Source organism: Microbacterium sp. S1037, assembly GCF_048381605.1.
Taxonomy (GTDB): domain Bacteria; phylum Actinomycetota; class Actinomycetes; order Actinomycetales; family Microbacteriaceae; genus Microbacterium; species Microbacterium testaceum_B.
On the sequence record NZ_JBLWIG010000001.1, the window covers coordinates 307,583 to 362,965 of the forward strand.

Sequence of the window (55,383 nt, forward strand, 5' to 3'; positions counted from 1 at the left end):
ATCAGGGCATACTCGATGGAGACGCGGCGCCCGGTCTTGTCGAAGTAGGCGCGGGCGGCATCCAGTGCCTCGTCGACCTTCCAGCGGGAGTTCACCGGGATGAGCTCGTCGCGCAGACCGTCGTCGGGCGCGTGCAGCGAGAGGGCGAAGGTCACCGGGATGTCCTCGTCGGCGAGCTTCTTGATCGCGGGCACCAGGCCGACGGTCGACACCGTGATGCCGCGGGCGCTCATGCCGAGGCCGTGGTCCTTGTCGACCATGACGCGCACGGCCTGCATCACGCGGGCGTAATTGGCGAGCGGCTCGCCCATACCCATGAACACGATGTTCGACACGCGGTCGAGCGAGTGGTCGTCGCGCTTCTTCCCACCGAGGCCACCGGCGGCGATGAGCGCGTTGGCGCGCACGATCTGCTCGATGATTTCGGCCGCCGACATGTTGCGCGTCAGGCCCGCCTGCCCGGTGGCGCAGAACGGGCAGTTCATGCCGCAGCCCGCCTGCGACGACACGCACAGGGTGATGCGGCCGGGGTAGCGCATGAGCACGGACTCGACGAGCGCACCGTCGTGCAGCTTCCACAGGAACTTGATCGTGTCACCGCGGTCGGTCTCGAGCCGGCGCACCTCCGTGAGCAGCGGCGGGAGGAGCCCCGCGACGAGCTCTTCGCGACCGGATGCCGGGAGGTCGGTCATGTCGGCGGCATCCGACGTGTAATGGGTGAAGTAGTGCTTCTCGAGCTGCTTCGCGCGGAAGCCGGGCAGGCCGAGCTCCTTCACCTTCTCGACGCGCTCCGCGGCGGTCATGTCGGCGAGGTGCACGGGCGGCTTGCCGCGCTTGGGGCTCGCGAACTGCAGGAGCGGGCGCCCGGTCTCGTCCTTGGCCTGCTGCCAGCCTTCGGTCTTCGGCCGCACCTGGCGTGCCGGGGCGGTCCGCGGACGCGTCTCGCGGATGCCGGTGTCGGCCGGCGCCCCCGCGGGGCGCGCCTGCCGGGGTGTGGTGGAGCGCACGGGGGGCTGATCAGTCATGGTTTCCAGGGTACCGGCCGCGCCTGCGCCGCGGCTGGGCGCGGCACGCGCGCGTGACTTGCCGCACGTGGTCGCCTCGATTGGCGCCACGCGACAAACAGCGGCAACTCACGCACCGACCCGCACGGCCATTTGCCGCACTTCGCCGCCACACGCCGACCCACGCGACAAAACGCGGCAACTCGAGCGCGACGGCGCGGCTCTAAACTGCATCCCATGCCCGGTGCCGGTGACGTCTCCCTCCCGCCCGGCGGCGTGCAGAAACTGCTCAACAACAACGTCGTCGTGGCAATCGACGGCGACGGCCGCGAGCGCGTGCTCATGGGCCGGGGCATCGGCTTCCAGCTCAAGCACGAGGGCCAGGTCGATCCGGCGAAGGTCGAGAAGACGTTCGTGCTCGAGCAGGGCAGCGACACCGCGCACGCGCAGAAGCTCCTCACCGACGCTCCCTACGCGCTCGTCGAGGCCGTGCTGCACGCCGTCGATCAGGCCGAGCGGGACCTTGGCCGCGACCTCGGCCGCCGCCTGCCCCTGGCCGTGATCGACCACGTGAACTACGTCGTCGAACGCCTCGACCAGGGCATCCGCATCCCCGGCACCTCGATGCCCGAGCTGCGGATCCTCCACCCCGACGAGTCGCGCGCCGCGGAGCGCATGGCGGCCTCGATCGCGGCATCCCTCGATCGTGAGCTTCCGCCCGAGGAGGGCGTGTTCCTCACGATGCACCTGCTCAACGCCACGCGCGACGAGCCGAACGGCACCGCCGCGCTGCTGTTCCGCCGTGTGCAGCACGTCGTCCGCACCGTCGAGACCGGGCTCGGTGTCGCTCTCGACACCGAGAGTCCCGACTACGCGCGGTTCATCCTGCACGTCCGGTTCCTGCTGCAGCGGCTCGTGAACCGCGCGATGCTCACCAGCGGCGACTCCTCGTTCTTCGAGTTCGCCAAGCACCGCTACCCCCGCGCGTTCGGCATCGCCGAGAACGTGAAGGGCTATGTGCTCGCGGCGACCGGGTCGACCCTGACCGACGAAGAGGTGCTGTACCTCACCGTGCACGTCGAGCGCCTGGCGACGAGCCTGGGCCGCCCCGACGACAGTGGCGGACCCGACGCGCCGGTGCTATAGTCACCGACGCAGGCGTCACACCCTGCCGACGATTTCCGGATTGTTACCGCGCAAGCGGGCAAGACCTGAATCCACATCGCTGACGAGCGATGAACGGATTCGGGTCTTTTTTATTGCCCGAAACCCTCCGGAGCGTCGCCCCAACATCCCGAGAAGGCCGCACAGGTGCGGCGAAAGGCAGGCGGATTCCGATGGCGGATCACGCGAAGACAGCGACGGCGGTCCTGGCCGGCGTCGGCGGAGAGAGCAACATCAGCTCGATGGTGCACTGCGCGACGAGACTCCGGTTCGTCCTGAAGGACGAGAGCAAGGCGGACGCCACGGCGCTCCGCGCCACGCCCGGCGTCATCACCACGGCGCAGGCTGGTGGGCAGTACCAGGTCGTCATCGGGAACGACGTCCCCGACGTGTTCGCCGCCATCCAGGCGCAGACGAAGCTCGGCGGCTCAGGCGCCGAGGGCGGCGAGACGGGCCCCAAGGGCAACCTCTTCAACCGCTTCATCAAGATGATCTCGGCGATCTTCACGCCGATCCTCTGGGCGCTGGCGGGCACGGGTCTGCTGAAGGCGTTCGTCGCCGCGGCGGTCACCTTCGGATGGCTGGATGCCACGAGCACCACCTACGTCATCCTCAACGCCCTCTCCGACGCGCTGATCAACTTCCTCCCGATGGCCCTCGCGATCACCGCGGCGCGCTACTTCAAGGCGTCGGAGTTCACGTCGTTCGCGATCGCCGGCGCGCTGGTCTATCCGAGCATCGTGGCGCTGAACGGCCAGCCCGACATCACGTTCTTCGGCATCCCGGTGACGATGGTCAGCTACGTCTCGAGCGTCATCCCGATCATCGTGATCGTGTGGCTGCAGAGCTACGCCGAGCGATTCCTGCTGAAGGTGCTCCCCGGTGCGGTGAAGCGCTTCCTCACGCCGATGATCGTGGTCGCGATCGCCGTGCCGCTGGTGTTCCTCGCGATCGGCCCGCTCTCGAGCCTCATCGGCGGTGGCCTCGCGTCCGCGATCGGCTGGGTCTTCGCGACCGTGCCGTGGCTCGGCGGCGCGATCATGGGTGGCCTGTGGCAGGTCTTCGTGATCTTCGGCCTGCACTGGGGCCTCGTGCCGCTATTCCAGCTCGAACTGCAGACCACCGGGCAGATGCTCCTCATCGGACCGGTGTTCGCGGCTGTCCTCGCCCAGGCCGCTGCCGTGGCCGGCGTCCTCGTGCGCAGCCGCAACAAGAACCTCCGCTCGCTCGCCGCCCCGGCGACTCTGTCGGGCTTCCTCGCCGGCATCACCGAGCCCGCGATCTACGGCATCAACCTCCCGCTCAAGCGTCCCTTCGCCTTCGGCATCGTCGGCGGCGCGCTCGGCGGCGCCCTCATCGCGATGGGCGGGGTCTTCTCGAAGGCCTTCGTCGTCCCCTCGGGTCTCGCCCTGCCCGCGCTGCTCGGCAACGGCAACATGGTCATGCTCGGCATCGGTCTCGCGGTCGCGATCATCGTGCCGTTCCTCCTCACCGTGCTCGTCGGCTTCAAGGACCCGGTCGACGCCGCCGCTCCCACCGCTCCCACCGCCGCGACCGACACCGCGGTGCTGAGCCCGGTCGACGGCACCGTCGTCGCTCTGAGCGAGGTTCCGGATGCCGCCTTCGCCGACGCCTCGCTCGGCAAGGGCGTCGCGATCCGCCCGACGTCGGGCGCGGTCTACGCCCCCTTCGACGGCACCGTCGTCGCGGCGTTCCCGACCGGTCACGCGATCGGCCTGCGCGGCGTCGACGGCGTCGAGCTGCTCATCCACGTCGGTCTCGACACGGTCAAGCTCGGCGGGGAGCACTTCACGCTGAAGGTGCAGTCCGGCGCCGAGGTGAAGGCCGGTGACCTGCTGCTCGAGTTCGACGGCGACGCGATCGAGCGCGCCGGGTACGACCTCATCACCCCGGTCATCGTCACGAACGGCGACCTGTACCCCGACGTCGCCGACGTGGCATCCGGACCCCTCTCGCACGGCGAGAACCTGTTCCGCGCCGTCTCCGTCGACTCCCTGTCCGCCACCCGCTGATCCCCTGGAGACCTCCGCATGAGCAACACCCCCTTCCCCGACGGCTTCCTCTGGGGCGGCGCGACCGCCGCGAACCAGATCGAGGGCGCCTACGACGAAGACGGCAAGGGCCTCTCGGTGCAGGACGTGATGCCGAAGGGCATCTCGGGTCCGCGCAGCGAACGCCCCACCCCCGACAACCTCAAGCTCGTCGGGATCGACCACTACCACCGCTACGCGGAGGACATCGCGCTCTTCGCCGAGATGGGCTTCGGGGTCTACCGCTTCTCGATCGCGTGGAGCCGGATCTTCCCGAACGGCGACGAGACCGAGCCGAACGAGGCGGGTCTGGCCTTCTACGACCGCGTGCTCGACGAGCTCGAGAAGCACGGCATCGAGCCGCTCGTGACGATCTCGCACTACGAGACGCCGCTGCACCTGGCCGAGCAGTACGGCGGCTGGACCAACCGCGAGCTCATCGGCTTCTACGAGCGCTACGCCCGTACGCTCTTCGAGCGCTTCGGGTCCCGCGTGAAGTACTGGCTGACCTTCAACGAGATCAACTCGCTCCTGCACGCGCCGTTCATGAGCGGCGGCATCCCAATCCCCGAGGGCGGCGTTCCCGAGGAGCAGTTGTACCAGGCGATGCACCACGAACTCGTGGCATCCGCCCGCGCCACGCGCATCGCCCGCGAGGTCGCTCCCGAGGCCCAGGTCGGGTGCATGGTGCTGTCGATGCCGATCTATCCGCTGACGCCGTCGCCGGCTGACGCGGTTGCCGTGATGGATGCCGACCACGGCAACCTCGTCTACGGCGACGTGCACACGCGCGGCGCCTACCCCGGCTACTTCCTGCGCCGCCTGAGCGAGAAGGGCATCGAGCTCGACATCACGGACCAGGACCGCGACGACCTCAAGAACACGGTCGACTTCGTCTCGTTCAGCTACTACATGTCGATCGCCGAGACCGCCGACCCCGCGAAGCGCGCGGCCGGCGAAGGCAACATCATGGGCGGCGTGCCCAACCCGACGCTGCCGGCGAGCGAGTGGGGTTGGCAGATCGACCCGGTGGGCCTGCGTCTCGTGCTGAACCAGTTCTGGGACCGCTGGCAGAAGCCGCTGTTCATCGTCGAGAACGGTCTGGGCGCGCGCGACCAGCTCGTCGAGGTCGACGGAGAGAAGACGGTCGTCGACGACTACCGCATCGCCTACCTCAACGACCACCTCGTGCAGGTCGGCGAGGCGCTCGAGGACGGCGTCGACGTGCTCGGCTACACGTCGTGGGGCTGCATCGACATCGTCAGCGCCAGCACCGCGCAGCTGAGCAAGCGATACGGTTTCATCTACGTCGACCGTAACGACGACGGCTCGGGAACCCTCGACCGGTACCGCAAGAAGTCGTTCCACTGGTACGCCGACGTCATCCGGACCAACGGCGCGTCCCTGACCCGCTGACCCCCCTGATCGGATCGGCCCCGGGCTCTCGCGCCCGGGGCCGGTCCCCCTTGGAGTGCACCATGACCCGCATCGCCTTCCTCGACGTCGACGGCACGATCCTCGAGCACGGCTCGCTCATCGCCCCGTCGACCGTGACCGCGATCCGCCAGGCCCGCGCGAACGGCCACCAGGTGTGGCTGAGCACGGGCCGGTCCGCCGGCGACATCCACCCCGATGTCCTCGCGATCGGCTTCGACGGCGCGATCACCAACGGCGGCGCGTACGCGACGCGCGGCGACGAGATGCTGGTCGAGCAGCCCATGCCCCGAGCCGATGTCGAGCTGCTCGAGCGGTACTTCGAGGCCCATGGCATCCACTACTTCTTGCAGACGCACGGCGGTGTCTTCGCGAGCGAGGGGATGGGCGCCGTCATGACGGCGTACCGCCGGGAGCGTCACGCGGAGCGCGCCGCTCAGCTGGCGGAGCAGGGCCTCACCGCCGAGGAGCCGCTGTGGAAGGAGCCGCGTCCCGTCGCGGAGGTCGATCGCGACGCCGTCGCCAAGGCCGTGTTCGTGAGCCCCTCGATCGACACGGTCGTGCACGCCGCCGCCGAGCTCGGCGACGCCTTCCACGTCATCCCCGGGTCGATCCCGCTGCCGGGCGGCTCGAACGGCGAGATCGGGCAGGCCGGCGTCACGAAGGGCTCCGCGATCACGTCGGTGCTCGCGCAGCTGGGCTTGCCTCCGACGGATGCCATCGGCATCGGCGACAGCTGGAACGACGTCGAGATGTTCGAGGTCGTCGGCACCCCCGTCGCGATGGGCAACGCGGTGCCCGAGCTGCAGAAGCTGGCTGGACGGGTCACGACGTCGGTGCTGGACGACGGCGTGCACAACGCGTTCGCGGAGCTCGGGCTGATCTGACGCGGCTCGATCGCACCCACGCATAAACGCGATCCGCGCACGGAAACACGGGGAGCGCGCGTTTATGCGAGCGGATCGCGTTTATGGGCGCGGCGGCACGAGCCCCGACCGCGCGCCGGGTCCCCGAGCCCGCAACCCAGGTCCCTGAGCCTGTCGAAGGGACCGGCACTACCCCTCGACGACCAGATCGAGCAGATGGCCCGAGAGGGTCTTGCCGTGGGGATCCGCGGCGCGCGAGCGCGTCACTCCCCCGTCGAGACGACCGCGCACCACGACGGTGAACGCGCCGAGACGCGGCACCGCGTGGATCGTGACGTGCGCGGCGTCGACACCGAAGTGCGCGGCGACGCGGTCGACCCGAAGCATCTCGTCGACCCGGGCGAAGTCGTGCTGCGCGTAGGGCGCGACGACGAGGATCGAGGTGTCGCCCTTGTCTCCCGCGCGGGCGTGGGCCAGATCGCCGAGGGTCGTCATGACACCATCTCCACTCGGGGCTCGACCCGATCGCGGTCGATGAAGGTCGATACGATCCCGACGGTCTCCTTCAGGCTGAGGTCGGCGCCGCCGCCGCCGGCGGGACCGTTCGTGTAGAGCGCCTCGACCTCGCGGTGCAGCAGGGCCGCCGCCACCCGGTCGAACGTACGCAGCGAGAGGCGCGCGCGCACCTCGGCCGGTTCCCCGTGCGGTTCGTGCCAGGGCCGCAACGAGTTGTACCCCTGCAGGTCAGCACGCACCTCGCCCGGATCGCGGCCGTGCACCTCGTCCCAGCGCTCGCGCACGATCCGCAGGGCCAGCTCGGCGCGCTCTCGCGCACCCCGGCCCGCGTAGGCGATGCTCCCCACCGCGAGGAATCCGTCGCGCACGCCCACGCTCACCTTGAGCTGCTCCGGCCGGCCCTGCGCGGAGGCCGCCGACACGCGCACGCGGTCCGGCCCCACCTCGTCGATGCGCACATCGCCCAGGTCGAGGGTGGCATCCGGGGTCTTGTACCGACCCGGGTCGTCGATCTCGTACAGCAGTTGCTCGAGCACCGTGGCCCGCGAGATGAGGCCTCCGGTGCCGTCGGCCTTGCCGAACTCGGCGACGCCGTCGGCGGCGACGTCCGCGTAGGGGAACCCGAGGGTCGCCAGCCCCGGCACGACCTTGCGATCGCCGTCGGCGAAGTATCCGCCCGTGAGCTGGCCCGCGCACTCGAGCAGATGACCCACGAGGGTGGGGGCAGCCATCTCGTCAGGCGAGGCGTCGTCCCACCCGTGGTGCACGGCGATCGGGGCGGCGAACAGGGCCGCGTCGCCCATACGGCCCGTGATCACGACGTCGGCGCCGTTCTCGAGGGCGCGCATCGCGGCCCCGGCGCCGATGTAGGCGTTCGCCGAGACGAGCCGGTCGCCCAGGTCGCCGATGGTCAGGTCGGTGCCGGTGATACGAGCGTCGGACGGGACCCGTGCGGTGACGTCGTCGCCGATGACCGCCGCGACCCGGCGTCCTGCCCCGCGCGGATGAGCGGCGAGAAGATCGACGACGGCGCGTGCGAGACCGACGGGGTCGGCCGCACCGGCATTGGTCAGGACGCGGGTTCGTGGCGCGAGGTGCGGCAGCACCCCGGTCAGGCGGTCGAGGAACAGTCGGTCGAACCCGGCGCCCGCCGACGAGGCCGCACGTTGCTGGGCGAGACCGATCGTGCGCTCGGCGAGGCACTCGAAGACGAGGGCATCCAGATCACCGTGCTCGGCGAGGATCTCGGCCGGCTCGAAGCGGTCGCCGGCGAAACCGCTGCCGGCGCCGATACGGAAGGTGCTCACGGTCGGGCCACCCCCTGCCAGATCGAGACGAGATCGTCGGGAGCGATGGATGCCGCGGGCACGGCGCCCGCGACGAGGGCGGCGTCGAGGCCTCCCCCGTCGACGCGACCGTCCTGGATCAGGGTCACGAGGGTCTCCTGCACCGCGCGCGAGCGCGCATCCCGGCCCCGGGCGAAGATGCCGTCGAACTCTGCGCCGTGACCGCCGGGGGTGTCCCCCTCGCGACCGACCTCGAGGTAGGCGGCCCCTCCCCCGGCGGCGCGCTGCTCCGCTACGAGGCGCGCGGCCGGTAGCCGGTAGATGTAATCGCCGAGCAGGCGCCGCCAGGCTGCGTCCGTCTCGTCATAGGCGTCCCGCACGCTGCGCGGTGCCGCGCCAGTCAACGTCTGCACGGCGTCCGCGAGCGGCCCGTCGAGAGCGGGTACCGACCCGGGGCCGAAGCCCTCCATCTCGTCGGTGCCGGCGGCGGCGAGCACGAAGGTGTCGCGCAGAGCGCCCGCGCGCACGGCATCCAGGGGATGGCGGGGGACGACGGCATCCGGGGCTCCCTCGTCGATCGCGACGCCGAAGCCGACGGGACGCACCCCGTTGCGGATGCCGAGATCGCGCGGGGCGACAGCCGCCTGCGCCGCGAGCACGGCCCGCGGGTCGAGGTCGATCAGACGCTCCGCGTCGAGGTCGCCGAGAATCGCGTCGCCGAACCGCGCGGCGTCGTCCGCCGCGATGACGCGCGAGGCACCTCCCGAGAAGCACGCGAGAGCCCGCGGGCGCGGGACGCCCGGGGCGACCGCGGCGGCCGCCGCGAGGAAAGCTCCCGCGCTCTGCCCGATGAGCGTGAGGCGAGACGCGTCGCCCCCGAACGACGCCGCGGCGGCGTGGATCCACCGCAGCGCGGCGCAGACGTCCTGCAGACCGAGATCGTGGGCGGCGGAGAGCGCGCCGCCGCGGTGCGCGAAGCTGCCGAACCCGAACGCGCCGACGCGGTAGTTGAGGGTCACGACGACGCTCTGCGCGGCCTCGGCGAGAGCGGCGCCGTCGAAGTACGGCGTCGAGGCGGTGCCCATCTCGAAGCCGCCGCCGAACAGCCACACCGCGACGGGAGCGGCCTCCGCGACCCGCGGAGCCCAGACGTTGAGGGTCAGGCAGTCGGTCGCCGATTGCCCGCTCGGCAGGTCGAAACCGGGAACGGGGGGCTGGATCGGCGCGGGTCCGAACCGTCCGCCGGGGGCGGCCGGGGCCACTGCCTCGGTCGGCACCGGGGCCGCGAAAGGGTGCGCGAGGGTCGCGAACCGCACGCCCAGCCAGGCGTCGATCTCGGCGCTCACGGTCGCCCCTCGATAGTCGGGATGGCCTCGATGAGCGACCGCGTGTAGTCCTGGGTCGGCTTCGCGTAGATGTCGCGCTTGTCGCCCTCTTCGACGAGATCGCCGAGGTACATCACGCCGATGCGGTCGGAGATGAACTCCACCACCGACAGGTCGTGCGAGATGAAGAGGTACGACAGCCCGAAGGCCTCCTGCAGGTCTTTCAGCAGATTGAGGACCTGCGCCTGCACCGAGACGTCGAGCGCCGACACCGGCTCGTCCGCGACGATCAGCCGCGGTTGCAGCGCGAGAGCGCGCGCGATCATGATGCGCTGGCGTTGCCCGCCCGAGAAGTCGACGGGCTTCTTCTCGAGCGCCGCGCTGCCGAGACCCACGTGGTCGACGAGCTCTCGCGCACGGTCGCGCTGGTCCTTCGCCGTGCCGCGCCGGTGCACCTGGAGCGGCTCCATGATGAGGTCGGCGACCGTCATGCGGGGGTTCAGTGCGCCGAAGGGGTCTTGGAAGACGATCTGCACATCGCGTCGGTACTGCTGACGGGCGGCGCGGTCCAGGCGCGTGACGTCGACGCCGTCGAAGCGCACCGTGCCCGAGGTGGGCTCGGTCAACCGGGCCACCATGCGGGCGACGGTGGACTTGCCGCTCCCCGACTCCCCGACGAGCCCGTAGGTGCGGCCCTTCTCGATCTGGAACGAGACGCCCTTGACCGCGGTGACCTGTCGGCGACGCGAGACGTGGAAGGTCTTCGTGAGGTCCTCGACCTCGAGCAGAGCGGTCATACCGCGACTCCTTCGGCTTGCCGCCGCACCCGATGACCGGGGGCGACCGTGACGAGTTCGGTGACGGGACGGAGGTCGACGGCATCCTGTCGCGCATCGCGCAGCCACGGAGCGATGGATGCCACGGTGGGAAGGCGCGGGCGATCGTCGCCGAGCACGGGGATCGACATCAACAGGGCGCGTGTGTAGTCGTGCGCCGGATCGTGCAGGAGCGTGGCGGTCGGACCGCTCTCGACCACCTGTCCGCCGTACATCACGACGGCCTCGTCGCACGTCTCGGCGACCACGCCGAGGTCGTGGGTGATGAGCATCAGCGCGAGGCCCAGGCGCTCGCGCAGCGACCCCAGCAGGTCGATGACCTGACGCTGGAGCGTCACGTCGAGCGCGGTGGTGGGCTCGTCGGCGATCACCAGTTCGGGCTCGCACGAGATCGCCATCGCGATCATGACGCGCTGGCGCATCCCCCCGGAGAGCTGGCCGATGCGGTCGCCGCGGATGTCGCGTGCTTTGCCGAGCCCGACGATGTCGAGCAGCTCGCGCACGCGATCGGCGCGCTGACGTCGGGTCATGTCGAAGTGGGCACGGAGGCCTTCCTCGAGCTGCTGCCCCACGGTGAGGATGGGGTGCAGCGACGACATCGGCTCCTGGAAGACGAAGCCGATCCGACGACCGGCCATCGCGCGGCGGTCCGCCGCGCCCATGCCGATCAGCTCGCGGTCGTCGAAGCGGACGGAGCCGGTGGGGGTGAGTTTCTCACCGAGGAGCCCCGCGATCGCGAGAGCGGTCAGCGACTTGCCGCTCCCGGACTCGCCGACCACGGCCAGTGCCTGCCCGCGGTCCAGCTCGAAGTCGACCGATCGCACGGCGTCGTAGCGTCCGCCCTCGGTGTCGGCGGTGATGGAGAGGTCGGAGACCTGCAGCAGTGGGGCGCTCATGCGCTCTTCCTCCCGAGACGGACGCGAGGGTCGACCACCGAGTACGACAGGTCGACCAGGAGATTGACGATGATCACGAACAGACCGGTGAAGAGCACGATCCCCTGGACCAGCGAGTAATCCCGACGCCCGACGGCATCCAGGAGCAGGCGCCCCATGCCCGGAACGCCGAAGATCGTCTCGACGACCGCGCTGCCGGAGAGCAGGCTCGCGACGAGCAGACCGGCGACGGTCATGATCGGCAGGGCCGCGACCCGCACGATGTGCACGGCGCCGATACGCCGCGGAGCCACCCCGAGCGAGCGGGCTGTCGTGACGAACGGTTCGCGCACGACGTCGAGGATCGCTCCCCGGGTGATGCGGGCGACGAAGGCCGACTCGGCGATGCCGAGCGACAACGCCGGCAGGGTGATCGAGCGCAGGTGCGGCCAGAACCCCTTCGACATCGGCACGAAGCCGCCGACGTTGAACCAGTGCAGCCACGCGGCGAAGACGACGATGAGGATCAGCGCGACGACGAACTGCGGCACGGAGATGCCGATGATGCCGAGGGCGGTGGCGACACGGCCGGCCGGGCGGCCGTTGCGGAACGCGGCGAGCGCGCCGAGGCCGATGCCGAGCACGAGCGCGACGATCAGCGCGATGACGCTGATCTCGAGCGTGACGAGGGCGTAGTCGGGGATCACGTCGACCACGGGCTTACCGAGGAAGAGACTGTCGCCCAGGCGCAGGGTGACGACGTCGCCCAGGAAGCGGCCGAACTGCTCCCAGAGCGGTGCGTTGAGTCCCAGCTCGTCACGGAGCGCCGCGACCTGATCGGGCGTCGCGGAGTCGCCGAGCAGGATGGCGGCCGGGTCGCCCGGGGCCAGACGCAGCAACAGGAAGACCAGCACGAGGGGCACGGCCACGGTGGGCAGCAGCGCGAGGAGGCGCTGCGCGAGATAGCGGAGCATGTCAGCGGCCTCCGGCGCGCGGGTCGAGGATGTCACGGACGTTGTCGATGGCGATGTTCATGGCGAGGACCGTGAGGATCAGCGCGAGGCCGGGGAAGCCCCACATCCACACCGCCGAGGTGAGATAGCTGCGGGCCTCCGACAGCGACGCTCCCCAGCTCGGGACGTTCGGTGGGAGCCCCGCACCGATGAAGCTCAGCGCGGACTCGACGAGCACGGCGGTCGTGAAGGTGATGGCCGCCTGCACGAGAACCGGGGTCGTGGCCTGCGGCAGGATGTAGCGCCAGAAGATGCGGACGCTGCCGGCACCGATCGCGCGAGCCGAGTCGACCATGGGTAGTTCGCTCGCGACGAGCGCCGAGCTGCGGACGACACGGGTCATGCCGGGTACGAACACGATCGTCATCGCGAGGATCACGGTGCCGAGCCCGGGTCCGAGGATCGCGGTCATCGCGAGGGCGAGAACGATGATCGGGAACGACATCACGCCGTCGACGATGCGCATGACGATCGCGTCGAACCAGCGGAACATGCCGGCCAGGATGCCGAGGACCACACCGATCGCGGTCGTGATCGCGGCGGTGACGACGCCCACGGTGAGCGACGCCTGCGCACCGTAGACGGTGCGGGAGTACACGTCGCGGCCGAGGTTGTCGGTGCCGAAGATGTGCGTCGCCGAGGGCGGGCGGAGCCGCTCGACGGCGACGAAGGCGTTGGGATCCCCCGCGAGGACGGGGGCGAGCAGAGCCGCCCCCGCCATCACGAGGAGGAGGATGAGCGCCACCACGGCGATCGGTCGGTGCAGGAGTCGACGCCACAGCCGTGGTCGCACGGTGCGCGCGGCCGCCGCTTGGATCGACGTCGTCGTGGGGACGGTCATCTCGGACATGGGGATCCTTGTCGAGGGTGGAGCGGGATCAGGACTGGTCGAGCCAGGTGTTGTAGTACCAGCCGGCCAGCTCGTCGGGGTGCTCGGTGTGCACGCGGTTGGCGGTGATGAGCAGGGGTCGCGAGGTTCCGAACTTCAGAAACGGCAGGTCTTCGTACACGAGGGTCTGCAACTGCTCCCACGTCGCCTTGCGGGCGGCCGCGTCGGACTCGGTCGACAACTTCGACAGCAGCGCGTCGCGGTCGGGCGAGACCCACGTCCCCGGGAAGGTCTGCTGCAGGTAGGGCAGCAGCACCGGATCGGCGTACGTGGGGATGCCGGACGAGAACAGGTCGAAGGCCGTCGGGTCGGTCCGCAGCTGGATGACGCTCGCGCGGTCGATGACCTGCAGGTCGATGTTGATGCCCGCTTCCTTCAGCTGCTGCTGGGCGGGGAGCGACGGGCCGTACCAGGAGGGGTCCTCCTTCGTGGTGAGCCAGCGGATCGGCTCACCCGTGTAGCCGGCTTCGTCGAGGAGCTTCTTCACGCGGTCGAGGTCGGGCTTGTTGTAGTTCTCGGTGCCGGCGTCGGTCGCCCAGGTGCTGTTGACCTCGGGGATGATGCTCCCGTCGACCGAGTAGAACTCGGGGTTGCCGAAGGCGGCGAGCATGATGTCGTCCATGTTCAGCGCCGCGAGGAACGCCTGCCGCATCGCGACGTTCGACATGATGCCCTGCGCCTTGTTGAACACGACGGTCGAGCCCGAGGTGGGGCTGAGCAGCACGGCCTGAGCGGCGCCGCCGGTGCTGACGGAGTCGTAGTCGTCGTACGACAGCGAGCCGCCGATGTCGACCTGGCCGGCCTCGGTCGCCTGGCGGCGAGTGGAGGCCTCGGGCATCGGGGTGAACACGATCTGGTCGGCGTAGGCGTTCTTCGCGCCGAGCCCGCCGTCGCCGGGGGTGTCGAGCTTCTGGTAGCCGTCCCAGCGGTCGAGCACGACGTCGCCGTCCGCGGCGTAGCTGCTGAGCTTGTACGGGCCGGTGCAGACGAGGTCGGAGACGGGGTCGGTGATGGGGCGGTCCTTCACGATGCTCGCGGGCATCATGTAGGCCGTCGTGAGCAGCGTCGGCAGCAACGGGCTCGGCGTGTTCAGCGTGATCGCGACGGTGGTGTCGTCGACGGCCTCGATCGAGGTGGTGAGCGACTTGAGGATCGAGCCGTTGCCCGGGGTCAGGAAGTACCGGTTGAGGCTCGCGATGACATCCGCCGAGGTGAACGGCTCGCCGTCCTGGAAGGTCACGCCGTCGCGCAGGCTCAGCGTGTAGCTGCCGCCGCCGTTGTCGACGAGGTCCTTCGCGAGCACGGGGCCGACTTCGAACGAGGTCGAGACGTCGAAGAGCGGCTCGCACACCTGACGGGCGATGACCCAGTCGGCCTGCAGGCTCGTCGCGAACGGGTCGATGATCGACGGCGTCGCGGACAGGGCGACGGTCAGCGTGCCGCCCGTTTGGGGCTCGCCGCCGTCGGTGAGGCTCCCGGCGCTGGTGGAGCCGTCGGCGCCGCAGCCGGACAGGACGAGAGCGGATGCCGCCGCGAGCGCGGCGAGCGGGATCAGCCGGCGGACGCGCCGGTTCGGTCGAACATCGTGCCTCATTGCAGAAACTCCATCGTCGGGGTTCGGGATGCCGCGTCGGGGGAACGCGTATCCACTGTATACACTGGATCCAATGGATACGCAACGCACCCACCCCTATCCTCGAACGAACGGGAGTCGGCGCATGCGACCGAACGAGGAGGCAAAGTGGCGGCATCGATGAGCCCCGAGGTGATCGCCTCGCGGATCGCCCTCGCCATCCGTGAGAAGGTCATCCCGCCGGGCACGGCCCTGGTCCAGGAAGACCTCGCCCGCCGGTTCGACGTCAGCCGCAGCCCCGTGCGCGAGGCACTGCGCATCCTCGCGACCGAGGGCGTGATCGAGATGACACCCGGCGGCGGCGCCTCGGTCCGCACGCTCGATCGCGACGAGCTCGACGAGCTCTACGAACTACGGCTCCTGCTCGAGCCGACGATCGCGGACGACATCGTCCGACGCATCTCGCGGGGAGAGATCACGGCCCTGGAGTCACGGGTCGCCGAGATGGAGTCGGCGACCGATGTCGGGCGGTGGATGCGCTCCAACTTCGAGTTCCACACCCGTCTGTACGACGCCGCCGGTCGGCCGCGCACCGCCGAGATCCTCAGGGGCCTCCTCGCCGCCGTGCAACCGTACTCGCAAGAGAACGTCGACCACCTCGGCGGGCGCGGGCAGGCCGACGAGGAGCACCGCGAGATGCTCACCGCGATCCGCGACGGCCACGCCGAGCGGCTCGCCGAACTCCTCCGGACCCACTTGGTCAGCGCGAAGAACCGCGTGGCGCACGCTCTGGCCGAGGGCGATGACGACCTCGACCCGCTGGCGCCGCTGCGCGGCGCACGCTGACCCGCGGAGGCTTCGACAAGCTCAGCCACCTCCGCCGAAACCCAGGTCCCTGAGCCTGTCGAAGGGACCGATACCCCCGCGTCAGTCCAGGAAAATGTCCGGGTACATCGCCTCATCCGGCGTCCCGGGCACGGCGGCGTAGCCCGAGAAGTCGGTCACCCCGGCGGCCTCGAGCACGTCCTCCACGATCAGCGTCCGCCCGGTCCGCTCGCGCGACGGGGACGTGAGCACCTCGTACGCGGCGTCGGCGTAGATCTCGGGCGTCCGCGACACGGCCATGAGCCGGTCGCCGCCGATGACGTTCTGCACCGCCGCCGTGGCGATCGTCGTCCGCGGCCAGAGCGTGTTGGCCGCGATCCCGTCGCTCGCGAACTCCGACGCGAGACCCAGCGTCGCCATCGTCATCCCGAACTTCGCGAGGCTGTACCCCGTGTGCGCCCCGAGCCATTTCGGCGTGACGTTCAGCGGCGGCGACAGCGACAGGATGTGCGGGTTCTCGGCATCCTTCAGCTGCGGAACGGCGGCGCGAGAGAGCAGGAACGTCCCGCGGACGTTCACGTCCTGCATGAGGTCGTACTTCTTGGTCGCGAGGTCGAGCGAGCCCGAGAGGTCGATCACGCTGGCGTTGTTGACGACGATGTCGATGCCGCCGAACTCCCCGACCGTCCGCATCACGGCTTCGGTGATGGATGCCTCGTCCCGCACGTCGCCGACGATCGGCAGCGCCCGACCGCCCGCCGCCCGGATCTCCTCGGCGGCGGTGTGCACGGTTCCGGGCAGCTTCGGGTGCGGGGTGTCGGTCTTGGCGAGCATCGCGATGTTCGCGCCGTCGCGCGCGGCACGCAGCGCGATCGCGAGGCCGATACCGCGGCTCCCGCCCGACATGAGGATGGTCTTTCCTGCGAGCGTCACGAGCGTGATCCTTTCGCGGAGGCGGCGGCGAACGCGGCGACCCGCGCTCTCGCCTCGGGGGTGTCGAACGCGGCACCGATCGTCGCGGCCTCGTCGTCGAGGTTCTCGGCGAGCGCGCGGCCGGCCCCCACGCGCACGAGACGCGTCGCCTGGCCGAACGCGGCGGTCGCCCCGTCGAGCCAGAAGCGCGCGATCTCGGCGACCCGCGTCGCCAGATCCCCGGATGCCACGACCTCGGCGACGAGACCCCAGTCCAGGGCTTCGTCGGCCGAGAGCATCCGGTCCCGCAACAGCAGCTGCAGAGCCCGCCGCTGACCGATCGCCGCGGGCAGCAGGGTCGAGACGCCGAGGTCTGGTGTCAGGCCGATGTTCGCGTACCGGCTGACGAAGCGCGCGTTCTCGCTCGCCACGACGTAGTCGGCCGTCAGCATGAGGCCGAGCCCGCCGCCCGCCACGGCACCCTGGACGGCCGCGACCATCGGCAGCGGCGCTTCGGCGAAGGTACGGATGCCGTCGTGGATCGCCCGCGCCGTCTCGGTCACCTCGGCGCCCGAGGAACCCGTGGTCGCCATGGCCACCACGTCGCCACCCGCGCAGAAGGCGGGGCCGTTGGCATCCAGGATCACCGCTCCGACCGACGGATCGGAGGTGACCTCGTGCGCGACCGCGCGCCAGCGCGCGGCCATGGGGAAGTCCATCGCGTTGAGCGAGGCGGGGCGGTCGAACGTCACCCGCGCGAGGCCGCCCTCGACGTGGAGCAGGATGCCGTCGGTCATTTCGGCGCCATCCGGATCGCGCCGTCGAGTCTGATCGTCTCGCCGTTCAGATAGCCGTTGTCGACGATCGCGAGCACGAGCCGCGCGTATTCGTCGGGCGCACCGAGGCGCGAGGGGTACGGCACCTGTTGCCCGAGCGAGTCTTGCGCCGCCTGCGGCAGGCCCTTCAGCATCGGGGTCTCCATGATGCCGGGGGCGATCGTCACGACCCGGATGCCGTGGCGCGCGAGCTCGCGGGCGATGGGAAGCGTCATCGCGTGCACGCCGCCTTTACTCGCGGAGTACGCGGGCTGGCCGATCTGCCCGTCGAAGGCCGCGACGCTCGCGGTGTTGACGATGACGCCGCGGTCGCCCCCCTCGGTCGGCTCGGTCCGGGCCATGACGGCCGACGTCTGAGCGATGACGTTGTAGGTGCCGATGAGGTTGACCCGGATGACACGCTCGAAGTCGCCGAGCGGCGAGGGGGTGCCGTCGCGGTCGAGCACCTTGGCGGGCGGAGCGATGCCGGCGCAGTTGACGACGACGCGGAGCGGCCCCGCCTCGGACGCGCGGGCCGCGGCAGCGGCGACCTGTTCGGCATCCGTCACATCGGCAGGGGCGAACGTACCGCCGAGTTCCGCGGCGATGTCCGCGCCGGGCGACGACGGGAGGTCGACGACGGTGACGTGCGCGCCCGCCGCAGCGAGGCGGCGCGCGGTGGCCAGACCCAGACCCGACGCACCGCCGGTGACGAGGGCAGAGGCTCCTGAGATGTCCATGCGTTCTCCTTCGAAGCGAAACTCAGTATCACCCTACCCGGGACTCAGGTTCGCGCCGAGCCCCGCCCGCGTCGCCGCCCCGTGCGCTGCGGATGGGTGTGGATGGCGGCCGTCGCCGCTCCGTCGAAGAGCAGCGCGACTTCGTCGGGCTTCCAGCCGTACACGTCGCGCAGACTGTCGCCGAGCCTCGCAATTGCGTCCGGCATCGTGATCTCCACCCCGCGAGGGAGGTCTCGCGCGGTCTCGTCGAACGTCCGCGCCGTGCTCTGCAGCTCGGCGACCATCGCCCGCATGCGTTCCTGTCCGTATGCGGCGGATGCCAGAGCCCAATCGCCCACGACGACCGCTCGCCCGGCCGGGCAGGTGAGCGGCAACTCGGGGGTCCGCGGCCCGAGTCGAACGCGCACGACGGCGACCCCGATCGCCACGATGGCAGCGGACCCGGCGAACGTCGCCGGACCGAACGAGAAGCCGAGGTCGTACAGCGACGATTCCCATCCCGCCGCGAATCCCACGACGACCCGGGCCGCCGAGTAGACCGCGTACGCGGCGTTGGCGACGAGGATCACACGCATCGGCCAGCGCGGCTCGAGGCGTATACGTGCCGCCGCGAGGGCGCACGCCGTGCAGGGCACCGTGATCAGGAGCACCTTCACCGCCAGGGATGCCGGCAGCGGCACCGTCGCCGTCACGATGGCCGTGATCAGGGCGAGGACGAGGCTCGCGAGCGCCCAGCGTCGCGCTCTCTGCCCCGCGAGCACCTTGAGCGCCACGAGCAGCAGTGCGGGAGCGAGCACCATCGCAACGTCGCCCAGCACGAGGGCGATGATCCCGTCAGCCGCGGTGTACATGAAGTACATCGCGCTCGAGCCCACCGCGGCCACGCCCGACACGGCGGCGTAGCGCAGGAACAGCGTCATCGCCCCCGGAGTACCGATCCGCGGTAGAGCGGCGAAGAGCACCGCGGCCGCGACCGCCACGCTCACCGCCAGAATCCCGAGCGACAGTTCCATGACACCCCCCGGTCCTCATTCTGCACGCCCACCACGGGCCCGGCTGGCCGGGGCCGCACCTGCTCGGCCGCTCGCGCGCCGGTCGGGGACGCGCCGCCGCGGGCCCGCGGGTGAGCGGCGCACGGGCGGCGCCGGGTCGCGCGAGGTGGCGCAACCCGTTGAGTGTCCACAACACCCGGAGCTCCGCGAAAAACGTCCGGGTGTTCTGGACACTCGACCCGTGCTCAGCCCGCCGCGGGCTCGCGCCCGCGCGGGGAGCGCGCGAGGATCGAGCGATGAGCATCCCCGCGGCGTCCGAGCCCGTCCCGGAGCGCGTGCGGGAGATCGCCGGCGACGCGGCGCTCGAACCGGTGTGGCGCAACGCGATCGGCGGTGTGACGTTCCGGGCGGCGGGGACCGACGGCATCCGGTTCGTGAAGTTCGGGCCGCGGAACGCCGAGACCTCGATGCGCGCCGAGGCGGAACGTCTGCGCTGGGCGGGCGCGTTCACCCCCGTGCCGCGCGTGCTCGAGCAGGGACAGGATGCCACGCACGAGTGGCTCGTGACGGAGGCCCTGCCGGGGCTCTCCGCCGTCGATCCGCGGTGGATCGCCGATCCCGCTCGTGCGGTGCGGGCGGTGGGACGAGGGCTGCGGGCGCTGCACGAGGCGCTCCCCGTGGTCGAGTGTCCGTTCTCGTGGGCGGTGCCCGACCGTCTGGCGAACGCCGCGGGGCGTGGCATCCGGGTGCCCAACGACCTGCGTGACGCCCCGCCGATCGATCGGCTCGTCGTCTGCCACGGCGACGCGTGCGTACCGAACACCCTCGTCACCGACGACGGCGAGTGGACCGCTCACGTCGACCTCGGCGCCCTCGGCGTCGCCGATCGCTGGGCCGACATCGCCGTCGCGGCGATGTCGACGACCTGGAACTACGGTCCCGGTTGGGAGGAGCCGCTGCTCGCGGCCTACGGCGTCACTCCGGATGCCACCCGCCTGGCGTACTACCGAGCTCTCTGGAACGCGACGTAACGCCCTGCCGCCCGCGCCCCCATCCGTCGAGTGTCCAAGACACGCCGTATCTCGGGGCGCAGTTACGGCGTTTCCTGGACACTCGACGGCGGACACATCACGTGCCGACCACGCGGAACGCGCCCGACACCACCGCAGCCGTGAGCGCCGCGGCGACGAGTCCAAGGGCACCCGCGAGGGCGACGGCGTCCCGAGGCGACAGCGTCGAGGGACGCGACCACGTGCGCTCGACGTCGGCGCCGAAGCCGCGGGCCTCCATCGCGGTGGCGAGCGTCGTCCCGCGGCGCACGGCGAAGACCAGCAGCACGAACGCCATCGAGAAGAACCGGCGCAGCGCCCCCCGGTCACCGAGGCCGCGCGCGCGACGCGCGAGGGTCATCGTGCGCCAGTCGTCGACGAAGAGCCCGACCGTGCGCGCGCCCGCGAGCACGCCGAGCACGAACCGGCTCGGGAGCTTCGCGACCTGCGCCAGGGCGTCCGCGAGCTCGGTCGGGTCGGTCCGGGCGAACAGCAGGATCATGGGCAGCGCGAGCGCGACGACGCGCAGCAGCACGGCGAACGACAGCGCGAGCGAATCGTCGCTGATCGTCGCGAAGAGGAAGGTGCCGTAGACGGTTCCCCCCGGTCGCGCGTACAGCAGCATGCTCACCGCGGCTACCGGGGCGAAAAGCAGCACCGGCACGAGGCGCTTCGCGACGACGCGGTACGGCAGACCCGTGAGCGGCACGCACAACAGCTCCAGCACGAGCGCGACGGCCGCGCTCACCGCATCGACCGAGACGAGCAGCGGCAGCGCCAGCACCACCACCATCGCGACCTTCGTCACGGGGTTCACCCCGTCGAGCCACGCCGTGCGGGGGGCGACGTCGACCGCGGTCATGCCGCGTCCCCCAGCGCGATGCGGTGCTGACCGAGGTGCCGCTCCACGTCCGTGTCGTGGGTCACGGCGACGACGGTGCGCCCCCGCGCGATCTCGCGCTGCAGCAGCGCGACGAGCTCGCTCCATCCGCGCCGATCCTGGCCGAATGTCGGCTCGTCGAGCACGATCACCTCGGGCGAGGCCGCGAGCACCGTCGCCACCGACAGGCGTCGCTTCTGCCCGCCCGACAGCGTGAAGGGGTTCGCGAGGGCGAGCGATGCCAGGTCCAACCTCTCGAGAAGCTCGTCGACGATCGCGTCGACCTGGGCCGCCGGCATCCGCAGAGCCCGAGGCCCGACGGCGAGCTCGTCGCGGAGGGTCGGCGCGAGGAACTGGTGCTCCGGCTCTTGGAACACCGTGCCGATGCGGGTCAGCAGCTCGGTCGAGCGCCAGCGCGAGGGACGACGGATGCCGCGAGCCGCGAGGGATTCCGTGGCGACGACCTCTCCCGAGAGCTCCGGCAGGAGCCCCGCGAGGGTCAGCGCCAGGGTCGACTTGCCCGCGCCGTTGGGTCCGGTGACGACCGTCCCGGCGCCGCGCGGGACGGCGAGGTCGAGTCCCGCGGCGACGACCGTGCGCCGCTCGCGCCCGATCGACAGCGCCCGCGTCGAGAGCGCGGCATCCGGACCCTCGAGGCGAGGAAGCACGGGCAGATCGACCGGACGCCCCGGAACCCACACGCCCGCGGCGGCGAGCGCGTCACCGTGCTGCGCGAATACGCGATCGGGCGGACCATCGGCCAGGACGCCCCCGCCGGGCGCGAGCACGACGACCCTGGTCATGAGGTCGGCCCACACCGCGGTGCGATGCTCGATCAGCACGACGGTGGTCCCGTCGGTGCGCGCGACGTGCTCGACCGCCGCCCGCACTTCGGCGACGCCCTCGGGGTCGAGGTTGGCGGTCGGCTCGTCGAGCAGCAGCAGCCCCGGACGCATCGCGAGCACGCCCGCGAGCGCCAGACGCTGCTTCTGCCCACCCGACAGCGCCTTCGTCGGGCGGTCGAGGGGCACGGACAGACCCACGGATGCCACGGCCTCCGCGACCCGCGCCGGGATGTCCGCCGCGGGTACACCGAGGTTCTCGCAGCCGAACGCCACGTCGTCGCCGACTTTCGACAGCACGATCCCGGCCTCGGGATCCTGCAGGACGAGACCGATCCGGCCGCGCTGCCCCTCGGGGGCGCGGTCGTCGACGAGGATGCGGCCCGTGGCCTCTCCCTCGTCGCTGCCCCCGAGAAGCCCGGCGAGGCCCGCGAGCAGGGTCGACTTCCCGGCTCCCGAGGCCCCGAGAAGGAGGACCCGCTCGCCGGGTTCGATCGTCAGATCGACGTCACGCGTGGCGGGGAGCTTGCGGCCGGCGTAGCGCCAGCCCCAGCCCTCGACGTCGACGCGCGCGGGGCCCGGCATCAGACGTCGCGGCGTGCTTCCCGCCCGGCGGCGAATCGGCTGAGCGCCCCGGTCGCGGCGAGCGCGCGGACGAGCAGCCATCCGACCAGACCCGCGAGGAGCGCACCCGAGACGACGAGCGTGCCGAGGTAGGTGAGGTTGAACTCGACCGTCTTGGCGATGTTCGGCGACGACCCGACGAACAGCTCGTTGACCCACGCCCCCACACCGGCTCCGACGCCCGCGAGCATCGCGACGGGGAGCGAGAAGCGCAGGTAGAGGAAGGCGAGGAAGATCAGCTCGGCGCCGAGCCCCTGCGCGAGACCCGAGACGATGGTCAGGGGACCCCAGACGTTGCCGATGAGCGCCGAGACGACGGCGGCGATCAGCTCGACGAGAAGCGCGGCACCCGGCTTGCGGATGATCAGACCGCCGATCACACCGCCGATGAGCCAGATGCCGACCGCGATGCCACCGAGGCCGGGGGTCAGGCCGTCCATCGCGACGAACCACAGGCCGCCGACGGTGTTCCAGCCCCAGAAGACGAGGCCGACCGCGACGCCGAGGACGGCGGCGACGACGATGTCGACGACCCGCCATGAGAAACGAGAGGCGGATGCCACGGCGGGGGCCGTGCGCGCAGACGTGGACGTGTGCATTTCTTCTCCTCCCTGCGCCGGCATGATCCGGATCAGGTTCGACGGTCGAAGCGTGGATTCGCTTCCTCTCAGCCCGGCTCACCGGACTCCCGTGGTTGTGCTGACGAGTATAGGGGGACGCCCGGGGTAGCGTGGGCGGGTGCACGAGCAGACTCCGGCCACGCGGCGCGCCGCGCGAGATTCCGCTGATCTGCGGGCCGACGAGGCGATGCCCTCGCCGGATCCGGCACCCGCGACGACGTCGGCGGACGTCCCGCTTCCCTCCGCCGCAGCACCCGCGGCGGAGCTTTCGGACGCCCCCGCGGACGGTGCGACTGCGGCGGGGCCCGAGCCCGAAGCCGGATCGCAGCTCGCACCCGCCGCCTCCGCGCCGCAGCCCGCACCCACCGCGCCCGCAACACCTGAGTCGGAGCCCGGGGCCTCGGCATCCGCCCCCTCCCCGGCACCGCAGCCGGATCCCACCTCCGCGGCCCTCGGCGCACTCGGGTGGGTCGACCCCGACGCCGCCGCCGCGCCCCGCCCGGCCCCCGCCTTCGTCGTCTCCGGCGCCACCGGACGCCCCGTCGATCTGCTCGCTGGTCGACGTCGTCGTCGCATCCTGCGTCCCGCGACGGTGGTCCCGACGATCCTCCTGATCCTGCTGATCGGCGCCTACACCGCCACGACGCTGCTGTGGCCGCTGAACGCCGTGCAGCCCACGGTCACGCCCATCGCCCTCCAGCCCACGGCCGCGCCGCCCGCCGACCCCGCGTGGCCGGCGCAGGGCGAGGCCGCGATCGCTCTCGAGGGAGTGCCCGGCGAGCTGTCGTCGTCGGCGAGCGCGCCCGAGTCGATCGCCAGCATCACCAAGATCGTGACGGCACTCGTCGTCCTCGACCGGTTGCCGCTCAGCCCGGGCGAGCAGGGGCCGTCGTACGCATTCACGCAGGCGGACAGCGCCGACTACTGGCAGTACCGCGCCCGCGGAGAGTCCTCGCTCGACGTTCCCGTCGACGGCAGCCTGACCGAGTTGCAGATGCTCCAGGGCATGCTGATCGCCTCGGCGAACAACTACGCCCAGCGGCTGGCATCCGACCTCTTCCCCTCGAACGCGGACTTCGCCGCCGCGGCGAACACGTATCTCGCCGAACGCGGGATCACGGGCATCACGATCGTGAACCCGACCGGTATCGAAGCCGGCAACACCGCGACCCCCGCGGCGCTCATCGCGCTCGCCGAGAAGGCCCTCGCGAATCCCGTGATCGCCGAGATCGTGCGAACGCCCGAGCTGACCCTGCCCGGCGCCGGGTCGTTCAAGAACGGCAACCCGCTGCTCGCCGATCCGGGCGTCGTCGGGGTGAAGACCGGAACCCTCGACGCGTGGAACCTTCTGTCGGCGAAGGATTTCACGATCGGCACGGTGACCGTCCGCGCGTACGCGGCGGTGCTGGGCCAGCCCGGACCCGACGAGCGCAACCAAGCGAGCCGCGACCTCTACGCGCGCATCGCCGAGGAGCTGCAGCCGCGGCCCTCGGTGACCTCGGGCACCGTGATCGGGCGCGTCGAGACGCTGTGGGGTCAGGAGTCGAACATCGTCACGACCGCGGACGCCACGGTCGTGCTGTGGAACAGCGCCGTCGCCGGGACCTCGACGCGCTTCGACCTCGGAGACTCACGCGCGGCGGGCGACGACGTCGGCACGCTCACCGTGACGGGCCCGCTCAACACCGACACCGTCGACGCTCAGCTGACCGACACGATCGACCCGCCCGACCCGCTCTGGCGCCTCACGCACCCCCTCGATCTGTTCGGTCTGAACGGATGAGCGGCATGGACATCCGAGTGGATGCCACCTCCCCGACGCCGCCCTACGAGCAGGTGCGGGCACAGATCATCGCCGGCATCGAGAACGGATCGACGGTCGCGGGCACGCGCCTGCCCCCGGTGCGGACGCTCGCGACCGACCTGGGCCTCGCGGCGAACACCGTCGCCCGCGCGTACAAGGAGCTCGAGGAAGCGGGCTACGTCGAAACGCGCGGCCGCGCCGGCACGGTCGTGCGCGGCACGGACTCCGCGTCGGCGCGCGCGGCGGAGGCGGCGCGCGCGTACGCCGACACCGTCCGTCGTCTGGGCATCGCGCCCGACGACGCGGTGGAGTTGGTGCGGGCGGCACTGGCGGACGGTTAGCCGCCGGGGCGCTTTGGCGTGTGCAGCGTCGGCGCTCGCCGCGTCGGCGCTCGCCGCGTCGGCGTGTGCGGCGTCGGTGCTTGCGGCGTCGGCGCGGGGCGCCGAGCTCGGGCGATAAACGCCGTTCGCTCACATAAACACGCTCTCCACGCGTTTCTGCGCGCGAATCGCGTTTATGGATGCCACGGCCACCACGCCCCCGCCCCGCACCCGAGCGCCGGGACGGCTGTGCTACCGTCGCCCGCAGTGACACGGGGTGCCCGCCAGGGCTGAGAACACACCCGTCGAACCTGATCTAGTTCGTACTAGCGAAGGGATGTCGCGAATGGTCGTTCGCACGTCGTCGTCTCCGTCCACCCCCGCGGAAGCCCACACTCAAGCCCTCGCGCTCCTGCGCGAGACGTCGCCGCTCACGCAGTGCATCACCAACGCGGTGGTGACGAACTTCACCGCCAACGCGCTCCTCGCCCTCGGCGCGGCGCCCGCCATGTGCGACATCCCCGGCGAAGCGGGCATGTTCGCGCGGATCGCCGGCGGCGTGCTCGTCAACCTCGGCACCCCCACCGCCGAGCAGCGCGACGCCGCCCGCGAAGCCGTGTCAGCCGGCACGCCGTGGGTGCTCGACCCCGTCGCGGTGGGCGCCCTCCCCGTCCGCACCGCACTCGCGCACGAGGTGCTCGACGCGCGGCCCGCGATCATCCGCGGCAACGCCTCCGAGATCCTCGCTCTGGCCGGCGCGGGCTCGGGCGGGCGCGGGGTCGATGCGACCGACGCCGCCGACGACGCCCTCGACGCGGCCCGCACCCTCGCTGCCCGCACCGGTGGCACGGTCGCCGTGTCGGGCGAGACGGACCTCATCGTGGATGCCACCCGCACGGCCCGAGTCCCCGGCGGCAGCGCCCTGCTCACCAAGGTCACCGGCGGCGGGTGCGCGCTCGGCGCGGCGATGGCCGCTTTCGCGGCGGTCACGGAGCCGTTCGAGGCCGCGACCGCGGCGAGCGCCGTCTGGGCCGTGGCGTCGGAGCGGGCGGCATCCGGAGCCCGAGGACCGGGGTCGTTCGCCGTCGCCTTCCTCGACCAGCTGGCCGCCATCGAGCCCGCAGATCTCCGCGACCGGGTGGAGCTCCCGCGATGACCGACCTCTCCCTGCACCTCGTGACCGACCACCGCGTGCCGTTCTCGCGGCTGCGCGACATCGTCGACCAGGCCGTCGACGCGGGCGTCACGGTCGTCCAGCTGCGCGACAAGGTCGCGACCGGCGGCGAGCTCTACGCCCGCGCCCTCGACCTCGCCGACGTCATCGCGGGCCGATGCGCCTTCGTCGTCGATGACCGCCTCGACATCGTGCTGGCCGCGAGGGCGAACGGCGCCCGCGTCGACGGCATCCACCTCGGGCAGAGCGACCTCCCCGTCGACATCGCGCGCACCCTGCTCGGCCCCGACGCGCTCGTCGGCTGGACCGCGAACACGCCCGCTCATCTTGCCGCCGCCGCAGCCTTCCCCGACGGCACGCTCGACTACCTGGGTGTGGGCGTCATCCGCGCCACCGCGACGAAACCCGACCACCCACGACCGCTCGGCGTCGACGGATTCGCCGAGCTCGCGGCATCCACCGTCCTGCCGTGCGTCGCGATCGGCGGCATCGACGTCGACGACGTCGGCCCCCTGCGCCGTGCGGGAGCTGCGGGTGTCGCCGTCGTCTCCGCCGTGTGCGCGGCCGACGATCCCGGCGCGGTCGTGCGCGCGCTCCGGGCGGCCGCCGCATGATCCCCCGCGTCCTCAGCATCGCGGGCACCGACCCGACCGGGGGTGCCGGCATCCAGGCCGACCTCAGCGCGATCGCCGCGTTCGGCGGTTACGGCATGGCGGCCGTCACCGCGCTCGTCGCCCAGAACACCCTCGGCGTCCGCGAGGTGCACGTGCCTCCGACGGCCTTCCTCGACGCGCAGTTGCGCGCGGTCAGCGACGACGTCGTCATCGACGCGGTGAAGATCGGGATGCTCGGCTCCGCCGACGTCGTGGCGACCGTCGACGCGTGGCTGTCCGCCGTGCGTCCACCGCTCGTGGTCCTCGACCCCGTCATGGTCGCGACCAGCGGCGACCGCCTCCTCGACGGCGACGCCGAAGCCGCGGTCCGCGAACTCTGCCGGCGCGCCGACCTCGTCACACCCAACCTGCCCGAGCTCGCCGTCCTCGTCGGCGAACCTGTCGCCACGACCTGGGACGCCGCCGTCGCCCAGGCCCGGACGCTCGCCACGCGCGCCGACACCACCGTCCTCCTGAAGGGCGGACACCTCGACGGCGAACAGAGCCCGGATGCCATCGTCGACACGCTCGGCTTCCACCCGGTGACCGGCCCGCGCGTCGCCACCCGCCACACACACGGCACCGGCTGCTCGCTGTCGTCCGCCATGGCGACCCTCGCCGCCCACGGTCTCTCGTGGCCCGACGCCCTGGTGCGCGCTAAGCGCTGGCTCACCGGCGCCCTCGAACACGCCGACGAGCTCCACGTCGGCCGGGGCAACGGTCCCATCGACCGCCTGCACGAGCTTCGCCCGCACATCGACCTGGGCCGTTCGTGGAGCGCGCAGCGCTGGGATGCCACCGCCTCGACCCGCGCCGACGTCGACGCGTGCGCGTTCGTCCGAGGACTGGCATCCGGAGACCTCGATCGCGACGCCTTCACCTGGTACCTCGGCCAAGACCTGCTGTACCTCCGTGAGTACGCGCGCGTGCTCGCCCGAGCCGCCGCGCTCGCCCCCACCGTCGAGGAGCAGCGCTTCTGGGCCGCCGCGTCCGTGTCGTGCCTCGAGGAGGAGGCGGCGCTGCACCAGTCGCACGTCGATCCGAGCGGCCTGGAGCCCGCGGCATCCACCCTCGACTACACCGAGCACCTGCACGCCGCGTCCGCCGCGGGCTCGTACGCGGTCCTGGTCGCCGCGATCCTGCCGTGCTTCGTGCTCTACACCGACATCGGGGTCCGCTGGCGCGGCACGTTCGAGCCCGATCATCCCTACGCCGACTGGCTCACCGCCTACGGCGACGAGAGGTTCGAGGCCTCGTCGGCCACCGCCGCCCGGATCACGGATGCCGCCGCAAGAGCAGCCACCCCTGACGTCCGGGCCGCGATGGCCGCAGCCTACGACCGCTCGATGGCGCTCGAACTCGCGTTCTTCGACGCGCCGCTCCGGCAGCGGTCGTGAACGCGCGGGCGGGTCACCCGCTCTTGCGGCGGAACTCCCGCTTCGTCACGGCGGCGTGCGTCCCGTGCACCGCGGAGTTGCCGTCGAGGTGCGCCTGCCCCGCGCGCTGCTGACCGTTCTTCTTCTCGAGCGCTTCACGGAACTTGCGCTTCATGTCGTCGGAGGGGGTCTCGTCGGTACTCATGTCCCCACCCTAGGCATGCCCCCGACGGCGCGCGAGGCCGTCAGACGTGACGGACCCGCTGCTGCAGGCGCGTGCGGATGTCGAACAGCTCCGTGCCGCCGACCTCTCGCGCGCCCGGGATCCCGCGCCGCAGCAGGGTCGTCAACGCGCTGCGCGTCACCAGCGCAACCGGCGTCCCCCGCACCTTGCCGAGGTCGGTGATCGCATCGAGAACCGCATCGTCGGGCAGCACCACGATCGCCCCGCTGAAGCGCACCCCGGCCGACCGCGCGACGACCCGGGCGCGCGACACGAGCTGCGTCACGGGCGAGCCGATCACGTTCGCGCCCGCGATCTCACCGCGCCGAACACCCACGGGTCCGCCGAAGTCCTCGCTCAGCATCGCGTACAGCCCGCTCGGGCCGAGCACGAGGTGGTCGATCTTCTGCTCGGGGTCGCGCCCGTCACGATCGGCGAACACGTCGTGCCACACGGTGTAGCCCATGCCGAGCTCGGACACGAGCCGCGCCGTCTCCTCCTCGGCGAGCGCATCGGCGAGGATGTGTCGGATCTCCGGCGGCGCGGAGCGCACGAGGGCCGGGTCGTAGGGATCGGCGATGTCGACCCCGCGCCCCACCCACTCGCGGATCAACGTCAGATACCGCTCGCGCCGCCAGCCGCCGGGCTGCCCGTGCGACCGCGCGCGAGGGCGCGTGTCAGCGGGTCGGGAGGGCGTGGATGCCGTCGCCCCGCCGCTCCACTCGCCCGGGGCCGATCCGCGGCCACGGTCGTAGGCCGCGCGAGCCTCGGGCGTTCCGACGAGCTCCCACGCTCGCTGCACCTGCACGAACAGCGCGGCGTCGCCGCCGGTGTCGGGGTGCGTCTCGCGCAGGCGCGCGCGATAGGCGCGACGGAGCGCTTCGTCGTCGACGTCGACCGTCACGCGAAGCACCTCGTAGGCCGAGACCGACATCGGGCTGTCGAACACCTGCGTCATCCGTTCCGCCGCGCGCGTGCGCGGCGTCTCTCAGGCTAACGCGCCGCACCTGTGCACGGCCTCGGGCGCCGCGTGACGCGAGCCGCTCAGCCGCGCTTCTCGTTGCGCCGCGCGTAGGCCGCGGCATCCCGACTCGACAGGGCGAGCAGCACGAGGATGTCGAGCGCGAGCGTCACCAGCGTGGTCCCGACCGTGATCTCGTCACCCACGTTCCACCAGCTCACGAACGCCGCGACGATCGAGATCGTCGACACGATCATCACGATGACCCGCGCCGCATTGCTGCCCCAGAGCAGCAGGATGCCGAACACGAGCTGCACGAGGAACACGACGATGAGCACCCCGATGAAGGTCTCGGTCGACAGGCCGAGATCCTCGATGGTGTCTTCCGCGGGGATGGTGTTGTCACCGTTCGCGAAACCCGCGAAGGCGCGCAGCCACGGCGGCAGCCCGAACAGCACCGCCGCGCCCCACACGGCGCCCGAGAGTGCACGCAGCAGCACGAGCACTCCCCCGGCGACGGTCGCCGCGGGGCGCCGCATCCGCGGGTTGCGCTCCCCCGGAACCGCGAGGGGCTCGAACGCCGCCCGCTTGCGCGGCTGTCGGCGACCGCTCACGGCTCGACCCCGGCGTCGATGGAGCCTCGGGGCACGGCATCCGGAATCCGCACCGCGCGCACGTCGAGGATCGGCAGGTCGCCGTCGGTCGTGATGCTGTCGCCCCCGCCGTTCCGCGAGTGGTACCCGGTCGCGAAGTCGCGGATCACGTCGACCTCCACCCCGGCCACCGCCATGAGGCTGGCGACGATGTGGTCGCGTTCGATGTCGGTGTCGGCGTCGATGCGGTGCGTGACCTGGAGCGTGAAGAGCGAGAGCCCGACCGCACGGTCGAAAGTGCCGGCCGCGAGCCAGTCGACCCGACGTCCGCCCGGCAGCAGCCACCCGTCGGGGCACTGCCAGAAGCGGACGTGATGCCGCTTCGCCGGCGAACCGGCGACCTCCTGCTGGTAGGCGAGGTCCTGCATGCGCCCGAAGAGGAACAGCGGACTCACCGGAGCCGTCGGATAGCTGCGTCGCCGCAGCGTCGACGCGATGATCCGCCACGACGACCTCCAGCCGACGGGGTCGGCGGCGATCCATCCGGCCTCGGCCATCGCGCGCTCGATCTGTTCCCGCTCTCCGAGCACGGCCAGGTTGACCGGGTCGCCGAGCAGCCCGTCCGAGGTGCGCGTGCGCCCCATGAAGTAGTCCGGCACGTAGATCGCCGTGAGGATGCGATGAAGGCGCGGCAGCACCAGATAGGCGAGTAGCGCCCAGAACGCCACCGCCAGCACCACACCCGCCCAGCCGACCTGGAACGCCTGCGTGAAGCTCAGGTACGCGAGCCAGATCGCGGCGAGACCGGCGAACACGAAGAAGAATCCGTCGAGCAGACGCCCGATCGACCATCTTCGTGTCCGGCGGGTCATGGGCGTCTCACCAGAGCGCGAGCGCGGGCTCGAAGGCGAGGGCGGATGCCACGACCTCGGGCGCGAGATCCTCGTGACTCCGTGGCGACCACGTCGGCGATCGGTCCTTGTCGATGAGCTGCGCACGGATGCCCTCGACCAGGTCCGGCTGGGTCTGGGCGAACCACATGACCAGACCGTACTCCTGCGCCAGCGCCGCACGCAGGTCGGGCAGGGTGCGCGCCCGGCGCACGGCCGCCAACGTGACCGCGACAGCGGTCGGTGCCGAGTCGGCCAAGAGCTCGGCCGTCTCGTGGGCCTCGGTCTCGGGACGCGCGCGCAGCCGCTCCAGGATGCCGTGCACGTCGTCCGCCGCGAAGGCGTCGTCGATCCACGGCCTCGCCGCCTCCAGCCGCGAGGGCCCCGCGGTCTCGTCGAACAGCAGCACGAGCTCGGTCGGACTCGCGGGGTCAGCGCGCACCTGGAAGGCGTCGTACAGCGCCGGCAGGTGGGCGGTGGGCACCAGGTGGTCGGCGAATCCCGCGTAGATGGCGTCCGCGGCATCCATCGCCGCTCCCGTGAGACCGAGGTACTCCCCGAGTCGTCCCGGCGCGCGGGAGAGCAGCCACGAACCGCCCACGTCGGGGGTGAAGCCGATGCGGGTCTCGGGCATCGCCAGACGCGAATTCTCGGTGACGATACGGATCGCGGCGTGGCCGGCGAGACCGATACCGCCACCCATGGTCACGCCGTCGGCGATCGCGACGACGGGCTTGGGGTAGGTCGCGATGAGGTGGTCGAGCGCGTACTCCTCGCGGAAGTAGGTGTGCACCTCGTCGACGCGCCCCTCCACCACCAGGCCGTGCAGAGCGCGCACGTCGCCGCCCGCGCAGAAGCCCCGCTCACCCGCACCGTCGAGCAGGATGAGCTCGATGTCGGTGTCGTCCCTCCACCGGTCGAGAGCTGCGGCGACGTCGCGGATCATGCCCAGCCCGAGAGCGTTGATCGCGCGGGGGCGGTTCAGGGTGAGGTGCGCGACGCCGCGGAGGGTTCGCGCCAGGACGGCATCGTCGTCGGATCGCTGAGCGTTCACGCTGCCACGTTACACACGCGCCCGGCTGCCCTCCCGCCCGGCCTGCCGCCCGCCCTCCCGCTCACCCGGAGGTGCGTTTTCGCCCCCGGATCGGGGAAGATGGGCAGAACGCCCGCCGACAGAAAGGGGCCGCATGCCCGAGGGACAGGTGCTCGAACTCGCTGGCCTGACCAAACGGTTCGGCGCGGTGTCAGCCGTGGACTCCCTCGACGCGCGCGTCGAGCCTGGCCTCGTCACCGGCTTCCTGGGGCCGAACGGTGCCGGAAAGACCACGTCGCTGCGCATGCTGCTCGGACTCGTGCGACCCACCTCGGGCACCGCCACGATCGGCGGCAAGCGCTACGCCGACCTCGCCTCGCCCCTGCAGACGGTGGGCGCGGCGCTCGAGGCGTCGAGCTTCCACCCCGGTCGCTCCGCCGCGAACCACCTCAAGGTGTACGCGCGCGCCGCGTCGCTCCCGACGTCGCGCATCGACGAGGTGCTGGGCCTGGTCGGCCTCGCCGACGTCGCCGGACGCCGCGTGGGCGGCTTCTCGCTCGGCATGCGCCAACGCCTGGGCCTCGCGACGGCCCTCCTCGGCGACCCGGGCGTCCTCGTGCTCGACGAGCCCACGAACGGCCTCGACCCCGAGGGCATCCGGTGGATGCGCTCCCTGCTCCGCCACCTCGCCGAAGAGGGACGCACCGTCCTCATCTCGTCGCACCTCCTGGCCGAGGTGCAGCAGACCGTCGACGCGCTGCTGATCATCTCCCACGGCCGCCTGGTCTTCCAGGGCGGGGTCGAAGACCTCGCCGACCCCGACGAGTACGCCACGGTCGTCGACGCCCCGGACCGCGCGGCGCTGTCGGCGCTGCTCGACGAGCGCGGCATCCCGTACCAGTTGCTGCGCAACGGCTTCACGATCCGCCACCTCGAGCCCGTCGAGATCGGCGCCCTCGCCGCCGGCGCCGGCATCGCCCTGTCGCACCTGCAGAGCAAGGGGGCGAGCCTCGAAGACATCTTCCTCGAGCTCGTCAGCGGCGTGCGCGTCCACGCGAGCGCGGGAGGCACGACGGCCGCGGCACCGACCCCCGATCCCGTGCTGCCGGATGCCGCGACGCCGGTCCCGGATGCCGTGACCCCGGCGCCCGCGGCCGAGCCGCTGCCCGCGGCGGCCCCGGTCGACCCCGCGGCGGCGCCCGTCGACGACGTCGCCGCAGCGGAACCGGCACCCTCGACCGACCTGGTCACGATCCCGGCGCCCGCTCGAGAGGCCCGGGTGGAGTCGCCGTCCGAGGAGTCACGGCACGAAGAGCCGAGACCGTCGTACTCGGTGGCATCCACGGGTGTCATCGACGTGGTACCGCCCACCCACGCACAAGACGGAGGCACCGCCCCGGAAGGCGCAGCTACCGACAGCACGGAGGTGTCCCGATGAGCCTCGTCGCCGCCACGCGTTCCGAGTACACGAAGCAGTTCTCCACCGCCGGGTGGTGGGTGCTCGCGATCGTGCTCGTGGTCTACGTCGCCTTCACCGCGGGCGTCCTCGCCCTCGTCTTCGGCGGCGTGGCTTCCGGCCGGCTGACCGGCAACGGCCCCGCGCCGCAGACCGAGGGCCTCGCGGGTCTCGTCTACAGCTCGGCGAGCGGGGTCGGCTACGTCTTCCCGCTGCTCGTGGGCACCCTCATGGTCACCACCGAGTTCCGGCACAAGACGCTCACCCCGACATTCCTCGCCACACCGCGCCGTGGGATCGTCCTCGGGGGGAAGTTCTTCGTCGGCATCGTGGTCGGCCTGCTCTACGGCATCCTCGGATCCGCCGCCGCGATCGCGGCGGGCGCGGGCGTGCTCAGCATCTTCGGCGTCGACGCCGAGCTGGGTTCGTCCGACACCTGGACGCTCGTCGGCCGCATGCTGCTCGCCTTCGCCCTGTGGGCGGTGGTCGGTATCGGCGTCGGAACCGTCGTGCGCAACCAGGTGGCCGCGATCGTCATCGTGCTCGCCGTCACGCTCTTCATCGAGCCGATCGTGCGCACCCTGGGCGGACTGGTGTCGGGCTTCAGCGAGGTCGTGAAGTGGTTCCCGAGCGCCGCGAGCGACGCCCTCGTGGGCAAGACGATCTTCGGCGCCATGTCGTCCGGCGGCTCCGGATCCCTCGACTGGTGGATCGGCGGCCTCGTGCTCCTGGCCTACGCGGTCGTGTTCCTCGTGATCGGCCTGTTCACGACCTGGCGTCGCGACGTCGACTGACCCGGCGCACAGCGCATTTGGCGCGGCTTCCCGCGTCGGCGAGAATCAACCGTGCTCGATGGACCGGTGATCGCCGAGTGGCTTCCCGTCCCGGTGGCCGCCCTCGTCGTCCTGCTGATCGCCGCGGGCGTGGCCGGATGGGTCGACGCTGTCGTGGGCGGCGGCGGACTGATCCAGCTGCCGGCCCTCGTCATCGCGGTGCCGAAAGACGTCGCGACCCCGTTCATCCTCGGCACGAACAAGCTGTCGTCGTTCTTCGGCACCCTCTCGGCGAGCTGGGTGTACCTGCGCAAGATCAGGGTGCAGCTCGTGCTGCTGATCCCCCTCGTCGTGGGCGCCTACGCCGGGTCCACGCTCGGCGCGGCGCTGTCACGATACGTCCCGCGTGAGGTCCTCACCCCGATCGTCCTCGTCGCCGTCATCGCCGTGGCGCTCTACACGCTCCTGAAGCCCAGAATGGGCCTCGAGCACGAGCCCCGTCACGACCGCGCCGCGGCCGTCGCGTGGCGTGCCGGCGCGATCGGTCTCGTGGTCGGCTTCTACGACGGCATCCTGGGTCCGGGCACAGGGTCGTTCTTCGTGATCCTCATCGTCGGCGTGCTGGGCTACGGCTTCCTGCAGGCGAGCGTCAACGCCAAGATCGCCAACCTCACCACCAACCTCGCGGCCCTCGCGGTGTACGGCGTGCACGGCGAGATCCTGCTGGTCCTCGGCCTCGCGATGGCCGCGATGAACGTCACGGGCGGGTTCATCGGCGCGCACATGGCGACCCGCCGCGGCAGTGGCTTCGTGCGGATCGTGTTCCTCGTGACGCTGTCGATCCTCATCGTGAAGCTCGCGTGGGACACGGTGGTCCAGTTCACGTCCTGAGCGCGTTGCCCTGCCGCTCGCCCTCACCCTCGCTGACTGTCCAAGAAACCCGGACGTCTCAGAAAATCGTCCGTGTGTTTTGGACACTCAACCCGCTGGCGACGCACGGGAGCGAGCGGAACCCGCGAGATCTCAGGCGACGATGTCGGCCACGTCTTCGGGTTCGGATGCCACGTCAAGACGCAGCGCCTTGAGCAGGGCCACGCCGTGCTTGGTGGTGAGGACGAGCCGCTCGAACTCGTCGTGACCCGTCAGGTCGACCACCACGCTGGGCTTGCGGCCCCGGATGATGACGAAGTCGTTGCCGCCCGCCGACTTCCACGTACCCGCGCCCACGGCGACGGGAAGGTTGATGCCCGGGTTCGGCACGCCGCGGAGCCACGTCCACGCGTCGTCGGTCAACTGCACGCGATCGATGTGCTCGCGCGGCACCACGATGTTGTTCTTGCGGAACGAGAGCGCGCGCTCGGTCGGCGACAGCACGACTTCGAGCTGCGTCGAGTCGAGCAGCAGGGTCACCATGGCATCCATCCTGCCAGCCCTCCCCGGGGGCGACGGAGCCACGACCTTACGAGAGCGCAACGATCGTGTTTCCGGTCGCGCATCCGGGTCGGCGCCGTTCCCGGCCCGGATGTCGGAGGCGAGGGATAGCCTGGAGCGATGAGTACGGGCAGTGTTGCGCCGCGAGTCGCACCGGCCCGAGGCACATCGATCGACGATCTCCTCGCGCGGGTCCAGGGCGGTCACCGCCCCGACGTCGATGAGACCGAACAGCTGTTGCACGCCCCTCTCGACGCGTTGTTCGGCGTCGCCGGAGCACTTCGCGACGACGGCCTGGCGCTCGCCGGGCGCCCCGGGGTGCTGACGTACTCACGCAAGGTGTTCGTCCCGCTCACGACGCTCTGCCGCGACCGGTGCCACTACTGCGTCTTCGTCGACACCCCCGGCCAGCTGAACCTGCTGCGCAAGCCCACGTACATGAGCCCCGAGCAGGTGCTCACGGTCGTGCGACAGGGGCAGGCGCTCGGCTGCAAAGAGGCGCTCCTCACCCTCGGCGACCGCCCCGAGGAACGCTGGCCCGAAGCCCGCGCCTGGCTCGACGAGCACGGCTTCGCGTCCACGATCGACTACGTGGCCCACATCGCGCGGCTCATCACCGCCGAGACGGGCATGCTCGTGCACGCCAACCCCGGCGTCATGCACCCCGACGAGCTGTCGACGCTGCGTCCGGTGTCACCGTCGATGGGCATGATGCTCGAGACCACGTCGCGCCGCCTCTACGAGGAGCCCGGGCAGGTGCACTACGGCTCGCCCGACAAGGACCCCGACCTGCGTCTGCGCGTGATCGACGACGCGGGGGCCGCCGGCATCCCGTTCACGACGGGCATCCTCGTCGGCATCGGAGAGGCGGTGCGTGACCGCGCCGAGTCGCTCATCGCCCTGCGCGACCTCGACGACCGGCACGGCCACGTGCAAGAGGTGATCGTGCAGAACTTCCGCGCGAAGCCGCGCACCGCCATGCAGGGCGCCCCGGATGCCGACATGCACGAGTACCTCGCCACGGTCGCCGTCGCGCGACTCGTGTTCGGACCCGACATGCGCATCCAGGTGCCGCCGAATCTGTCCGACCCGCGCGAGCTCGGCGCCCTGATCGCGGCGGGCATCGACGACTGGGGCGGGGTCTCGCCGCTCACGGCCGACCACGTCAACCCCGAGCGTCCCTGGCCGCAGATCGACGATCTCGCAGCGCAGACCGCCGCCCACGGCTACACGCTGCGCGAACGCCTCACCGCGCATCCCGAGTTCGTCCAGGATGCCGCGCACTGGATCGACCCGGCCCTTCACGCGCCCGTGCGGGCCCTGGCGGACGCCGTGGGGCTCGCGGCCGACGTGATCCCGCGCGCGGTGCCGGTGGTCCCGCGCGCGGTGCCGGAGGGAGGATCAGGGACGAGCGGAGGACCCGACGCCGACCTCCCGTCCTCCGCTCGTCCCTCGTCCTCCGCTCACCACGCCGCGAGCTCCGGCACCACGAGCTCCAGCACCACGAGCTCCGGCGCCGCGAGCTCCGACGCCGCGAGCTCCGACCCCGGCGTGAAGCGCCTCGCCGAGCGGGCGGCATCCGACCCTCTCGCCCTCGACGACGCGGACTGGACCCGCCTGCTGCGCACCACCGGGGCCGAGCTCGACACCCTCGCCGCGACCGCCGACGACGCCCGTCGCTACACCGTGGGCGAGCCGATCACGCTCGTGCAGAACCGCAACCTCACCTCGACGGGGTTCCGGCGCGCAGGTCGCGCGGCGGCGGGCGAGTTCGATCTCGACGACGCGGCGGCCATCGCCGCCGACGCCGCCGACCTCGGCGCGACCGAAATCTGCATCCAGGGCTCGCTGCGCCCCGACGAAGACCCCTCGGGCTACCTCGACCTCGTGCGCGCCGCGAAGCGCGGGGCTCCCGGCATCCATGTGCACGCCTATCGCCCGGCCGACGTCCGCGACCTCGCCGATCGCGGCGGACTCGGGCTCGACGGCGCTCTCGCCGCGATGCGCGAAGCGGGCGTCGACACCGTTCCGGGGACGGGCGTGAAGATCCTCAGCGAGCGCGTGCGCGCCCTCGTCGCGCCCGGCGACCTCGACATCGACCGCTGGGTCGAGGGGATCACCGCCGCGCACCGCGCCGGGTTCCGCTCGACCTCGGTGCTGTTCTACGGCCACGTCGAAACGGCCGAAGAGCGCATCGCGCACCTGCGGCGCCTGCGCGAGATCCAGACCGAGACGCGCGGTTTCGCCGAGTTCGTGCCCATCCCGCTTCTCGGGGGCGATGTTCCGCTCGTGGCGGGGCGTGCCCCGGTCGACGAGCACCGCGCAATGGTCGCCGTGTCGCGGCTGCTGCTCTCGGGCAGCATCGCGCACGTGCAGATTCCGTGGACACGCGTCGGCCGCGACACCGCAGCCGTGCTGCTGCGTTCCGGCGGAGACGACCTCGGCGGGACGCTCTACGACGGGCGCGTGCTCCCCGACACGGGCATCGAGCAGGGGCTCGAGCTGCCGGTCGCCGCGGCCGAGCGCCTCGCCCGCAGCCTCATGCGGCCCTTCCGGCAGCGGACGACCGACTACCGGGTGGCACCCGCGTGACCTCGCTCGAGCGCATCGTCGACGTCGCGATCGTCGGCGCCGGATTCGCCGGCCTCGCCATGGCGGGGGCCCTGCGTCGAGCCGGCCGCGACGACTTCGTCGTGCTCGAGCGCGCCGACGACGTCGGCGGCACCTGGCGCGACAACACCTACCCCGGCGTCGCGTGCGACGTGCCCGCGCACCTCTACAGCCTCGCCGCGCACCCGAACCCGCACTGGTCGCGGACGTTCGCCCCGGGCGGTGAGATCCAGACGTACCTGCGCGACGTCGCGGCGCGCGAGCGACTCAGCGACCGTCTGCGCGTGCGCACACCGATGCTCGGAGCGGAGTGGGATGCCGCGGACGCGGTGTGGCGCATCGACACCGGCGCCGACCCGCTCGTCGCCCGCTCCCTCGTCCTCGCGTGCGGCCGCCTGACCGAGCCGCACGTCCCCGCGATCGACGGACTCGAGTCGTTCGACGGTCCCCTGTTCCACTCCGCCCGGTGGGACCACGACGTCGACCTCACCGGCAAGCGGGTCGCCGTCGTCGGCACCGGCGCCAGCGCGGTGCAGCTCGTCCCCGAACTCGCCCGCTGCGCCGCGCACGTGACGCTGTTCCAGCGCACCCCCGCGTGGATCGTCCCGCGCGGCGGCGGCGAGATCCCCCGCGACGACCGCGAGCGTCTCGCCGAGAACCCCGGCGACCTCGCTCGCCTGCGCGCCGAGCTCTACGCCGAGGGAGAAGAACGCTTCGCGTCGCGCTCGGGCGACGCCGCGGCATCCGCCGCCGCCCGCGCGATGGCGCTCGCCCACCTGCACGCCCAGGTGTCCGATCCCGCGCTGCGCGAGGCCCTGACACCGGACTACGCCTTCGGGTGCAAGCGCGTGCTCCTGTCCGACGCGTTCTACCCCGCGGTGGCGTCGGATGCCGTGACCCTCGAGCCCACCGCGCTCATGGCGGTCGACGGGTCCACGCTCACCGCCGCGAGCGGCGAGCGGTATGAGGCCGACATCCTCGTCCTCGCGACGGGCTTCGCCTCGACCGAGCAGCCCTACGCCGACCTCGTTCGCGCGGACGACACCACCCTCGCCGACCACTGGTCGGAGGGCATGACCTCGTTCGGATCGACGGTCGTCGCGGGCTTCCCGAATCTCTTCGTGCTGAACGGTCCCAACGCGAGCCTCGGCCACAACTCCGCGGTCCTCATGGCCGAAGAGCAGGCGTCCTACGTCGTGCGTGCGCTTGCCGAACGCGACCGCCGCCCCGACCGGACCCTGCGCGTCCGCCCCGAGGCCGAAGCGGCGTACACGGACGAGATCGCCGCGGCCGCGGCATCCACCCCCTGGCTGACCGGCGGATGCCGCAACTGGTACGTGGATCACCGGTCCGGGCGGTTGACCCTGCTGTGGCCGGGTACGGTTCAGGCCTTCCACGAGCGCCTCGTCGGCACCGACGGGTCGGAGTTCCTCCCGTCCGTCGACGTCCCGGTGACCCAGCCCACCGAAGCGACCCCCACCCATCCCCGCCCCTAGGAGAGTTCATGAGCGTTCCCCTGCGATTCGGATACAAGGCCTCGAGCGAACAGTTCGGGCCCAACGAGCTCCTCGACTTCGGCGTCCTGGCCGAGGAGATGGGGTTCGACTCGGTCTTCCTCTCCGACCACCTGCAGCCGTGGATGCACGACGGCGGGCACGCCCCCAACGCCCTTCCGTGGCTCGGCGCGCTCGGTGCGCGCACCGAGCGCGTGATCATCGGCACGAGCGTGCTCACGCCCACGTTCCGCTACCACCCCGGCGTCATCGCCCAGGTCTTCGCGACCCTGGGCGTGATGTACCCCGGCCGTGTCGTGCTCGGCGTGGGCACGGGCGAAGCGCTCAACGAGGTGACGCTCGGGCTCGAGTGGCCCGAGGCGCCCGAGCGCTTCCAGCGCTTGAAAGAAGCCATCACGATCATCAACGAGCTGTGGGCCGGCGAGCGGGTCACCTACGAGGGCACCTACTACTCGGTGAAGGATGCCACGATCTACGACCGCCCCGAGCAGAAGGTGCCGATCTACATCGGCGCTTCGGGGCCGGCGGCCACGCGCCTGGCCGGCCGCATCGCCGAGGGCTACATCACGACCAGCGGCAAAGACCCCGAGCTCTACACCGAGAAGCTCCTGCCTGCGCTCGACGACGGCCTGTCCAAGGCCGGCCGCACCCGCGACGACGTCGACACCCTGCTCGAGGTGAAGGTCTCGTACCACCCCGACTACGACACCGCCCTGGAGAAGACCCGCTTCTGGGCGCCGCTCGCCCTCACGGCGGAAGAGAAGATGAGCGTGCACGACCCCCTCGAGATGCAGCGCCTCGCGAACGAGTTGCCGATCGAGCGGGCGGCATCCCGCTTCATCGTCTCCACCGACCCCGACGAGCACGTCGAGCGCATCGCGCAGTACGTCGACCTGGGCTTCCGTCACCTCGTGTTCCACGACCCCGGCCACGACCAGGAGGAGTTCCTGCGCACCTACGGCGAGGAGATCCTGCCGCGCCTGCGCAAGCGCTTCGCCTGAGGCGGGTCGCGCGCACCGGAATCGGAGCGTTGCGCAGGAATCGGACCGACGAGATCCCGGCATCCGATTCCGGTACGTCGCTCCGATTCCGCGCACGCTCGCCGACCACACCCCGGGGACCACGCGCCGACGCCGAGGCGACGACTCGGGTGGCTGCCCGCGCACGGCGGGAATCGCAGCACGAATCACCGGCGCACCGCTACCCCCGTCCGCGGATGTCCGACCTTCGGCACACAATGGATCCGATGAGCACTCCTGAGATCCACGACGGCTGGACCGTCGTCGTGCCGGTCAAGCCCGCCGCCCTGGGCAAGACGCGGCTGACCGCCGTGACGGCGGACCGCGAGGCCCTGGCTCGCGCGATCGCGCTCGACACGATCGCCGCGGTCGCGGCCACGGCCCGCGTCCGGCGCGTGCTCGTGGTGACCGACGACGCCGAGGTGCGTACTCAGGTCGCGCAGTGGCCCGCGGTCGACGTCCTGGCCGAGGGCGAGGTCCGCGGACTCGACGCGGCGATCGCCACCGGCGCCGACGCCGCGGGGGTGAGCGCTCCGCGCGCGGCCCTCCTGGGCGACCTGCCGGCGCTCACGTCGCGCGATCTCGATGCCGCGCTGATGCTCGCGAGCGAGGTCGAACGGGGCCTGGTCCCGGATGCCGAGGGCACCGGCTCCACCCTCGTCACCGCCCGTCCCGGTGCGGTGTGGGTCTCCGCCTTCGGTGCCGATTCCGCGGCACGCCACCGGCTTCTGGGCTGCACCGACCTCACGGTCCCGCGGGAGTCGACGCTCCGCCGCGACGTCGACACCGCGGCGCAGCTCGCGCAGGCGGTCGCCCTCGGCGTCGGCCCGCGCACCGCGGCCGTCCTGGCCTCCGCCGCGGCCTGACGCGCGGCATCCCCCTCCGCCGGACCCGGCCCGGACACGCAAGACCCGCTCGCCCTGCCGCAGATTCGGAGATGCGCAACGGATCCGGATGAGATCGCCCTCGGCATCCGAATCCGCGGCTCATCTCCGATTCTGCGCGCGTAGCTGAGGCATCCGATTCGTCCGATTCCGGTGAGCCCTCGACCCGCGTCGCGCCGATCGGATCTCGGCGAACCGAGAACTGATTCCGCGAATCGGACAATACCCAGTGTGAGCACACACGACGGCGACATCATCGTTCGGTCCCTGACACACGGGGCCGCCTTCGCCGACCTCTACGACCGGCACCAGCGTGTCGTTCACAGATACGTCGGTCGGCGCCTCGGGGCCGCCGTCGCCGAAGACATCACCTCCGAGACGTTCCTCGTCGCCTTCGACCGCCGCGCCTCATTCACCGGCGGTCTCGACGCCCGCCCGTGGCTGCTCGGCATCGCAACCGTGCTCATGCAGAAGCACGCCCGGCTCGAGGCCCGCGCCTGGCGGGGGATGCACGCTGCCGATATCGCCCGCGTCCATGTCGACGACATCGAGACAGCCGACGAGCGGATGGATGCCGACAGCCTCGCGCCGCACCTCGGCTCCGCGCTCGCCGACCTCTCGCGCGGCGACCGCGACGTGCTGCTCCTGCACACCTTCGGCGACCTCGACTACGCCGGGATCGCCGAGGCCCTCGGCATCCCTCTCGGAACCGTCCGCTCGCGCCTCAGTCGGGCGCGACGGAAGGTCCGCGCCGCCATCGCCCCGCACGTGACCCCGGCACCGCGCCGAGAAAGAGAGAACCACCGTGGATGAGATCTCGCTGTTGAACCGCGTCCGGGCCGACGTGCCCGAACGCACCCCGGACGACGTGATCCGCGGCCGCGCGGCGCTGCTGCGCGCGATCGAGGCACCCGCCACGGCGCCGGGCCGACGTCCGCGCCGCCCGTGGATGTGGGTCGGCTCCGCGGTCGCTGCGACCTGTGCCCTCACCGGGGTGTTCGTCTTCGGCGGAGCCCTGGGCGCTCCGGGCGGCGCCGATCCGGCCGCCGCCGCCGTCCTCGGCGCAGCAGCTACGGCCGCGCGCGACGTCGTCGACCCGGTCGTCGGTCCGGGGCAGTATCTCGAGGTGCGGACGGATGCCATCTACGCGGCGTCGGGAACGACGGAGGCGGACACAGAGGAGGCGCGCGAACGCGACACCACCACCGAGGCGAGCGACGTCACGTCGTTCCTCGAGCGAGACCTGCGGGCACTGTGGGTACCGGCTGACCGATCCGCCGATTGGATCGAGGTGCGGTGCGCGCGCGTTCCCGTCCAAACATTCGGACCCCGCTCCGAGACGTTCGCCGCCGAGTCGGGCGGTGTGGAAGACAACGCGCGGCAGGTGTTCCCGGGGGGAAAGACCGAATACGGCGCCCCCATCACGATGCTCGATGCCGACTCGGCCGCCGACCTTCCGCGCGACCCTCACCAGTTGCTGGAAAGGATCTACCAGGAGAACGGCAACGCCGGTCCCTCGCGCGACGGCGAGGCACTCGTGTGGCTCGCCGACCGGCTGCGTTCGGGCACCGTGCCGGCGGAGTTGCGCTCGGTGTTCTACGACACCGCCGCGCTCATCCCCGGCGTCACGATCACCGAGGAGCAGGCGACCCTGAACGGCCGGACCGGCACGGCGATCGGCCGCGACGAGGGCGAGAACGGCTTCCGTCAGGACATCATCATCGACCCCGCGACGGGGGAGTTCATCGGCGAACGGCAGGTACTCCTGCGCCCCGGCGCCGACATGCCCGCGGGCACGGCCACCGGCTCCACGTCGGTGACCACCACGGTGGTCGACGCGGTGCCCGAGGGGACGAGCCTGTGCGAGGGATGACCGGCATCGGCCCCGCCGACCTCCTGCTGCCGCCGACGCACGTGGTGATCCTGACGGGGGAACCGGATGCCGTCGCCCTCGCGTTCCCGGAACGCCGGTCCCGCTAGCCCTGCACGCAGATTCGGAGATGCGCTACAGATTCGGATGAGATCGCTCTTGGCATCCGGATCCGGTGCGCATCTCCGATTCTGCGCGCGATCGAGGCCGGAAGCGCGCCCCGGACTCAGGCCCGGAGCGCCGCCTCCGCGATCGTCGCGGACGTTTCCTCGTCGCGCATCCACAGGGGTGCCACGACCGCACGGATCCCGGCGGCCTCGACCTCGGGCGCCGCGGCGGCGTCTTCCTCGGCCAGCAGCCACGCGTCCAGTACTCCGCCCGCCGACCGGGCGCCGTAGTGCCGAGCGACCGCGGCCGCAGACGTCTCGACGCCGATCGCCGTGAGGCACACGTCGGCCATCCCGCGCACCACCCGCCCGCTGATGATCGGAGAGACCCCGACAACGCGCGCCGACGTCGCGCGAAGAGCGTCCCGGATGCCGGGAACGGCGAGGATCGGCCCGATCGACACGACGGGGTTCGACGGCGCAAGGAGCACCGCATCGGCCTGCGCGATCGCCTCCGCGACACCCGGGGCGGGCGTGGCATCCGGGATCCCGGGGTTCTCGAACGCGCGCGGAGGCAGTTGCGCGCGGTGCCGCGTCCACCACTCCTGGAAGTGCAGACGCCGCCCGTCCTCGAGCAGAACGTGCGTGTCGACCTCGCTGTCGGTCATGGGCAGGAGCCGGATGCCGAGCGGCCAGCGCTCCGCCATGCGCGCGAGCACCTGGGTCGGGGTGAGCCCCTCGCGCAGCCACCCGGTGCGCGCGAGGTGGGTACCGAGGTCGAGGTCGCCGAGCGTGAACCACGGCCACCCCGCGCCCCACGCCTGCAGTTCCTCGTTGACCCGCTCGGTATCGCCCGCGCGGCCCCACCCGCGCTGGGTGTCGTTGACGCCGGCGAGGGCGTAGGTGATCGAGTCGACATCGGGCTGCAGGCGGACGCCCGAGAGCCACAGGTCGTCACCCGTGTTGACGACGACCGTGGCTTCGGGCGCTCCGAGCCGACGAAGGGCGGCGCGGACGCCGAGGGTGAACTTCGACCCTCCGACTCCACCGGCGAGGACGACGACGCGAGGTACGGAAGACTCCATCAGGACAGTCTTCCACCGCTGCGGTGGGTGCGAGCGTCAGGGCGACACGGCCGCGACCGGCCGCCACGTCGCACGCCGACGGCGCGGTCGGCGAGCGTCGGCCGGACGCGGAACCACGAGCGCCGGGCGGCGCCACAGCACGAGGGCGGCCACGGCCACAACCGCGAGCGCGAGCGACAGGACGACAAGGGCGGCGGCGAAGAGCATGCGTCCAGCCTCGCGAGATCGCGGCCCCGGCACATCGGCACAAAGGACGACGTTCCTCCCCCGCGAGGATGAGATCGCCGCTACTGCGCCAGCAGCGTCGGGTCCAGCGCCTCAGCGGCCGCCTTCGCCGCACCCGGCAGCGCGTCGAGCACCTGCTCGAGCGCCGCGTCGTCGTGCGCGGCCGTGAGGAACCACGCCTCGAAGACGCTCGGGGGCAGCGAGACGCCGGCATCGAGCATCGCGTGGAAGAACGGCGCGTACCGGTACGACTGCTGCGTGAGGGCCGTGGCGTAGTCGCGCGGCACCTCGGGCAGGAACGCGACGCCGAACAGCGAACCGGCGCGCGGTACGGCGTGCACGACGCCCTCGGCCGTCAACGCGGCGTCCAGGGCATCGGCGATGCGGGATGCCGACGCGTCGACCGCCGCATACACCTCGGGCGTCGCGAGCCGCAGCGTCGCGAGGCCCGCGGCCACCGACAGCGGATTGCCCGACAGCGTCCCGGCCTGGTACACCGGCCCGAGCGGCGCGAGGTGGTCCATGACCTCGGCGCGACCGCCCAGGGCGGCCAGCGGCATCCCTCCCCCGACGACCTTGCCGAACGTGAGGATGTCGGGCAGGTAGGTCTCTCCCTGCGACGCCTGCAGGCCCCAGAAGCCCGCGGGGTGCACGCGGAAGCCGGTGAGCACCTCGTCCATGATGAGCAGCGCGCCGTGGCTGTGCGCGATGTCGGCGATCGCGGCGTTGAAGCCCGGGAGCGGCGGGACGACACCCATGTTCGCGGATGCCGCCTCGACGATGATCGCGGCGATGTTCTCGCCGTGCACCGCGAACGCCTCGCGCACCGCGTCGAGGTCGTTGTAGGGCAACACGAGCGTCTGCGCGGCGATCGGCGCGGGAACCCCGGCCGAACCCGGCAGCGCGAGCGTGGCGACACCGGATCCGGCTGCGGCCAGGAGCCCGTCGGAGTGCCCGTGGTAGTGCCCGGCGAACTTGATGAGCAGGTCGCGCCCGGTGACGCCGCGCGCGAGGCGGATCGCCGTCATCGTCGCCTCGGTACCCGTCGAGACCAGGCGAACCTTCTCGACGGGCTTCAGGTCACCGACCTGCACGCGGTGCGCGATCAGGTCGGCGAGCTCGACCTCGGCTCCGGTCGGCGCGCCGAAGGACAGACCCCGGGATGCCGCCTCCCGCACCGCATCGACGACCTCGGGGCGCGCGTGACCCAACAGCGCCGGGCCCCACGAGGCGACCAGGTCGACGTACTCGCGACCCGCGGCATCCGTGATCCGGGGCCCGGACGCCGATTGCACGAACCGCGGCGTCCCCCCGACGGAGCCGTACGCCCGCACGGGCGAGTTCACCCCGCCCGGGATGACGTCCTTGGCGCGCGCGAACCACTGGTCGTTGAGGTCAGTCATGGCATCCATTCTTGCGGGCGGGCGCGCGCGAGGGGTCGACAACTGTCGCTTCACCGCCGCGCAGGCGACAGAAATCGACCCCTCACGGGCGCGGCGCGCCGGCCTACAGGTCGGCGCGGAGCCAGCGGGCGGCCTCGAGCGCCCAGTACGTCAGGATCGCGTCAGCGCCGGCACGACGGATGCCGAGGAGGCTCTCCATGATCGCGCCGCGGCGGTCGATCCAGCCGTGAGCCGCGGCAGCCTCGACCATCGCGTACTCGCCCGAGACCTGGTACGCCCAGACGGGCACGTCGACCGAGGCCTTCACGTCGGCGAGCACGTCGAGGTACGGCAGCGCCGGCTTGACCATGACCACGTCGGCGCCCTCTTCGACGTCGAGCAGCGCTTCGCGCACGCCCTCGCGGCCGTTGCCGGGGTCGAGCTGGTACGAACGCCGATCGCCCTTCAGCTGCGAGTCGACCGCCTCCCGGAACGGACCGTAGAAGGCCCCCGCGTACTTGGCCGAATAGGCGAGGATCAGCGTGTCGGTGAAGCCCTCGGCATCCAGGGCTTCGCGCACCGCGCCGACCTGGCCGTCCATCATCCCGGACAGCCCGAGCATCGCCGACCCCGCGCGCGCCTGCGCCAGCCCCATCGCGGTGTAGCGCTCGAGGGTCGCGTCGTTGTCGACCGACCCGTCGGCCTGCAGGACGCCGCAGTGTCCGTGGTCGGTGAACTCGTCGAGGCACAGGTCGGTCTGCACGACGAGCGCATCGCCCACCTCGGCCACCACCGCCTCGGTCGCGAGGTTCAGGATGCCGTTCGGGTCGTCGGCCCCGGAGCCCACGGCGTCGCGCGTCTCGGGGACACCGAACAGCATCACGCCGCCGATGCGCTCTTCCGCGGCCTCGGCGACGGCACGGCGCAGGGAGTCGAGCGAGTGTTGAACGATCCCCGGCATCGAGCCGATCGGGCTCGGCTGAGTGATGCCCTCGCGCACGAACATCGGCAGCACGAGCTGCGAGGGCACGAGGTGCGTCTCGCGGGCGAGACGGCGGACGGCGGGAGTGCGCCGGAGGCGACGCGGGCGGTGCTCGGGAAAGCTCATGAGGTCGATTCGTCGGGGGCGAGGGGGAAGCGGGCCACGGCTTCGATGAGCGACTCGACGGTCTGCTTCTCGGCCACCACGTCGACGCTGAGCCCGGCGCGCTTGGCATCCTTCGCCGTGCGCGGACCGATCGCCGCGATGACGGTGGATGCCGGGATCTCGGGGAACTGCGCGACCACCTGTTCGGCGACGGAGCCGCTGGTCACGAGGATCGCGTTGATGCGCCCCGAGTGGACGTCGCCGGCGATCTTCTCGGTCACCGGCACGCCGACCGTGCGGTACGCCACGACGCTGCGGACATCGTGGCCCGCCTCGATCAGCAGGCGCGTGAGCACCGGCTTGGCGATCTCGCTGCGCAGGGTCAGCACCTTGCGCGGCTCGGACTCGAGGTCGATCATCTGCTCGGCCATGCCCTGGGCGGAGTTGTCCCGCTCGGGGACGAGGTCGACGCGATAGCCGACCGCCTGCATCGCCGCAGCAGTGGTCTCGCCGACGACGGCGACCTTCGTCTCGGCGGGGATGACGGCCCGATAGGCGTAGAGCACGTCGACGGTGGTGGCGCTCGTCAGCGTCAGCCAGTCGAACGCACCCGCGGCCAGGTCGGCGAGCGCCTGCTCGAGCGTGGCCTGGTCGTTCGTGGGCGCGAAGTTGATGAGCGGCGCAATGACCGGGACCGCTCCGCGCTGGCGAAGGCTCGCCGCGACACCGTCACCCCAGGGCCCGCCGCGCGGCACGAGCACGCGGCGGCCGGCGAGCGGTTTGGGCACGCTGCCTGTCGAGGTGGTCGGCGTGTGCCGGTGGCCTTCATTCATGTGGTCGACTCTCGTGGTACCAGGTCGGCCGCCCCACGTTCGAGCAACCGACGCGCGGCTTCTCGGCCTATCCGCGCTGCCCGCGCGATGAGACCCCCGTCGTCGGCAGCATCCGCTCCATTGCCACTGCCCGTTTCCCGAGCATACCCCGGGTCGGCGCGCACGGGCTCGGCGCGCACGGGCTCGGCGCGCACGGTCCGGTCGATGCCGATGCGATGCGCCCCGTCCAGCGCATACACGACGGCACGCAGCCGCAGATCGCCGTCCGCGATCGACGCGTGCGTTCCGACGGGCGCGTGGCATCCGGCATCCAGAACCGACAGCACCGTCCGCTCCGCGGTGATCGCGGCGCGCGTGGCCTCGTCGTCGAGCGCAGCCAGCGCCGCGAGGGTGTCAGCGCCGATGTCGGCGCGCGTCTCGACGGCGAGCGAGCCCTGCCCCGGGGCCGTCGGCCACTCCGCGAGGCCGAGCGCTTCGGCGCGCAGCCCACCCAGCTCTCCGCCCAGGCGCGAGATCCCCGCGGCGGCGAGGATGACGGCATCCAACTCCCCGTCGCGCACGCGCGCGAGACGCGAGTCGACGTTGCCGCGGATGTCGTGGATGTCGAGGCGCGGGTTGTGACGGAGCGCCTGCGCGATCCGGCGCGGCGAGCCCGTCCCCACGCGCGCACCCGCCTCGAGGGCGTGCAGGGGGGTGCCGTCGCGAGTGACCACGACGTCGCGGGCGTCCTCGCGCGGCGGCGTCGCGGCGATCACCAGCCCCTCGGGCTGCGCGGTGGGCAGGTCTTTGAGCGAATGCACGAGGAAGTCGCAGCGGCCGGCGGCGAGCGCCTCGCGCAGGCCGTTCGCGAACACGCCGCGGCCGCCGAGCTGCGAGAGAGAGGCCCGGTTGACGTCGCCCTCCGAGACGATCGGCACGAGCTCGACCTCGCGGCCCGACGCCGCCGCGACGGCGTCGGCCACCATCTGGGACTGCGCCAGGGCCAGCGCGCTGCGCCGGGTGCCGAGGCGCAGGGGGGCGGTCACTGGAGGATCTCGGGGATCTCGTCCAGCGTGACCAGGCGACCGGTGTAGAACGGCACCTCCTCGCGGACGTGGCGGCGAGCCTCGGTGTAGCGGAGATCGCGCATCATGTCGACGAGGTCGGTGAGCACGTCGGCCTCCATCGGCAGGAGCCACTCGTAATCGCCGAGGGCGAAGGATGCCACGGTGTTGGCGATGACGCCCTTGTAGGCGGAGCCCTTCTTGCCGTGCTCGATGAGCATCTCGCGGCGCTCGGCCTCGGGCAGGAGGTACCACTCGTAGCTGCGCACGAAGGGGTAGAGGCACAGCCACTGCTGCGCCGGGATGCCGCGGAGGAAGCCGGGCACGTGCGAGCGGTTGAACTCCGCGTCGCGGTGAACGCCCATCGCGTTCCACGTCGGGAGGAGGTTCTTCAGCAGCTCGGTGCGGCGGAGGCGCCGCAGGTCGCGCTGGAGGGCCTGCGGGTCCGGGCCGTGGAGCCAGATCATGAGGTCGGCGTCGGCGCGGAGCCCGCTGACGTCGTAGAAGCCGCGGACGGTGACACCGTCGGCCTCGATGAGGGCGGTGAGATCCGCGAGCTCGGTGGCATCCGAAGCGGTCACCGGGTTCTCGGGGTCGCGGCGGAGGATGGCCCAGAGCGTGTAGATGGAGGAGCTGTCGTCGGACATGCCTCTCAGTCTCGTCCGGTGCACGCGGTCGATCAAACCGATTGGCTCACTCCCGAGCCTTTTCGCGCAGCGGGATGCGCCGGTGGGCCGACGGTTGGTACTGTGCCCCGACGGCGTCGGGGGACGCCCGCCGAAAGGGTGCCCCATGTGGCTCTACGACTTCCCCATGGCTGTGGGGCTGCCGCTGTTCATCATCTTCGTCGTCGGGATCTCGTGCGGCATCCTGCTCGTTCTGCGCAAGTGGGTCTTCCGGGTCGCGCCGCAGGGTGAGGAGTGGGACCGCGTCCTCAGCTACGCGGTCGGCGCGTACGGCGTGTTCTACGGCGTCACCCTCGCCCTCATCGCCGCGGCCGCGTATGGCAACTTCACCGAGGTCGACGGCATCGTGCTCGAGGAATCGTCGTCGCTCGCATCGCTCTACCGCACGGCGACGCTGCTCCCCGAGCCGCAGCAGGACGAACTGCAGAACCAGATCGTGCAGTACACCCGCGCCGTGATCGACGAAGACTGGCCCGAGCAGCGGCGTCTGCAGTTGCCGTCGGAGTCGGATGCCAACATCACCGGCATGCAGAAGGCCATCGACGCCGTGCAGCCGACGTCGGCGGTGGAGGTCGTGTACGTGCAGGAGGCGCTCGAGCAGTTCCGGCAGCTCGTGCACGACCGCCGCGACCGCATCGCGCTGACGCACCTCGCCCTCCCGGGTGTGCTGTGGATCGTGCTGGCGGTCGGCGCGCTGCTGAACGCGGTGCTGCTCGGACTCATCGAGGTGCGGAACCTGCGGATCCACCTCCTGATGTCGGGGATGCTGGCCCTGTTCGTCGCGCTCCTGCTCTACGCGATAGCCGGCTTCGACCACGCGTACGCCGGCCCGATCGCGGTGTCGCCGGAGTACTTCCAGGACCTGCTCGACGGGTTGTTCGTCAACGAGCCGTAGGCGGGCGGCTCCCCTGCGGTCGATGCCGCGGACCGTCAGGCGGAGATCGTGCACGACACGCCGGTAGCCGGGGCCCTCAGCGGCGTGTCGGCGCCGGACTCCGCACGACGGCACGCCCACGGCATCCGGAACCGAGGCGGCGGTCACCGGCCCGCGGCGGACCGTCAGGCGGAGTTCGCGGCAGACACGCCGGTAGCCGACGCCCGCCAGCGGCGTGTCGCCCCCGGACTCCGCACGACGGCACGCCCGCGGCATCCGGAACACATCCGAAACCGCACGACGAAGCGGCCCGCCCCCGGCGGGGGAACGGGCCGCTTCGGGAAACCTCAGCGCGTGTACGCGCGGACGATGCCCCAGACCGCGAAACCGACGAGGCTCGCGACACCGGCGACGACCGCTGCGGCCGCACCAGGATTGCGCTGCGCGCTCTCGCGCACGTCGCGGATCTTCTGATCGACCGCCTCGCTCGCGCGGCGCGGGATGTTCGCCTTCTCCTCGAGGGCGGCGAGCGCCGCCTTCAGCTCCGCGCGCGCGGACTGCACCGGGTCGGTGATGCCGAGCGGCACAGCGGTGCGGGGTACGGGGACGGGACGCTCAATACTCACTGCCGGCCTCCTTCACGATGCGGACGTCTTCGGCGATCGCCTCGCCCGGGTTCTCGCGGTTCGACAGCTTCTTGAACCGCAGCCATCCGAGCAGGGCGAGCACCGCGGTGATGACGATCATCACGCCGAACACGATCAGCGCCGCGGCCCACACCTGCAGCCAGAGCGACAGCAGGGCGATCACGAACGCGAAGAACACGGGGACGGCCCAGAACACCACGATCAGCGCGCCGACGAACCAGCCGGCACCGATCCCGGCGTCTTTCGCCGTGCGCTGCGCCCAGGCCTTCGCCCCGTTGATCTCGGCGATGACGAGGTTGCGGACGAGCTCGGGGATGTCGCCGATCAGCGTGAACAGGCTGTCGTCGGAGCGATCGCGGAACCCGCGAGGAGTGGTCATGCCTCAGCTCCCGGACGAGGTGGAGCCGCTCTTGGCCGCGCGAGCGCGCGTGGTCGCGGTCTTCTCGGCCTGCTTCGCGTCGTCGACCGAGTCCTCGACCACGTCGGCCACCTCGGATGCCGACTGCTTGGCCGCCTTCGCTGCCCGCTCCGCGCGCTCCTGGGCGGTGCCGGACTGGGTGGCGGCGCCGGTGACCGACTTCGCGCCCTTCCAGACCACGCCGGGGACGGACTTCAGAGCCGACACGCCGAAGGCCTTGACCTTCTCGACCTGTCCCTGGACGACGGGCTGTTCCCAGACCTTCTCGGCCTGCGCCTTGATCTGCTCGTACCGTTCGCGTCCCGCGCGTGCACCGAGCACGTAGCCCGCCACGAGTCCGACGACGAGTGCTGCTTTGCCCCTCATGGGGTCTCCTCACGCTCGATCGAGTGCTGGTCGACTCTCACGATAGTCACGTATTCCGATTCCGGCATCCGCCCTTGACAGACCGCGACATCTCCGCGAGGAGAGTGCCGGTCAGTGATGCCACAGGGCGGCGCTGCGGACCCGGTCCGCCTCGGCGCGCGCGTCGGGGATGACCTGGGCGAGCCCCGTCCCCGCGACCCATGCCCCGGTCACCCCGAGGCCCGCCACCGCGTGCACCGCTCCGCGCGCCGCGGCGGTCTCGGCCGCGCGACCGATGGTGGCCGCGGGTTGCGACTGCACGTAGCGCACGCGCCGCGCGGCGCGGAGGGTGGATGCCGGCAGCTCGACGCCGAACATCGCCGCCGCCTCCGACAGCGCGAGGCGAGCCGCGGCATCGTCGTCGAGGTCGGCGGTCGCCGGCTCTTCGCCCTGGGCTCCGAACGACACCCGGACGACGTGGACGCCGGGGTCGGTGGCATCCCGAACCCAGTCCCACTTCGCCGTCGAGTGCGTGAGAGCTTTCGCCACGTGGCTCCCGGGCACGGTGAGCACACCGGTGCCGCGAGGGGCGGCGTCGAGCACGGGCGCGTCGAGCACGAGGGTGACGACCTCGACCACGGGGGCCACGGGGTCGCCCACCTCGAGCGCGGGCACGACGGGCGCGAGGAGAGCTCGCGCGGGCCCCTCGGGGAGCGCCATGATGACGGCTTCGGCGTCGAGGGGTTCCGCGTCACCGGAGATCACGACGCGCCACCCGGTGCCGTTCGGCTCGAGGGCGTCGACCGACGCCTCCGTGTGCAGCTCGACCCCGAGCTCGACCAGCTGAGCGACGAGGGCGTCGACGAGGCGCGACATCCCCCCGGCGATGCCCTGCACGGCCCCACCGGGAGCGGGCGCTTTGCGGCCGTCCGCGACGGGAACGTCGGAGGCCGGGGCATCGGCGGGCTTGGCGTCGGCACGGCTGAGACGCATCTCTGCGACGGCGCCCGACAGCGAGCCCGTGCGGGTGAGGGCGGCGTTCAGTCCGGGCGCGGCGAGATCGACGTCGATGTCGTCGGGCCGCGCGGAGTACACCCCGCTCGTGACCGGCGCGACGAGGCGGTCGAGCACACGCGCGCCCATCCGGGTGCGGACGAGCGTGCCGAGGCTGCGCTGATGCCCGATCGTCAGCGGCGGCCGCAGGCGATCGAGGTAGGCGCGCCAGGTTCCGCTCCACCCGATGATGCGGCGGACGTCGGGGGCGAAGGGATTGTCCGGGATGCCGAGCACCCCACCCTTCGGCAGAGGAGCCGCCCCGACCCCCGGCACTCCCGCGACCCAGGCACCGGCGGGGTTCGGGGAGACGACGGCGTCGGCGAGTCCGAGCTCGTCGAGGAGGGTGCGGACCACGCCGCCGCGCGTCGCGAAGCTCTCGGCCCCCACATCGAGGGTGAGACCGCCCACCTCCGCCGAGCGGACCACGCCGCCGAAGGCCTCGGAGGCCTCGAGGACGGTGACGCGCAGCCCGACCTTGGCGCACTCCCGGGCCGCGACGAGGCCGGCGATCCCGCCCCCGGCCACGACGACGTGCGTTTCGGACGCCTGCCGCGCGAGGCGCGCGAGCGGGTCGCTCACGCGTTCGCCCCGAGCTCGGTCTCGCCGTGCGCGAGCTCGCCATGCGCGTGCGCGACGATCCGCGTCAACACGGCGGGGTCGGTGTCGGGCGGAACGCCGTGTCCCAGGTTGAGGATGTGCGCGCGCGCCGCGCGTCCGCGCGCGAGCACGTCGTCGACGTGGGCTTCGAGGACGGGCCACGGGGCTCCGAGCAGCGCCGGGTCGAGGTTGCCCTGGAGCGTCACGTCGGGGCCGACGAGGGCCGCGGCTTCGTCGAGTGGCATCCGCCAGTCCACACCGACCGCGTCGGCGAGCCCGCCCAGGCGCATGTCGTCGAGGAAGGCCCCGGTGCCGACGCCGAAGTGGATGCGCGGCACCTCGATGCCCTCGAGCGCCCCGTGCGAGTGCGGAGCGATGAACTCGCGGAAGGTCGCGGGAGACAGCGACCCGGCCCACGAGTCGAACAGCTGCACGGCCTGCGCACCGCCGTCGATCTGCGCGTCGAGGAACGCGCGCGAAACGCGCGCGAGCCAGCCGGCCAGGCGGTGCCACGACGCGGGGTCGGCGTGCATCATGCCGCGCGCCCGCAGGTGCTCCTTCGAGGGGCCGCCCTCGACGAGGTAGGCCGCGAGGGTGAACGGCGCCCCGGCGAAGCCGATCAGGGGCACGGCGTCGTCGAGCTCGGCCGTCACGAGGCGGGCGGCCTCGCGCACCGGCTCCGCAGCCGCGGCGACATCATCCGGGTCGATCGCCGTGATGCGCGCGACGTCGTCGGCCGTGCGCACCGGGTCGGCGAACACCGGGCCGCGCCCGGGCTCGATCACGACGTCGACACCGGCCAGGCGCAACGGCACGACGATGTCGCTGAAGAAGATGGCGGCGTCCACGTCGTGGCGGCGGATCGGCTGCAGCGTGATCTCGGCCGCGAGGTGCGGCGTGAGGCACGCGTCGAGCATGCGGGTCCCGACGCGCAGCTCGCGGTACTCGGGGAGCGATCGCCCCGCCTGCCGCATGAACCAGACGGGCTGCCGTTCGGGACGGTCGCCGCGAAGGGCGCGCAGAAGAGGGGCATCGGGGGTGGCCATGGCATCCATTCTCCCATCGGGCGTACGCACGAAGAGGGGATGCCTCGACGTCGAGCGGCCGTCCGGAACACCCCTCGCACCCCGGGCGTAGAATGATCGGGTGCTGCTGTGCGTCAGCGCGAGTCACAAGACCGCGTCCTTCGAGCTCCTCGAGCGACTCAGCGTACCCAGCAGCCCCGTCGCACCGCTGATCACCGAGCACGGCGGCGAGTGCGTGCAGGGAGCGGTCGTCGTCGC

The 55,383-nt window shown here is 71.7% G+C and carries 56 protein-coding genes and 2 riboswitches (2 of these 58 only partly in view); of the genes, 22 read left to right on the forward strand and 34 right to left on the reverse strand.

Annotated features, from left to right (window positions below):
- Positions 1-1,025: the 5' portion of a 23S rRNA (adenine(2503)-C(2))-methyltransferase RlmN gene (rlmN, locus tag ACMW4R_RS01280; RefSeq protein ID WP_241490369.1), read on the reverse strand. The gene continues 289 nt to the left of window position 1, outside the view; the window shows 1,025 of its 1,314 coding nt (coding positions 1-1,025); it begins with the start codon at positions 1,023-1,025; its stop codon lies off the left edge, out of view.
- Positions 1,026-1,241: 216 nt separating this feature from the next.
- Here rlmN and ACMW4R_RS01285 point away from each other — a divergent pair, with 216 nt between their 5' ends.
- The 4 genes from ACMW4R_RS01285 to ACMW4R_RS01300 all read left to right on the forward strand — a co-directional run bounded on the left by ACMW4R_RS01285 (position 1,242) and on the right by ACMW4R_RS01300 (position 6,540).
- Positions 1,242-2,150 carry a PRD domain-containing protein gene (locus tag ACMW4R_RS01285; RefSeq protein ID WP_058626284.1) on the forward strand — a complete coding sequence of 303 codons (909 nt, stop codon included), beginning with the start codon at positions 1,242-1,244 and terminating at the stop codon, positions 2,148-2,150.
- Positions 2,151-2,341: 191 nt separating this feature from the next.
- Positions 2,342-4,201, forward strand: coding sequence for a beta-glucoside-specific PTS transporter subunit IIABC (locus ACMW4R_RS01290; protein WP_418298924.1), 1,860 nt, complete (start codon positions 2,342-2,344; stop codon positions 4,199-4,201).
- An 18-nt stretch (positions 4,202-4,219) separates the two neighbouring features.
- On the forward strand, positions 4,220-5,635 hold the full coding sequence (locus tag ACMW4R_RS01295; protein ID WP_418298925.1) for a glycoside hydrolase family 1 protein: 1,416 nt from the start codon (positions 4,220-4,222) through the stop codon (positions 5,633-5,635).
- Between the two features lie 62 nt (positions 5,636-5,697).
- Positions 5,698-6,540 (forward strand): Cof-type HAD-IIB family hydrolase, encoded by an 843-nt coding sequence (locus ACMW4R_RS01300; protein ID WP_418298926.1) that lies wholly within the window; start codon positions 5,698-5,700, stop codon positions 6,538-6,540.
- Between the two features lie 168 nt (positions 6,541-6,708).
- Here ACMW4R_RS01300 and ACMW4R_RS01305 read toward each other — a convergent pair whose 3' ends face one another.
- Genes ACMW4R_RS01305 through ACMW4R_RS01340 form a run of 8 tightly spaced genes read right to left on the reverse strand, consistent with a single transcriptional unit; the run spans position 6,709 to position 14,853 of the window.
- Positions 6,709-7,014: a hypothetical protein gene (locus ACMW4R_RS01305; protein WP_058595441.1), complete on the reverse strand. Its 306-nt coding sequence runs from the start codon at positions 7,012-7,014 to the stop codon at positions 6,709-6,711.
- On the reverse strand, positions 7,011-8,342 hold the full coding sequence (locus tag ACMW4R_RS01310; protein ID WP_058628428.1) for an acyclic terpene utilization AtuA family protein: 1,332 nt from the start codon (positions 8,340-8,342) through the stop codon (positions 7,011-7,013). Before ACMW4R_RS01310 ends, ACMW4R_RS01305 begins: the two co-directional genes overlap by 4 nt.
- On the reverse strand, positions 8,339-9,667 hold the full coding sequence (locus ACMW4R_RS01315) for a carboxylesterase family protein (RefSeq protein ID WP_418298927.1): 1,329 nt from the start codon (positions 9,665-9,667) through the stop codon (positions 8,339-8,341). The genes ACMW4R_RS01310 and ACMW4R_RS01315 overlap by 4 nt, the downstream gene beginning before the upstream one ends.
- A complete protein-coding gene (locus tag ACMW4R_RS01320; RefSeq protein ID WP_058595444.1) occupies positions 9,664-10,443 on the reverse strand; it encodes an ATP-binding cassette domain-containing protein in 780 nt (259 codons plus the stop codon). Before ACMW4R_RS01320 ends, ACMW4R_RS01315 begins: the two co-directional genes overlap by 4 nt.
- Positions 10,440-11,378, reverse strand: coding sequence for an ABC transporter ATP-binding protein (locus ACMW4R_RS01325; protein WP_058595445.1), 939 nt, complete (start codon positions 11,376-11,378; stop codon positions 10,440-10,442). Before ACMW4R_RS01325 ends, ACMW4R_RS01320 begins: the two co-directional genes overlap by 4 nt.
- Positions 11,375-12,367 carry an ABC transporter permease gene (locus ACMW4R_RS01330; RefSeq protein WP_241490368.1) on the reverse strand — a complete coding sequence of 331 codons (993 nt, stop codon included), beginning with the start codon at positions 12,365-12,367 and terminating at the stop codon, positions 11,375-11,377. Before ACMW4R_RS01330 ends, ACMW4R_RS01325 begins: the two co-directional genes overlap by 4 nt.
- Positions 12,333-13,220 (reverse strand): ABC transporter permease, encoded by an 888-nt coding sequence (locus ACMW4R_RS01335; RefSeq protein ID WP_418298928.1) that lies wholly within the window; start codon positions 13,218-13,220, stop codon positions 12,333-12,335. Before ACMW4R_RS01335 ends, ACMW4R_RS01330 begins: the two co-directional genes overlap by 35 nt.
- A 28-nt stretch (positions 13,221-13,248) precedes the next feature.
- Entirely contained in the window at positions 13,249-14,853 is a 1,605-nt protein-coding gene (locus ACMW4R_RS01340; RefSeq protein WP_418298929.1) for an ABC transporter substrate-binding protein, read from the reverse strand.
- Positions 14,854-15,000: 147 nt separating this feature from the next.
- On the opposite strand from ACMW4R_RS01340, the gene ACMW4R_RS01345 reads away from it, so the two are divergent.
- Entirely contained in the window at positions 15,001-15,678 is a 678-nt protein-coding gene (locus ACMW4R_RS01345; RefSeq protein WP_058626276.1) for a GntR family transcriptional regulator, read from the forward strand.
- 81 nt (positions 15,679-15,759) lie between these two features.
- On the opposite strand, the gene ACMW4R_RS01350 is transcribed toward ACMW4R_RS01345, so the two are convergent.
- Genes ACMW4R_RS01350 through ACMW4R_RS01365 form a run of 4 tightly spaced genes read right to left on the reverse strand, consistent with a single transcriptional unit; the run spans position 15,760 to position 19,137 of the window.
- On the reverse strand, positions 15,760-16,590 hold the full coding sequence (locus ACMW4R_RS01350) for an SDR family oxidoreductase (protein WP_418298930.1): 831 nt from the start codon (positions 16,588-16,590) through the stop codon (positions 15,760-15,762).
- Complete coding sequence (locus ACMW4R_RS01355) at positions 16,587-17,366, reverse strand: enoyl-CoA hydratase/isomerase family protein (RefSeq protein WP_418298931.1); 780 nt, start codon at positions 17,364-17,366, stop codon at positions 16,587-16,589. The genes ACMW4R_RS01350 and ACMW4R_RS01355 overlap by 4 nt, the downstream gene beginning before the upstream one ends.
- A complete protein-coding gene (locus tag ACMW4R_RS01360; RefSeq protein WP_058595451.1) occupies positions 17,363-18,124 on the reverse strand; it encodes an SDR family NAD(P)-dependent oxidoreductase in 762 nt (253 codons plus the stop codon). The genes ACMW4R_RS01355 and ACMW4R_RS01360 overlap by 4 nt, the downstream gene beginning before the upstream one ends.
- Positions 18,125-18,168: 44 nt before the next feature.
- Positions 18,169-19,137, reverse strand: a complete 969-nt coding sequence (locus ACMW4R_RS01365) for a hypothetical protein (protein WP_418298932.1) — start codon at positions 19,135-19,137, stop codon at positions 18,169-18,171.
- Positions 19,138-19,412: 275 nt separating this feature from the next.
- Here ACMW4R_RS01365 and ACMW4R_RS01370 point away from each other — a divergent pair, with 275 nt between their 5' ends.
- Complete coding sequence (locus tag ACMW4R_RS01370; protein ID WP_418298933.1) at positions 19,413-20,147, forward strand: phosphotransferase; 735 nt, start codon at positions 19,413-19,415, stop codon at positions 20,145-20,147.
- Positions 20,148-20,244: 97 nt separating this feature from the next.
- Here the strand turns inward: ACMW4R_RS01370 and ACMW4R_RS01375 are convergent, their stop codons facing one another.
- The 3 genes from ACMW4R_RS01375 to ACMW4R_RS01385 all read right to left on the reverse strand — a co-directional run bounded on the left by ACMW4R_RS01375 (position 20,245) and on the right by ACMW4R_RS01385 (position 23,110).
- The gene (locus ACMW4R_RS01375; RefSeq protein ID WP_418298934.1) at positions 20,245-21,027 is read right to left on the reverse strand and encodes an energy-coupling factor transporter transmembrane component T family protein; all 783 of its coding nucleotides are present in this window, start codon (positions 21,025-21,027) and stop codon (positions 20,245-20,247) included.
- Positions 21,024-22,472, reverse strand: coding sequence for an ABC transporter ATP-binding protein (locus ACMW4R_RS01380; protein WP_418298935.1), 1,449 nt, complete (start codon positions 22,470-22,472; stop codon positions 21,024-21,026). The genes ACMW4R_RS01375 and ACMW4R_RS01380 overlap by 4 nt, the downstream gene beginning before the upstream one ends.
- Positions 22,472-23,110: an ECF transporter S component gene (locus ACMW4R_RS01385; RefSeq protein ID WP_058595456.1), complete on the reverse strand. Its 639-nt coding sequence runs from the start codon at positions 23,108-23,110 to the stop codon at positions 22,472-22,474. The genes ACMW4R_RS01380 and ACMW4R_RS01385 overlap by 1 nt, the downstream gene beginning before the upstream one ends.
- Positions 23,103-23,213, reverse strand: a riboswitch (TPP riboswitch). Its footprint overlaps the gene before it by 8 nt.
- A gap of 36 nt (positions 23,214-23,249) precedes the next feature.
- On the opposite strand from ACMW4R_RS01385, the gene ACMW4R_RS01390 reads away from it, so the two are divergent.
- From ACMW4R_RS01390 to thiD, 5 genes are all read left to right on the forward strand, one after another.
- Positions 23,250-24,914, forward strand: coding sequence for a D-alanyl-D-alanine carboxypeptidase family protein (locus ACMW4R_RS01390; RefSeq protein WP_418298936.1), 1,665 nt, complete (start codon positions 23,250-23,252; stop codon positions 24,912-24,914).
- A 5-nt stretch (positions 24,915-24,919) separates the two neighbouring features.
- Positions 24,920-25,276, forward strand: coding sequence for a GntR family transcriptional regulator (locus ACMW4R_RS01395; RefSeq protein ID WP_193751386.1), 357 nt, complete (start codon positions 24,920-24,922; stop codon positions 25,274-25,276).
- A gap of 242 nt (positions 25,277-25,518) precedes the next feature.
- Positions 25,519-25,610: riboswitch (TPP riboswitch) on the forward strand.
- A complete protein-coding gene (thiM, locus tag ACMW4R_RS01400) occupies positions 25,602-26,411 on the forward strand; it encodes a hydroxyethylthiazole kinase (RefSeq protein WP_418298937.1) in 810 nt (269 codons plus the stop codon). (Overlaps the previous riboswitch by 9 nt.)
- A complete protein-coding gene (thiE, locus tag ACMW4R_RS01405; protein WP_058595460.1) occupies positions 26,408-27,043 on the forward strand; it encodes a thiamine phosphate synthase in 636 nt (211 codons plus the stop codon). The genes thiM and thiE overlap by 4 nt, the downstream gene beginning before the upstream one ends.
- On the forward strand, positions 27,040-28,479 hold the full coding sequence (gene thiD / locus ACMW4R_RS01410) for a bifunctional hydroxymethylpyrimidine kinase/phosphomethylpyrimidine kinase (RefSeq protein WP_418298938.1): 1,440 nt from the start codon (positions 27,040-27,042) through the stop codon (positions 28,477-28,479). The genes thiE and thiD overlap by 4 nt, the downstream gene beginning before the upstream one ends.
- A 13-nt stretch (positions 28,480-28,492) precedes the next feature.
- On the opposite strand, the gene ACMW4R_RS01415 is transcribed toward thiD, so the two are convergent.
- The 5 genes from ACMW4R_RS01415 to ACMW4R_RS01435 form a co-directional block, all read right to left on the reverse strand.
- Positions 28,493-28,663: a DUF5302 domain-containing protein gene (locus tag ACMW4R_RS01415; protein ID WP_193753669.1), complete on the reverse strand. Its 171-nt coding sequence runs from the start codon at positions 28,661-28,663 to the stop codon at positions 28,493-28,495.
- A gap of 40 nt (positions 28,664-28,703) precedes the next feature.
- Positions 28,704-29,630, reverse strand: coding sequence for a DnaJ domain-containing protein (locus tag ACMW4R_RS01420; protein WP_418299879.1), 927 nt, complete (start codon positions 29,628-29,630; stop codon positions 28,704-28,706).
- Between the two features lie 95 nt (positions 29,631-29,725).
- The gene (locus tag ACMW4R_RS01425; protein ID WP_058595461.1) at positions 29,726-30,256 is read right to left on the reverse strand and encodes a hypothetical protein; all 531 of its coding nucleotides are present in this window, start codon (positions 30,254-30,256) and stop codon (positions 29,726-29,728) included.
- Positions 30,253-31,107: an LssY C-terminal domain-containing protein gene (locus tag ACMW4R_RS01430; protein WP_058595462.1), complete on the reverse strand. Its 855-nt coding sequence runs from the start codon at positions 31,105-31,107 to the stop codon at positions 30,253-30,255. Before ACMW4R_RS01430 ends, ACMW4R_RS01425 begins: the two co-directional genes overlap by 4 nt.
- Positions 31,108-31,114: 7 nt before the next feature.
- Positions 31,115-32,179 (reverse strand): enoyl-CoA hydratase/isomerase family protein, encoded by a 1,065-nt coding sequence (locus ACMW4R_RS01435; RefSeq protein WP_418298939.1) that lies wholly within the window; start codon positions 32,177-32,179, stop codon positions 31,115-31,117.
- 133 nt (positions 32,180-32,312) lie between these two features.
- Here ACMW4R_RS01435 and ACMW4R_RS01440 point away from each other — a divergent pair, with 133 nt between their 5' ends.
- From ACMW4R_RS01440 to ACMW4R_RS01450, 3 genes are read left to right on the forward strand one after another with little or no spacing between them, the layout of a single operon-like run.
- Positions 32,313-33,596 (forward strand): ABC transporter ATP-binding protein, encoded by a 1,284-nt coding sequence (locus tag ACMW4R_RS01440; protein WP_418298940.1) that lies wholly within the window; start codon positions 32,313-32,315, stop codon positions 33,594-33,596.
- Entirely contained in the window at positions 33,593-34,408 is an 816-nt protein-coding gene (locus ACMW4R_RS01445) for an ABC transporter permease (protein WP_418298941.1), read from the forward strand. The genes ACMW4R_RS01440 and ACMW4R_RS01445 overlap by 4 nt, the downstream gene beginning before the upstream one ends.
- A gap of 51 nt (positions 34,409-34,459) precedes the next feature.
- Complete coding sequence (locus ACMW4R_RS01450; RefSeq protein ID WP_418298942.1) at positions 34,460-35,278, forward strand: sulfite exporter TauE/SafE family protein; 819 nt, start codon at positions 34,460-34,462, stop codon at positions 35,276-35,278.
- Between the two features lie 132 nt (positions 35,279-35,410).
- Here the strand turns inward: ACMW4R_RS01450 and ACMW4R_RS01455 are convergent, their stop codons facing one another.
- Positions 35,411-35,809 carry a hypothetical protein gene (locus tag ACMW4R_RS01455; protein WP_241492219.1) on the reverse strand — a complete coding sequence of 133 codons (399 nt, stop codon included), beginning with the start codon at positions 35,807-35,809 and terminating at the stop codon, positions 35,411-35,413.
- Positions 35,810-35,938: 129 nt separating this feature from the next.
- Here ACMW4R_RS01455 and cofG point away from each other — a divergent pair, with 129 nt between their 5' ends.
- From cofG to ACMW4R_RS01485, 6 genes are all read left to right on the forward strand, one after another.
- Positions 35,939-38,410 (forward strand): 7,8-didemethyl-8-hydroxy-5-deazariboflavin synthase CofG, encoded by a 2,472-nt coding sequence (gene cofG, locus ACMW4R_RS01460; RefSeq protein ID WP_418298943.1) that lies wholly within the window; start codon positions 35,939-35,941, stop codon positions 38,408-38,410.
- Positions 38,407-39,924, forward strand: coding sequence for a flavin-containing monooxygenase (locus ACMW4R_RS01465; protein WP_418298944.1), 1,518 nt, complete (start codon positions 38,407-38,409; stop codon positions 39,922-39,924). Before cofG ends, ACMW4R_RS01465 begins: the two co-directional genes overlap by 4 nt.
- An 8-nt stretch (positions 39,925-39,932) precedes the next feature.
- Complete coding sequence (fgd, locus tag ACMW4R_RS01470; RefSeq protein WP_418298945.1) at positions 39,933-40,943, forward strand: glucose-6-phosphate dehydrogenase (coenzyme-F420); 1,011 nt, start codon at positions 39,933-39,935, stop codon at positions 40,941-40,943.
- A 245-nt stretch (positions 40,944-41,188) separates the two neighbouring features.
- A complete protein-coding gene (gene cofC / locus ACMW4R_RS01475; RefSeq protein ID WP_418298946.1) occupies positions 41,189-41,827 on the forward strand; it encodes a 2-phospho-L-lactate guanylyltransferase in 639 nt (212 codons plus the stop codon).
- A gap of 249 nt (positions 41,828-42,076) precedes the next feature.
- Positions 42,077-42,658 (forward strand): RNA polymerase sigma factor, encoded by a 582-nt coding sequence (locus tag ACMW4R_RS01480; RefSeq protein ID WP_241492220.1) that lies wholly within the window; start codon positions 42,077-42,079, stop codon positions 42,656-42,658.
- The gene (locus tag ACMW4R_RS01485; RefSeq protein WP_418298947.1) at positions 42,651-43,718 is read left to right on the forward strand and encodes a CU044_5270 family protein; all 1,068 of its coding nucleotides are present in this window, start codon (positions 42,651-42,653) and stop codon (positions 43,716-43,718) included. The genes ACMW4R_RS01480 and ACMW4R_RS01485 overlap by 8 nt, the downstream gene beginning before the upstream one ends.
- A gap of 223 nt (positions 43,719-43,941) precedes the next feature.
- Here ACMW4R_RS01485 and cofD read toward each other — a convergent pair whose 3' ends face one another.
- The 7 genes from cofD to hemQ all read right to left on the reverse strand — a co-directional run bounded on the left by cofD (position 43,942) and on the right by hemQ (position 50,124).
- Complete coding sequence (gene cofD / locus ACMW4R_RS01490; protein WP_058596526.1) at positions 43,942-44,907, reverse strand: 2-phospho-L-lactate transferase; 966 nt, start codon at positions 44,905-44,907, stop codon at positions 43,942-43,944.
- 36 nt (positions 44,908-44,943) lie between these two features.
- A complete protein-coding gene (locus ACMW4R_RS01495) occupies positions 44,944-45,114 on the reverse strand; it encodes a hypothetical protein (protein ID WP_418298948.1) in 171 nt (56 codons plus the stop codon).
- 80 nt (positions 45,115-45,194) lie between these two features.
- Complete coding sequence (gene hemL, locus ACMW4R_RS01500; RefSeq protein WP_363336592.1) at positions 45,195-46,535, reverse strand: glutamate-1-semialdehyde 2,1-aminomutase; 1,341 nt, start codon at positions 46,533-46,535, stop codon at positions 45,195-45,197.
- Positions 46,536-46,638: 103 nt separating this feature from the next.
- Positions 46,639-47,622 carry a porphobilinogen synthase gene (hemB, locus tag ACMW4R_RS01505; protein ID WP_418298949.1) on the reverse strand — a complete coding sequence of 328 codons (984 nt, stop codon included), beginning with the start codon at positions 47,620-47,622 and terminating at the stop codon, positions 46,639-46,641.
- Positions 47,619-48,434: a uroporphyrinogen-III synthase gene (locus ACMW4R_RS01510; protein ID WP_058596528.1), complete on the reverse strand. Its 816-nt coding sequence runs from the start codon at positions 48,432-48,434 to the stop codon at positions 47,619-47,621. The genes hemB and ACMW4R_RS01510 overlap by 4 nt, the downstream gene beginning before the upstream one ends.
- Complete coding sequence (hemC, locus tag ACMW4R_RS01515; RefSeq protein ID WP_418298950.1) at positions 48,431-49,459, reverse strand: hydroxymethylbilane synthase; 1,029 nt, start codon at positions 49,457-49,459, stop codon at positions 48,431-48,433. The genes ACMW4R_RS01510 and hemC overlap by 4 nt, the downstream gene beginning before the upstream one ends.
- Positions 49,456-50,124, reverse strand: a complete 669-nt coding sequence (gene hemQ, locus ACMW4R_RS01520; protein WP_058596530.1) for a hydrogen peroxide-dependent heme synthase — start codon at positions 50,122-50,124, stop codon at positions 49,456-49,458. Before hemQ ends, hemC begins: the two co-directional genes overlap by 4 nt.
- Before the next feature lie 145 nt (positions 50,125-50,269).
- Here hemQ and ACMW4R_RS01525 point away from each other — a divergent pair, with 145 nt between their 5' ends.
- Positions 50,270-51,058 (forward strand): DUF4239 domain-containing protein, encoded by a 789-nt coding sequence (locus tag ACMW4R_RS01525; RefSeq protein ID WP_058614896.1) that lies wholly within the window; start codon positions 50,270-50,272, stop codon positions 51,056-51,058.
- Positions 51,059-51,384: 326 nt separating this feature from the next.
- On the opposite strand, the gene ACMW4R_RS01530 is transcribed toward ACMW4R_RS01525, so the two are convergent.
- From ACMW4R_RS01530 to hemE, 5 genes are all read right to left on the reverse strand, one after another.
- On the reverse strand, positions 51,385-51,663 hold the full coding sequence (locus ACMW4R_RS01530) for a hypothetical protein (RefSeq protein WP_081319221.1): 279 nt from the start codon (positions 51,661-51,663) through the stop codon (positions 51,385-51,387).
- Positions 51,653-52,063 carry a phage holin family protein gene (locus ACMW4R_RS01535; RefSeq protein WP_058596532.1) on the reverse strand — a complete coding sequence of 137 codons (411 nt, stop codon included), beginning with the start codon at positions 52,061-52,063 and terminating at the stop codon, positions 51,653-51,655. Before ACMW4R_RS01535 ends, ACMW4R_RS01530 begins: the two co-directional genes overlap by 11 nt.
- Before the next feature lie 3 nt (positions 52,064-52,066).
- Positions 52,067-52,468, reverse strand: coding sequence for a hypothetical protein (locus tag ACMW4R_RS01540; protein ID WP_418298951.1), 402 nt, complete (start codon positions 52,466-52,468; stop codon positions 52,067-52,069).
- 111 nt (positions 52,469-52,579) lie between these two features.
- Complete coding sequence (gene hemG, locus ACMW4R_RS01545) at positions 52,580-54,082, reverse strand: protoporphyrinogen oxidase (protein WP_418298952.1); 1,503 nt, start codon at positions 54,080-54,082, stop codon at positions 52,580-52,582.
- On the reverse strand, positions 54,079-55,146 hold the full coding sequence (hemE, locus tag ACMW4R_RS01550) for a uroporphyrinogen decarboxylase (RefSeq protein WP_081319222.1): 1,068 nt from the start codon (positions 55,144-55,146) through the stop codon (positions 54,079-54,081). The genes hemG and hemE overlap by 4 nt, the downstream gene beginning before the upstream one ends.
- A 100-nt stretch (positions 55,147-55,246) precedes the next feature.
- On the opposite strand from hemE, the gene ACMW4R_RS01555 reads away from it, so the two are divergent.
- Positions 55,247-55,383, forward strand: partial view of a glutamyl-tRNA reductase gene (locus tag ACMW4R_RS01555; protein ID WP_058596536.1) — the start only. It continues 1,195 nt past the right edge of the window; only the first 137 of its 1,332 coding nucleotides appear in the window; its start codon is at positions 55,247-55,249; its stop codon lies beyond the right edge, outside the window.

Excerpts from the sequence above, each read along its gene's own strand:
- ACMW4R_RS01285 (WP_058626284.1), top strand. The coding sequence starts at position 1,242 with ATGCCCGGTGCCGGTGACGTCTCCCTCCCGCCCGGCGGCGTGCAGAAA.
- ACMW4R_RS01290 (WP_418298924.1), top strand. The coding sequence starts at position 2,342 with ATGGCGGATCACGCGAAGACAGCGACGGCGGTCCTGGCCGGCGTCGGC.
- ACMW4R_RS01295 (WP_418298925.1), top strand. The coding sequence starts at position 4,220 with ATGAGCAACACCCCCTTCCCCGACGGCTTCCTCTGGGGCGGCGCGACC.
- ACMW4R_RS01300 (WP_418298926.1), top strand. The coding sequence starts at position 5,698 with ATGACCCGCATCGCCTTCCTCGACGTCGACGGCACGATCCTCGAGCAC.
- ACMW4R_RS01305 (WP_058595441.1), bottom strand. The coding sequence starts at position 7,014 with ATGACGACCCTCGGCGATCTGGCCCACGCCCGCGCGGGAGACAAGGGC.
- ACMW4R_RS01320 (WP_058595444.1), bottom strand. The coding sequence starts at position 10,443 with ATGACCGCTCTGCTCGAGGTCGAGGACCTCACGAAGACCTTCCACGTC.
- ACMW4R_RS01325 (WP_058595445.1), bottom strand. The coding sequence starts at position 11,378 with ATGAGCGCCCCACTGCTGCAGGTCTCCGACCTCTCCATCACCGCCGAC.
- ACMW4R_RS01335 (WP_418298928.1), bottom strand. The coding sequence starts at position 13,220 with ATGTCCGAGATGACCGTCCCCACGACGACGTCGATCCAAGCGGCGGCC.
- ACMW4R_RS01340 (WP_418298929.1), bottom strand. The coding sequence starts at position 14,853 with ATGAGGCACGATGTTCGACCGAACCGGCGCGTCCGCCGGCTGATCCCG.
- ACMW4R_RS01355 (WP_418298931.1), bottom strand. The coding sequence starts at position 17,366 with ATGACCGACGGCATCCTGCTCCACGTCGAGGGCGGCCTCGCGCGGGTG.
- ACMW4R_RS01360 (WP_058595451.1), bottom strand. The coding sequence starts at position 18,124 with ATGGACATCTCAGGAGCCTCTGCCCTCGTCACCGGCGGTGCGTCGGGT.
- ACMW4R_RS01365 (WP_418298932.1), bottom strand. The coding sequence starts at position 19,137 with ATGGAACTGTCGCTCGGGATTCTGGCGGTGAGCGTGGCGGTCGCGGCC.
- ACMW4R_RS01370 (WP_418298933.1), top strand. The coding sequence starts at position 19,413 with ATGAGCATCCCCGCGGCGTCCGAGCCCGTCCCGGAGCGCGTGCGGGAG.
- ACMW4R_RS01375 (WP_418298934.1), bottom strand. The coding sequence starts at position 21,027 with ATGACCGCGGTCGACGTCGCCCCCCGCACGGCGTGGCTCGACGGGGTG.
- ACMW4R_RS01380 (WP_418298935.1), bottom strand. The coding sequence starts at position 22,472 with ATGCCGGGCCCCGCGCGCGTCGACGTCGAGGGCTGGGGCTGGCGCTAC.
- ACMW4R_RS01385 (WP_058595456.1), bottom strand. The coding sequence starts at position 23,110 with ATGCACACGTCCACGTCTGCGCGCACGGCCCCCGCCGTGGCATCCGCC.
- ACMW4R_RS01395 (WP_193751386.1), top strand. The coding sequence starts at position 24,920 with ATGGACATCCGAGTGGATGCCACCTCCCCGACGCCGCCCTACGAGCAG.
- thiM (WP_418298937.1), top strand. The coding sequence starts at position 25,602 with ATGGTCGTTCGCACGTCGTCGTCTCCGTCCACCCCCGCGGAAGCCCAC.
- thiE (WP_058595460.1), top strand. The coding sequence starts at position 26,408 with ATGACCGACCTCTCCCTGCACCTCGTGACCGACCACCGCGTGCCGTTC.
- thiD (WP_418298938.1), top strand. The coding sequence starts at position 27,040 with ATGATCCCCCGCGTCCTCAGCATCGCGGGCACCGACCCGACCGGGGGT.
- ACMW4R_RS01415 (WP_193753669.1), bottom strand. The coding sequence starts at position 28,663 with ATGAGTACCGACGAGACCCCCTCCGACGACATGAAGCGCAAGTTCCGT.
- ACMW4R_RS01430 (WP_058595462.1), bottom strand. The coding sequence starts at position 31,107 with ATGACCCGCCGGACACGAAGATGGTCGATCGGGCGTCTGCTCGACGGA.
- ACMW4R_RS01440 (WP_418298940.1), top strand. The coding sequence starts at position 32,313 with ATGCCCGAGGGACAGGTGCTCGAACTCGCTGGCCTGACCAAACGGTTC.
- ACMW4R_RS01445 (WP_418298941.1), top strand. The coding sequence starts at position 33,593 with ATGAGCCTCGTCGCCGCCACGCGTTCCGAGTACACGAAGCAGTTCTCC.
- ACMW4R_RS01455 (WP_241492219.1), bottom strand. The coding sequence starts at position 35,809 with ATGGATGCCATGGTGACCCTGCTGCTCGACTCGACGCAGCTCGAAGTC.
- cofG (WP_418298943.1), top strand. The coding sequence starts at position 35,939 with ATGAGTACGGGCAGTGTTGCGCCGCGAGTCGCACCGGCCCGAGGCACA.
- fgd (WP_418298945.1), top strand. The coding sequence starts at position 39,933 with ATGAGCGTTCCCCTGCGATTCGGATACAAGGCCTCGAGCGAACAGTTC.
- cofC (WP_418298946.1), top strand. The coding sequence starts at position 41,189 with ATGAGCACTCCTGAGATCCACGACGGCTGGACCGTCGTCGTGCCGGTC.
- cofD (WP_058596526.1), bottom strand. The coding sequence starts at position 44,907 with ATGGAGTCTTCCGTACCTCGCGTCGTCGTCCTCGCCGGTGGAGTCGGA.
- ACMW4R_RS01495 (WP_418298948.1), bottom strand. The coding sequence starts at position 45,114 with ATGCTCTTCGCCGCCGCCCTTGTCGTCCTGTCGCTCGCGCTCGCGGTT.
- hemL (WP_363336592.1), bottom strand. The coding sequence starts at position 46,535 with ATGACTGACCTCAACGACCAGTGGTTCGCGCGCGCCAAGGACGTCATC.
- hemB (WP_418298949.1), bottom strand. The coding sequence starts at position 47,622 with ATGAGCTTTCCCGAGCACCGCCCGCGTCGCCTCCGGCGCACTCCCGCC.
- ACMW4R_RS01510 (WP_058596528.1), bottom strand. The coding sequence starts at position 48,434 with ATGAATGAAGGCCACCGGCACACGCCGACCACCTCGACAGGCAGCGTG.
- hemQ (WP_058596530.1), bottom strand. The coding sequence starts at position 50,124 with ATGTCCGACGACAGCTCCTCCATCTACACGCTCTGGGCCATCCTCCGC.
- ACMW4R_RS01525 (WP_058614896.1), top strand. The coding sequence starts at position 50,270 with ATGTGGCTCTACGACTTCCCCATGGCTGTGGGGCTGCCGCTGTTCATC.
- ACMW4R_RS01535 (WP_058596532.1), bottom strand. The coding sequence starts at position 52,063 with ATGACCACTCCTCGCGGGTTCCGCGATCGCTCCGACGACAGCCTGTTC.
- ACMW4R_RS01540 (WP_418298951.1), bottom strand. The coding sequence starts at position 52,468 with ATGAGGGGCAAAGCAGCACTCGTCGTCGGACTCGTGGCGGGCTACGTG.
- hemE (WP_081319222.1), bottom strand. The coding sequence starts at position 55,146 with ATGGCCACCCCCGATGCCCCTCTTCTGCGCGCCCTTCGCGGCGACCGT.